This window comes from Burkholderia metallica (assembly GCF_001718555.1).
Taxonomy (GTDB): Bacteria; Pseudomonadota; Gammaproteobacteria; order Burkholderiales; family Burkholderiaceae; genus Burkholderia; species Burkholderia metallica.
This window is the reverse complement of the sequence record NZ_CP013401.1, coordinates 570,382-625,736: the sequence shown is the minus strand read 5'-3', so window position 1 is coordinate 625,736 and position 55,355 is coordinate 570,382. Positions and strand designations below refer to the sequence as shown.

General features: G+C 67.9%; 54 protein-coding genes (1 of these 54 running past the window's edge). 19 read left to right on the top strand and 35 right to left on the bottom strand.

The features are described 5' to 3' along the window. Positions 1-68: 68 nt before the first annotated feature. From WJ16_RS02855 to WJ16_RS02845, 3 genes are all read right to left on the bottom strand, one after another. Positions 69-587, bottom strand: a complete 519-nt coding sequence (locus WJ16_RS02855; protein ID WP_069257932.1) for an ureidoglycolate lyase — start codon at positions 585-587, stop codon at positions 69-71. Positions 588-601: 14 nt separating this feature from the next. Beyond that, positions 602-1,609 (bottom strand): allantoicase, encoded by a 1,008-nt coding sequence (gene alc / locus WJ16_RS02850; protein WP_069255755.1) that lies wholly within the window; start codon positions 1,607-1,609, stop codon positions 602-604. A 103-nt stretch (positions 1,610-1,712) separates the two neighbouring features. After that, complete coding sequence (locus tag WJ16_RS02845; protein ID WP_069255754.1) at positions 1,713-3,035, bottom strand: C4-dicarboxylate transporter DctA; 1,323 nt, start codon at positions 3,033-3,035, stop codon at positions 1,713-1,715. A gap of 212 nt (positions 3,036-3,247) precedes the next feature. On the opposite strand from WJ16_RS02845, the gene WJ16_RS02840 reads away from it, so the two are divergent. Then, entirely contained in the window at positions 3,248-3,970 is a 723-nt protein-coding gene (locus tag WJ16_RS02840) for a FadR/GntR family transcriptional regulator (RefSeq protein ID WP_076605863.1), read from the top strand. Between the two features lie 58 nt (positions 3,971-4,028). Here the strand turns inward: WJ16_RS02840 and cynR are convergent, their stop codons facing one another. Continuing rightward, complete coding sequence (gene cynR, locus WJ16_RS02835) at positions 4,029-4,919, bottom strand: transcriptional regulator CynR (protein ID WP_069255752.1); 891 nt, start codon at positions 4,917-4,919, stop codon at positions 4,029-4,031. A 316-nt stretch (positions 4,920-5,235) separates the two neighbouring features. Between cynR and WJ16_RS02830 the strand changes: the two genes are divergently transcribed. Further along, positions 5,236-6,435, top strand: coding sequence for an MFS transporter (locus tag WJ16_RS02830; RefSeq protein WP_069255751.1), 1,200 nt, complete (start codon positions 5,236-5,238; stop codon positions 6,433-6,435). A 125-nt stretch (positions 6,436-6,560) separates the two neighbouring features. Here the strand turns inward: WJ16_RS02830 and WJ16_RS02825 are convergent, their stop codons facing one another. Both WJ16_RS02825 and WJ16_RS02820 read right to left on the bottom strand, forming a co-directional pair. Continuing rightward, positions 6,561-7,619 (bottom strand): L-idonate 5-dehydrogenase, encoded by a 1,059-nt coding sequence (locus WJ16_RS02825; RefSeq protein WP_069255750.1) that lies wholly within the window; start codon positions 7,617-7,619, stop codon positions 6,561-6,563. Positions 7,620-7,635: 16 nt separating this feature from the next. Next, positions 7,636-8,409, bottom strand: coding sequence for an SDR family NAD(P)-dependent oxidoreductase (locus WJ16_RS02820; RefSeq protein WP_069257931.1), 774 nt, complete (start codon positions 8,407-8,409; stop codon positions 7,636-7,638). A gap of 149 nt (positions 8,410-8,558) precedes the next feature. Here WJ16_RS02820 and WJ16_RS02815 point away from each other — a divergent pair, with 149 nt between their 5' ends. Next, a complete protein-coding gene (locus WJ16_RS02815; protein ID WP_069255749.1) occupies positions 8,559-9,461 on the top strand; it encodes a LysR family transcriptional regulator in 903 nt (300 codons plus the stop codon). A gap of 91 nt (positions 9,462-9,552) precedes the next feature. On the opposite strand, the gene gap is transcribed toward WJ16_RS02815, so the two are convergent. Further along, positions 9,553-10,563 carry a type I glyceraldehyde-3-phosphate dehydrogenase gene (gene gap, locus WJ16_RS02810; RefSeq protein WP_069255748.1) on the bottom strand — a complete coding sequence of 337 codons (1,011 nt, stop codon included), beginning with the start codon at positions 10,561-10,563 and terminating at the stop codon, positions 9,553-9,555. A gap of 87 nt (positions 10,564-10,650) precedes the next feature. Then, positions 10,651-12,726 (bottom strand): transketolase, encoded by a 2,076-nt coding sequence (gene tkt / locus WJ16_RS02805; RefSeq protein WP_069255747.1) that lies wholly within the window; start codon positions 12,724-12,726, stop codon positions 10,651-10,653. Between the two features lie 215 nt (positions 12,727-12,941). Here tkt and speE point away from each other — a divergent pair, with 215 nt between their 5' ends. The 3 genes from speE to WJ16_RS02790 all read left to right on the top strand — a co-directional run bounded on the left by speE (position 12,942) and on the right by WJ16_RS02790 (position 15,162). Next, entirely contained in the window at positions 12,942-13,799 is an 858-nt protein-coding gene (speE, locus tag WJ16_RS02800) for a polyamine aminopropyltransferase (protein ID WP_069255746.1), read from the top strand. Between the two features lie 161 nt (positions 13,800-13,960). Next, positions 13,961-14,377, top strand: a complete 417-nt coding sequence (locus tag WJ16_RS02795) for a VOC family protein (RefSeq protein WP_069255745.1) — start codon at positions 13,961-13,963, stop codon at positions 14,375-14,377. A 17-nt stretch (positions 14,378-14,394) separates the two neighbouring features. After that, complete coding sequence (locus WJ16_RS02790) at positions 14,395-15,162, top strand: 16S rRNA (uracil(1498)-N(3))-methyltransferase (protein ID WP_069255744.1); 768 nt, start codon at positions 14,395-14,397, stop codon at positions 15,160-15,162. 43 nt (positions 15,163-15,205) lie between these two features. On the opposite strand, the gene WJ16_RS02785 is transcribed toward WJ16_RS02790, so the two are convergent. The 5 genes from WJ16_RS02785 to WJ16_RS02765 form a co-directional block, all read right to left on the bottom strand. Then, entirely contained in the window at positions 15,206-16,039 is an 834-nt protein-coding gene (locus WJ16_RS02785) for a hypothetical protein (protein WP_069255743.1), read from the bottom strand. A 116-nt stretch (positions 16,040-16,155) separates the two neighbouring features. Continuing rightward, positions 16,156-16,893, bottom strand: a complete 738-nt coding sequence (locus WJ16_RS02780; protein WP_084635997.1) for a hypothetical protein — start codon at positions 16,891-16,893, stop codon at positions 16,156-16,158. Positions 16,894-17,111: 218 nt separating this feature from the next. Then, a complete protein-coding gene (locus WJ16_RS02775; RefSeq protein ID WP_069255742.1) occupies positions 17,112-17,675 on the bottom strand; it encodes a barstar family protein in 564 nt (187 codons plus the stop codon). Between the two features lie 16 nt (positions 17,676-17,691). Beyond that, entirely contained in the window at positions 17,692-18,123 is a 432-nt protein-coding gene (locus WJ16_RS02770; RefSeq protein WP_039339266.1) for a guanyl-specific ribonuclease, read from the bottom strand. Between the two features lie 378 nt (positions 18,124-18,501). After that, on the bottom strand, positions 18,502-20,802 hold the full coding sequence (locus WJ16_RS02765) for an NADP-dependent malic enzyme (protein WP_069255741.1): 2,301 nt from the start codon (positions 20,800-20,802) through the stop codon (positions 18,502-18,504). Positions 20,803-20,978: 176 nt separating this feature from the next. On the opposite strand from WJ16_RS02765, the gene thiL reads away from it, so the two are divergent. The 3 genes from thiL to WJ16_RS02750 are packed head-to-tail and all read left to right on the top strand — an operon-like array spanning position 20,979 to position 23,053. Further along, complete coding sequence (gene thiL / locus WJ16_RS02760; protein ID WP_069255740.1) at positions 20,979-21,977, top strand: thiamine-phosphate kinase; 999 nt, start codon at positions 20,979-20,981, stop codon at positions 21,975-21,977. Further along, a complete protein-coding gene (locus WJ16_RS02755; RefSeq protein WP_069255739.1) occupies positions 21,967-22,521 on the top strand; it encodes a phosphatidylglycerophosphatase A family protein in 555 nt (184 codons plus the stop codon). The genes thiL and WJ16_RS02755 overlap by 11 nt, the downstream gene beginning before the upstream one ends. Positions 22,522-22,552: 31 nt before the next feature. Then, the gene (locus WJ16_RS02750) at positions 22,553-23,053 is read left to right on the top strand and encodes a CinA family protein (RefSeq protein ID WP_069255738.1); all 501 of its coding nucleotides are present in this window, start codon (positions 22,553-22,555) and stop codon (positions 23,051-23,053) included. Positions 23,054-23,089: 36 nt separating this feature from the next. Here the strand turns inward: WJ16_RS02750 and WJ16_RS02745 are convergent, their stop codons facing one another. The 18 genes from WJ16_RS02745 to mpl all read right to left on the bottom strand — a co-directional run bounded on the left by WJ16_RS02745 (position 23,090) and on the right by mpl (position 43,002). After that, positions 23,090-24,148: a phosphorylcholine phosphatase gene (locus WJ16_RS02745; RefSeq protein WP_069255737.1), complete on the bottom strand. Its 1,059-nt coding sequence runs from the start codon at positions 24,146-24,148 to the stop codon at positions 23,090-23,092. A 244-nt stretch (positions 24,149-24,392) separates the two neighbouring features. Further along, positions 24,393-25,220 carry an orotidine-5'-phosphate decarboxylase gene (pyrF, locus tag WJ16_RS02740; protein WP_069255736.1) on the bottom strand — a complete coding sequence of 276 codons (828 nt, stop codon included), beginning with the start codon at positions 25,218-25,220 and terminating at the stop codon, positions 24,393-24,395. Between the two features lie 39 nt (positions 25,221-25,259). Then, a complete protein-coding gene (locus WJ16_RS02735) occupies positions 25,260-26,321 on the bottom strand; it encodes an aldose 1-epimerase (RefSeq protein ID WP_069255735.1) in 1,062 nt (353 codons plus the stop codon). Positions 26,322-26,370: 49 nt separating this feature from the next. Beyond that, on the bottom strand, positions 26,371-27,186 hold the full coding sequence (locus WJ16_RS02730) for an SDR family NAD(P)-dependent oxidoreductase (RefSeq protein ID WP_069255734.1): 816 nt from the start codon (positions 27,184-27,186) through the stop codon (positions 26,371-26,373). A 29-nt stretch (positions 27,187-27,215) separates the two neighbouring features. Then, positions 27,216-28,232, bottom strand: a complete 1,017-nt coding sequence (araH, locus tag WJ16_RS02725; RefSeq protein WP_069255733.1) for an L-arabinose ABC transporter permease AraH — start codon at positions 28,230-28,232, stop codon at positions 27,216-27,218. A 69-nt stretch (positions 28,233-28,301) separates the two neighbouring features. Then, on the bottom strand, positions 28,302-29,813 hold the full coding sequence (gene araG, locus WJ16_RS02720) for an L-arabinose ABC transporter ATP-binding protein AraG (protein WP_069255732.1): 1,512 nt from the start codon (positions 29,811-29,813) through the stop codon (positions 28,302-28,304). Between the two features lie 67 nt (positions 29,814-29,880). Continuing rightward, the gene (locus WJ16_RS02715; RefSeq protein WP_069255731.1) at positions 29,881-30,876 is read right to left on the bottom strand and encodes an arabinose ABC transporter substrate-binding protein; all 996 of its coding nucleotides are present in this window, start codon (positions 30,874-30,876) and stop codon (positions 29,881-29,883) included. Between the two features lie 102 nt (positions 30,877-30,978). Continuing rightward, positions 30,979-31,758 (bottom strand): SDR family oxidoreductase, encoded by a 780-nt coding sequence (locus WJ16_RS02710; RefSeq protein WP_069255730.1) that lies wholly within the window; start codon positions 31,756-31,758, stop codon positions 30,979-30,981. Further along, positions 31,758-32,435, bottom strand: a complete 678-nt coding sequence (locus WJ16_RS02705) for a 2-dehydro-3-deoxy-6-phosphogalactonate aldolase (RefSeq protein WP_069255729.1) — start codon at positions 32,433-32,435, stop codon at positions 31,758-31,760. Before WJ16_RS02705 ends, WJ16_RS02710 begins: the two co-directional genes overlap by 1 nt. A gap of 22 nt (positions 32,436-32,457) precedes the next feature. Further along, positions 32,458-33,483, bottom strand: coding sequence for a 2-dehydro-3-deoxygalactonokinase (locus WJ16_RS02700; RefSeq protein WP_069255728.1), 1,026 nt, complete (start codon positions 33,481-33,483; stop codon positions 32,458-32,460). Next, positions 33,480-34,379 (bottom strand): IclR family transcriptional regulator, encoded by a 900-nt coding sequence (locus WJ16_RS02695; RefSeq protein WP_069255727.1) that lies wholly within the window; start codon positions 34,377-34,379, stop codon positions 33,480-33,482. The genes WJ16_RS02700 and WJ16_RS02695 overlap by 4 nt, the downstream gene beginning before the upstream one ends. Positions 34,380-34,728: 349 nt before the next feature. Continuing rightward, on the bottom strand, positions 34,729-35,130 hold the full coding sequence (locus tag WJ16_RS02690; RefSeq protein ID WP_069255726.1) for an EF-hand domain-containing protein: 402 nt from the start codon (positions 35,128-35,130) through the stop codon (positions 34,729-34,731). A gap of 82 nt (positions 35,131-35,212) precedes the next feature. Further along, the gene (locus tag WJ16_RS02685) at positions 35,213-36,820 is read right to left on the bottom strand and encodes a S10 family peptidase (RefSeq protein WP_069255725.1); all 1,608 of its coding nucleotides are present in this window, start codon (positions 36,818-36,820) and stop codon (positions 35,213-35,215) included. A 438-nt stretch (positions 36,821-37,258) separates the two neighbouring features. Further along, positions 37,259-37,996, bottom strand: a complete 738-nt coding sequence (gene mtgA / locus WJ16_RS02680) for a monofunctional biosynthetic peptidoglycan transglycosylase (protein WP_069255724.1) — start codon at positions 37,994-37,996, stop codon at positions 37,259-37,261. Between the two features lie 14 nt (positions 37,997-38,010). Beyond that, positions 38,011-38,877 carry a shikimate dehydrogenase gene (aroE, locus tag WJ16_RS02675; RefSeq protein ID WP_069255723.1) on the bottom strand — a complete coding sequence of 289 codons (867 nt, stop codon included), beginning with the start codon at positions 38,875-38,877 and terminating at the stop codon, positions 38,011-38,013. Beyond that, on the bottom strand, positions 38,874-40,970 hold the full coding sequence (locus WJ16_RS02670) for a ribonuclease catalytic domain-containing protein (protein WP_069255722.1): 2,097 nt from the start codon (positions 40,968-40,970) through the stop codon (positions 38,874-38,876). The genes aroE and WJ16_RS02670 overlap by 4 nt, the downstream gene beginning before the upstream one ends. Positions 40,971-41,050: 80 nt before the next feature. Next, positions 41,051-41,620, bottom strand: coding sequence for a YqiA/YcfP family alpha/beta fold hydrolase (locus WJ16_RS02665; RefSeq protein WP_069255721.1), 570 nt, complete (start codon positions 41,618-41,620; stop codon positions 41,051-41,053). Next, a complete protein-coding gene (mpl, locus tag WJ16_RS02660) occupies positions 41,617-43,002 on the bottom strand; it encodes a UDP-N-acetylmuramate:L-alanyl-gamma-D-glutamyl-meso-diaminopimelate ligase (RefSeq protein WP_069255720.1) in 1,386 nt (461 codons plus the stop codon). Before mpl ends, WJ16_RS02665 begins: the two co-directional genes overlap by 4 nt. Positions 43,003-43,246: 244 nt before the next feature. Between mpl and WJ16_RS02655 the strand changes: the two genes are divergently transcribed. From WJ16_RS02655 to WJ16_RS02610, 10 genes are all read left to right on the top strand, one after another. Next, on the top strand, positions 43,247-43,891 hold the full coding sequence (locus WJ16_RS02655; protein WP_043191369.1) for a hypothetical protein: 645 nt from the start codon (positions 43,247-43,249) through the stop codon (positions 43,889-43,891). A 7-nt stretch (positions 43,892-43,898) separates the two neighbouring features. Next, a complete protein-coding gene (locus WJ16_RS02650; protein WP_069255719.1) occupies positions 43,899-44,450 on the top strand; it encodes a TlpA family protein disulfide reductase in 552 nt (183 codons plus the stop codon). 194 nt (positions 44,451-44,644) lie between these two features. Further along, on the top strand, positions 44,645-45,097 hold the full coding sequence (gene aroQ / locus WJ16_RS02645; protein WP_011350880.1) for a type II 3-dehydroquinate dehydratase: 453 nt from the start codon (positions 44,645-44,647) through the stop codon (positions 45,095-45,097). Positions 45,098-45,163: 66 nt separating this feature from the next. Then, complete coding sequence (accB, locus tag WJ16_RS02640) at positions 45,164-45,637, top strand: acetyl-CoA carboxylase biotin carboxyl carrier protein (RefSeq protein ID WP_069255718.1); 474 nt, start codon at positions 45,164-45,166, stop codon at positions 45,635-45,637. Positions 45,638-45,721: 84 nt separating this feature from the next. Then, positions 45,722-47,089 (top strand): acetyl-CoA carboxylase biotin carboxylase subunit, encoded by a 1,368-nt coding sequence (gene accC / locus WJ16_RS02635; protein ID WP_069255717.1) that lies wholly within the window; start codon positions 45,722-45,724, stop codon positions 47,087-47,089. Between the two features lie 2 nt (positions 47,090-47,091). Next, a complete protein-coding gene (gene prmA, locus WJ16_RS02630; protein ID WP_069255716.1) occupies positions 47,092-47,994 on the top strand; it encodes a 50S ribosomal protein L11 methyltransferase in 903 nt (300 codons plus the stop codon). A 45-nt stretch (positions 47,995-48,039) separates the two neighbouring features. Continuing rightward, positions 48,040-49,395, top strand: a complete 1,356-nt coding sequence (locus tag WJ16_RS02625) for a zinc-ribbon and DUF3426 domain-containing protein (RefSeq protein WP_069255715.1) — start codon at positions 48,040-48,042, stop codon at positions 49,393-49,395. Positions 49,396-49,468: 73 nt separating this feature from the next. Next, positions 49,469-49,972: a thiol peroxidase gene (gene tpx / locus WJ16_RS02620; RefSeq protein WP_069255714.1), complete on the top strand. Its 504-nt coding sequence runs from the start codon at positions 49,469-49,471 to the stop codon at positions 49,970-49,972. Positions 49,973-50,057: 85 nt separating this feature from the next. Further along, positions 50,058-50,996, top strand: a complete 939-nt coding sequence (locus WJ16_RS02615; protein ID WP_069255713.1) for a carbohydrate kinase family protein — start codon at positions 50,058-50,060, stop codon at positions 50,994-50,996. 19 nt (positions 50,997-51,015) lie between these two features. Next, complete coding sequence (locus WJ16_RS02610) at positions 51,016-51,489, top strand: outer membrane lipoprotein (RefSeq protein WP_069255712.1); 474 nt, start codon at positions 51,016-51,018, stop codon at positions 51,487-51,489. 244 nt (positions 51,490-51,733) lie between these two features. Here the strand turns inward: WJ16_RS02610 and WJ16_RS32755 are convergent, their stop codons facing one another. The 4 genes from WJ16_RS32755 to WJ16_RS02595 all read right to left on the bottom strand — a co-directional run. After that, positions 51,734-52,387: a histone H1-like DNA-binding protein gene (locus WJ16_RS32755; RefSeq protein WP_076605861.1), complete on the bottom strand. Its 654-nt coding sequence runs from the start codon at positions 52,385-52,387 to the stop codon at positions 51,734-51,736. Positions 52,388-52,415: 28 nt separating this feature from the next. Beyond that, positions 52,416-52,742: a hypothetical protein gene (locus WJ16_RS32750; protein ID WP_076605860.1), complete on the bottom strand. Its 327-nt coding sequence runs from the start codon at positions 52,740-52,742 to the stop codon at positions 52,416-52,418. A gap of 82 nt (positions 52,743-52,824) precedes the next feature. Then, positions 52,825-54,036: a ribonucleotide-diphosphate reductase subunit beta gene (locus WJ16_RS02600; RefSeq protein ID WP_069255710.1), complete on the bottom strand. Its 1,212-nt coding sequence runs from the start codon at positions 54,034-54,036 to the stop codon at positions 52,825-52,827. 365 nt (positions 54,037-54,401) lie between these two features. Continuing rightward, positions 54,402-55,355, bottom strand: the 3' portion of a protein-coding gene (locus WJ16_RS02595) for a ribonucleoside-diphosphate reductase subunit alpha (protein ID WP_069255709.1). 2,040 nt of this gene lie beyond the right edge of the window; 954 of the gene's 2,994 nt are visible here — the last part of the coding sequence; the start codon falls outside the window, past its right edge; the stop codon is at positions 54,402-54,404.

Here is a 55,355-nt window from a genome sequence, read left to right as displayed (position 1 = left end):
GCGCGCCACCGGCCTTCGACATCCCTTCCACGTACCCGTGAGCGCCGCGCCGGCGGTCGCACGTACCGTCAGGCCGCGCAGGCCGGCTCGAACTCGAGCGCCCAGGCGCGCTCGAGCGGGATCTCGTCGCAATTCGGCTGCGCCCCGCCGCGATCGACGATCACGAAATCGCTGACCGCGTCGAGCGCGAGCAACGGATGGTGCCAGACGCCCTTCGCATAGTTCACGCCCTGCCAGCCTTGCGCGAGAAACGCGCGCATCGCGTCGGGCCGGAATTCGCCGGCCGGCGCGACGACGATCGCGTAGCGCGACACCGCCGCGAGCGGGATGAACGCCTGGCTGCCGTGCGGATGGCGCTCCATCAGCGTGATCGCGACCGGCAGCGCGCGCGGCTGCGCGCGAAATACGCTGACGAGCGGGCGGCCGCCGTCCGCGCACACGTCGATAGTCGCGAGATCGTGGAAGCGCTCGGTCGTGCCGCCGTTGATCGGGAAATGCCGCGCGCCTTCGAGCGCGATCACGTCGCCGAACGGCGCGAACGCTTCGCGGGTCAGGCGCTCGACGCGCAGGATAGGGGTTCCGCTCATGCCGTCGCCCTCCTTCAAGCCGGCTCGCCCCACAGACGCAGGCGCGACACGCCGCCGTCCGGGAAGATGTTGAAACGCACGTGCGTGACGGGGCCGAGCGCGGCCAGCTGGTCGAACGTGTGCACGTGGTCCATCTGCAGCTTCTGCTCGCCCAGCAGCTCCGCCCAGAACATCGCCTGCGTGACGAGCGAGTCGTCGGTGCCGCCCGCGACCCGCGCGGCCTGCAGCGAGCAGCGGTCGGGGAAGTTGCCCTTGAAGAACGCGGTATCGACCTCGACGCGCCGGATGATGCCCGGCCGCGCGAGCGCGACGATCGCCCAGTCGTTGCCGGGCTCGCGGCGGCGCCGCGTTTCCCAGCCGTCGCCCATGTTCGCGCCGCGCCCCGGCATCAGCATCTGCGAGGCCGGCCCGAAGTGCTGGTTGTTCGCCGCCACCAGGTAGCCGCCGTTCTCGATCGCCGCGAGATCGACGAGCTCGCCGGCCGGCACCTCACGCCAGTCGCGCTGCGGCTGGCCGTACACGCGCAGCCGTGCGAGCCCGCCGTCCGGATACAGGTTCACGCGCAGATGCGTATAGGGCTGCGCATCGTCGACGCTCACGTAGTGGTGCGAATTGCCCTGCAGCGTGGTCGCCGGGACGATCGTGCGCCATTCGGCTGCGTCCGGCGGCGTGTCGCCCGCTGCGACGCACGCGTCGATCGACGCGGCCGGCGGGAAATTGCCGGTGAAGTGGCTCGTGTCGAGGTCGACGCCGTGGATCACGCCCGGCCGCGCGAGCCGCACCACGCAGAAGTCGTGGCCGGTCGTGCGCTTGCGGCGCGTTTCCCAGCCGTCCATCCACTTGCCGTGATCGTCGTACTTGCCGGGAATGAACACGGCCGGCTCGGGATTCAGCATGCGCTCCTTCGGCGCGAAGAATTCGTCGCTGGCAAAGAGCGCCTGCGCCCCGATGCGCGGGTCGGCGAGGTTCATGTAACGCCGCGTAAACGCAGGCGCGTTCGGATCGAGGATGGGGGCTGCCATGTCGTCTCCTGACTTTGGATGACGTGCCGGCGCGGCGAGGCGCCGGTCACGTGATGCGGTTGCGCGGGACGACCAGGGGAAGCCGCCCCGCGCGGGGGTGCGCTCAGAGCGCGTGAGCCTGGTCGCCGGCGACCGGCGTCGCGCGGCCTTCCTCTTCGGCCGGCACGTAGCGCAGCTCGCGGTTCAGCACGCGTTTCGCACGGGCGCGGTCGATGTCGTTTTCCCACACCGCGACGACGACCGTCGCGACGCAGTTGCCGATCAGGTTGGTCAGCGCACGGGCGATGCCGACGAACCAGTCGACCGGCAGGATCAGCACCAGGCCGAGCACCGGAATCGCGGGAATCGCCGACAGCGTCGCCGCGAGGATCACGATCGCCGAGCCCGGGATGCCGTGCGCGCCCTTTGACGTGACGAGCGACACGAGCAGCACGACGATCAGGTCATGCGTCGACAGCGGCGTATTGGTGGCCTGCGCGATGAACAGCACGGCGAGCGTCAGGTAGATCGAGAAGCCGTCCAGGTTGAACGAATAGCCGGTCGGGATCACGAGGCCGACCGTCGAATCCTTCACGCCCATGTATTCGAGCTTGCGCATCACCTGCGGCAGCACCGCGTCCGACGACGCCGTGCCGAGCACGATCGACAGTTCCTCGCGCAGATAGCGGATCAGCTTGAACACCGAGAAGCCGGCGAGCCGCATCACCGCGCCGAGCACGACCGTGACGAACACGAAGCAGCTCAGGTAGAACACCGCGACGAGGTAGCCGAGCTGCTTGAGCGACGCGACGCCGTACTTGCCGGTCGTGAACGCGATCGCGCCGAGCACGCCGAGCGGCGCCAGCTTGATGATGAAGCCGATGATCCGGAAGAACACGTGCGACAGTTCCTCGATCAGCGAGTTGACGCGCTGCGCCTTGTCGCCGAGCAGCGACAGCGCGGAGCCGAACAGCACCGCGAACACGAGGATCTGCAGGATGTCGCCCTTCGCGAACGCGTCGATCGCGGTGTCGGGGATGATCTTCATCAGGTAGCCGGCCGTGTCCTTCAGGCTCTCGGCGTTCTTCGCGTACGACGCGAGCGACGACGCGTCGAGCGAGTGCAGGTCGATGTTCATCCCGACGCCCGGGCGCGTGAGCCACGCGAGCACGAGCCCGATGCCGAGCGCGAGCGTCGTCATGATCTCGAAGTAGATCACGGCCTTCAGGCCGACCCGGCCGACCTTCTTCAGGTCGCCCGCGTTGGCCATCCCGCTGACCACCACGCAGAACACGATCGGCCCGATCACCATCTTGATCAGCTTCAGGAAGCCGTCGCCGAGCGGTCGCAGCGATTCGGCGAAATGCGGAAAGAACGCGCCGAGCGCGATCCCTAGTACAAGTGCGACGACTACCCGGCCAAACAGCGAATTGAAGAATTTCGACACGGCGCTCTCCCGATCCAACGGTTGCAGTTTCGTCTGTTCATACTGGTATGACCAGTGATGTTATGGTGGATAGTAGGAAGCCGATATAGTGGCGTCAAGGACGGACAAAATAGGGATTTCCCGCCCCTGCGCGCCCCTTTCCAGTGCACCGGAAAGGGGCGGATCGTGGCTTTCCCGTAGGGCGGCCATGCACCGCGTGCGTGCGGATTACAATGCCGGTCAGACCGGCCAAAGTTCACCTCATGAAAAACGTTCCGCATACCGTGACCGACGCCGCCATCGCGACGATCCGCGACCGGATCGAGGCAGGCGTGTATCCGGTCGGCAGCCTGCTGCCGGCCCAGCGCCAGCTCTCCGAGGAGCTGGAGATCAGCCGCGCGTCGCTGCGCGAGGCGCTGTCGACGCTCGAAGCGCTCGGCATGCTGCGCATTCGCGCCGGCAAGGGCGTGTACGTCGAAAGCGCGCAGGCCACGGCCGCGCACGCGTGGCGGTTCGCCGAGCAGTCGTCGCCGCCCGACACGTACCAGATGCGCTATGCGCTCGAAGGGTTCGCCGCGCGGATGGCCGCGCACGTCGTCAGCGACGACGACATCGCGTGGTTCGAGGACAACCTCGCCGACCTGCACGTCGCACTCACCGAAAACGCGCTCGACGACGCGGCGCAGCTCGACTTCGACTTCCACATGCGGATCATCCATCTCGCCGGCAACGCGGCGATCGAATCGGTGCTGCGCAGCAGCGCGGACATCATGAAGGAAAGCCAGCGCATGCCGTTCTACCGGCGCGAGCTGCTGCTGTCGACGTGGCACGAACACCGCGCGATCGTCGACGCGCTGAGCGCGCGCGATGCGGCGGCCGCCGGCACCGCGATCGAAACGCACATCGCGAACGCCGCGCAACGCGCGGGCATCTTCTTCCCGACACCGCGCGCATGACGATGCGGGCGGCCAACGCGTCCGCCGGTTGTACTTACATGCCGCCCGGTCGTACGGGTCAACCTCCCGACGGACGCCGATACGCGAGCGCACGCTCGATGAACGCGCGCGCCGCCACGCTGCGATACGCACCCTTGCGTGTCAGCAGCGCGGCCGTGCGCGCGGGCAGCGGCGGGTCAATGTCGAGCGCGCACAGGTCGGCGCTTTCGCGCGCGATCGCATCGGGCAGCACCGTCGCGAGCCGGCCGCAGCGCACGAGTTCCAGCACCGCGCTGATCGTGTTCGTCTCGATCGCGATCTTCGGCTGCGCGCCCTGTTCGATGAAATAGCGGTCGATGCTTTCGCGCGTCGCGAACGCGCGACTCAGCAGCACCAGCGGCTCGCCGACGAGTTCGGCCGGGCTCACCGCACGGCGGCGCCGCGCGAGACGGTGCGTGCGGCCCGTCACGAGCGCGAGCGGCTCGTCCCACAGCGGCAGTGCGTCGATGTCCGGCGCGCGCGGCGGCATGAATGCGAAGCCTGCGTCGAGCCGATCGTCGGCGAGCAGCGCCTCGATCCGCTCCTGCGGCATCGCGTCGATCGACAGCGCAACGTTCGGATAGTCGGCATGGAACGCGTCGATCAGCGAGCCGCTCAGGTAGGCCGCGAAGGTCGGCATCATCGCGAGCCGCAACGATCCGCTGCCGAGATCGGCGACGTCGTGCAGCGCGCGCTGCCCCGTATCGAGCTCGTGCAGCGCGGCGCGTGCGTGGCGCGCATAGACCTCGCCGAACTCGGTGAGCCGCACCGTGCGGCCCGAGCGGTCGAACAACTGCACGCCGAGCGTTTCCTCGAGCTGGCGCACCTGCTGCGACAGCGTCGGCTGCGACACGTGCAGCGCGTCGGCCGCGCGCGTGAAACTGCGCTGCTCGGCGACGGCCAGGAAATAGCGGATGTGGCGGAGTAGCATCGCGGCCGATGTATTGGTTTAACCAATGAACACCATAACGATCCAGTCTTGGACGCTATGGTTTGATTCCCGCATCATACGCACATCCGTTCCCGTGCAGCGCCGCCGTCGTCGCGGCCCCCGCACCGGAACGGCTCGCCCGAGCCCGCCCTGCCTTCGCCCGCCGCACGACGATCCGCCGCCCGCTCCAGGGCCGGCCGCGATCCGCCCGGCGCGCACCGGTTCACCGCCGAACCGTCGACGCCGGCCCCGAATCCGTCACCCCGCGCAACCGACGGCTCCATGCCGCCGGCCGGCGCCGCTGTTTTTCTCGACCATGGAACCGCATCACGACAACCACCCATCCCTCACCCGCGGCATGACGCTGCTGTTCGCCTGCGCGTGCGGCATCGTCATCGGCAACATCTACTACGCGCAGCCGCTGCTCGCCGCGATCGCGCGCAGCTTCGGCCGCGCGCCGACCGAGCTCGGCTATCTCGTCACGCTCACGCAGCTCGGCTATGCGGCGAGCCTGCTGCTGATCGTCCCGCTCGGCGACGCGGTCAATCGCCATACGCTGATCGTGCGGCTGCTGATGCTCAACGTCGTCGCGCTGGTCGCGGTCACGTTCAGCACGAACTTCACGATGTTCGTCGTGGCGAACGTCGCGGTCGGCTTCGTCACGTGTTCGACGCAGCTGCTCGTGCCGTTCGCCGCGTCGCTCGCCGATGCACGCTCGCGCGGCCGCGCGGTCGGCACCGTGATGAGCGGGCTGCTGCTCGGAATCCTGCTCGCGCGCGTCGCGGCCGGGGCGATCGCCGACGGGCTCGGCTGGCGCGCGGTGTACGGCATCGCCGCGGCGATGGTGCTCGCGCTGACCGTCGTGCTCGCCGTGAAGCTGCCGAAGGATCGCCGCGACGCGCGCGTCGACTATGCGGCGCTGATGAAGTCGCTGGTCGCGCTGGTGCGCGCGCAACCGCGGATCGCGCTGCGCTCCACCTACGGCGCGCTCGTGTTCGCGTGCTTCAGCCTGCTGTGGACGGGCCTCACGTTCCTGCTGAGCCAGCCGCCGTACGGCTATTCCGAAGGGCAGATCGGCCTGTTCGGCGTCGTCGGCGCGGTAGGCGCGCTGGCGGCGACGTCGGCCGGCCGGCTCGTCGATCGCGGCCACGGCAATGCGGCGACGGGGCTGTTCGCGGCGGCCGTGCTCGCGTCGTTCGCGCTGATCGCGGCCGGTGCGCACTCGCTCGCGGCGCTGATCGCGGGCATCCTGCTGCTCGACGTCGGCGTGCAGGGCATGCACATCTCGAACCAGAGCGTGATCTATGCGCTCGCCGGCAACGCGCGCAGCCGCGTGACGACGATCTACCTGACGAGCTACTTCATCGGCGGCGCGCTCGGGTCGTTCGCGGCGAGCGTCGCGTACGGCATCGACGGGTGGCGCGGCGTGTGCATCGCGGGCGCGGCGCTCGCGGGCGTGCTGATCGCGCTGTGGCTCGCGTCGCAACGCGTCGGCACGCGGCAGGTCACGCAGTAATGCGGTAGCCCGGTTCGGCCGTACGTCGAAAAGGCACGCCCGCGACTCGCGCGGCGTGCCTTTTTTTGATGGCGTACGTCGATACCGTCCGTCGCGCGCCGCAGCCCGACCTCAGCGCGTGACCGTCACGCGGCCTCGTGCGCGAAATCGATCAGCACCTTCATCGCGCGCTGCCGGTCGCCGGCCAGTTCGAACGCGAGGTTCGCGTCGCGCATCGGAAACACGCGCGTGACGGCCGGCCGCAGGTCGACGCGCCCCGCGTTGATCAGTTGCACCGCGAGCGCGAATTCCGCGTGAAAGCGGAACGATCCGCAGATCGACAGCTCCTTCGCGACCACAACGTTCTGCGGCAGGCTGACGTCGCCACCGAGCCCGAGCTGCACGACGACCCCGCGCGGCCGCATCACGTCCAGCCCGTCGCGCAGCGCACGTGCATTGCCCGAACACTCGATCATCACGTCGAACGTGCCTTTGTCCGCGGCATAACGCTCGACCCAACCCGGATCGGCGGCCACATCGATCGTGCGGTCGGCGCCGAGCGCGCGCGCCACGGCCAGCGGCGCGTCGACGACGTCGGTCGCGACGATCTCGGCCGCGCCGTGCACGCGCGCCGCCGCGACCGCCAGCACGCCGATCGGCCCGCAGCCCGACACGAGCACGCGCTTGCCGATCAGCGGCCCCGCGCGCGACACCGCGTGCAGCCCGACCGCGAACGGCTCGGCGAGCGCCGCGAGCGACAGCGGCACGTGATCGGCGACCTTCACGCACTGCACCGCGTCGCACACGAGCGCGTTGCGGAACGCGCCCTGCACGTGCGGCATCCGCATCGCGCTGCCGTAGAAGCGCATGTCGAGACACTGGTTCGGCAGCCCTTCGAGGCAGTAGCGGCACGCACCGCACGGCCGGCTCGGATTGACCGCGACGCGATCGCCGACCTTCACCGACGTGACGTCCGGCGCGACTTCCGCGACCGCGCCGGCCACCTCGTGGCCGAGCACCATCGGCTGCTGCAGCCGGATCGCGCCGAAGCCGCCGTGCCGGAAATAATGGAGATCGGAGCCGCAGATGCCGCCCATCGCGACATCGACGCGCACCTGGCCCGGGCCGATCTCGCCCGCGTCCTGCTCTTCGACCCGCAGGTCGTTCGGCCCGTGGATCACGACACACATGCAACGCATACGCATGACTTTCCTCCCTTTCCTAAACGGCGGCGGTCAGCCCGCCGTCGACGAACAGCGTCTGGCCGTTCACGAAATCGGACGCGGCCGACGCGAGGAAGATCGCCGCGCCGCACAGCTCGTCGACGCGCCCCCAGCGGCCGGCCGGCGTGCGCTTGCACAGCCAGTCCGAGAACGCCGCGTCGTCGACCAGCGCGCGATTCAGTTCGGTTTCGAAATAGCCGGGCGCGAGGCCGTTCGCCTGGATGCCGTGGCGCGCCCAGTCGGCGCACATCCCCTTCGTCAGCATCCGCACCGCGCCCTTGGTCGCCGCATACGGCGCGATCGTCGGCCGCGCGAGCTCGCTCTGGACCGAACAGATGTTGATGATCTTCCCGTGGCCGCGCGCGATCATGTGTCGCGCGACGGCCTGCGCGACGTTGAACACGCCGTCGAGGTTCACGCGCATCAGCGCATGCCAGTCGTCGGGTTCGAACGCATCGAGCGGCGCGCGGCGCTGGATGCCGGCGTTGTTCACGAGGATGTCGATCGCACCGACGCGCGCCTCGAAATCGTCGATCGCCGCGCGCACCTGCGCGTGCTCGGCGACGTCGAATACCGCGTAGTCGGCCGTGAAGCCTGCGTCGCGCAGATCACGCACGCGCGTCGCGGCCTTTTCTTCATTGCGATCGTTGATGACGATCGCCGCGCCCGCCTCGGCGAGTCCGCGGGCGAGCGTCAGCCCGATCCCGCGTCCGGAACCGGTAATCAGTGCGCGGCGGCCGTCGAGGCGGAACCGGTCAAGCGCGTGGGTCATGCGTGTCTCCTCGTGCCAGGCGAGCCGGCGGCCCAGCGCGGCCGGCCTCGCGTCGAAGCTATCTTCGGCTGTCGGCCGGGCGCACGCCAATGGTCTTTTTTGATCCGGTTATCATGAAATTTGATTACCGTTCTCGCGTGCCCGCCCCCATGGAACTCAAGCAATTGCGCGCCTTCGTCACGCTCGCGGAAGAGCTGCATTTCGGGCGCGCCGCGCAGCGCCTGTTCATCGTACAGCCCGCGCTGAGCATGCAGATCAAGGCGCTCGAAGCGGAACTCGGCGCGCGCCTGTTCGAGCGCGACCGGCACAAGGTCGAACTGAGCGAGACGGGGCGCGTGTTCCTGCCCGAAGCGCGCGCCACGCTGCAGCAGGCCGCCCGCGCGGAACAGATGGCGCGGCTGTCGAGCCGGGGCGAAATCGGCACGCTGCGGATCGCGTTCGTGTCGTCGGTGCTGCCCGCGCTGCTGCCGGCCGTGCTGCGCACGATGCGCGAGCGCTATCCGCTGATCGCGCTGGAACTGAAGGACATGCCGACGCCCGACCAGATCGCCGCGCTGCGCGACCGGCGAATCGATTTCGGGATGATCCGGCTGCCGGCCGCGTATGCGGGCATCGACACGCGCGTGGTGCTCGAGGAAGGCTTCGTCGTCGCGCTGCCGCTCGACCATCCGCTCGCCGCGCACGACGCGATCTCGCCGGCCGCGCTGCGCGGCCAGCCGGCGTTCGTGCTGGCGCGCCGCTACGCGCCGGGTTTTCACGACGACATGCTGCTCGCGCTGAGCCGCGCGGGCACGACGCTCGAGATCGCGCAGGAGTTCGGGGAATTCACGACGATGCTCGCGCTCGTCGCGGCGGGGATGGGGATCGGACTGATTCCGGCGGAGGCGGCCAGCGCGCTGCCGCCGAACGTGCTCGCGCGGCCGCTCGACCTGGCCGGGCATCGCAGCGGCATCGGCCTCGCGTGGACCGATCTCGACAGCCCGCTGAAGCGCGCGTTCGTCGCCGCGCTCGAGCAGGTGACGGCAGCATCGAGCAACAGCGGCGGGCAATGAAGGCAGCGGACAACAAAAAGCCCGGCCGGAAAACCGGACCGGGCTCGTTCGCCACGCAGGCCGCCGTGCGGCGGCCGCGCAACGTGCGGGATTACTTCGCGTTCGCGAATGCGACAGCCGTATCCAGCATGCGGTTCGAGAAACCCCACTCGTTGTCGTACCAGCTCGACACCTTGACGAGACGGCCCGACACCTTGGTCAGCGTCGCGTCGAACGTCGACGAAGCCGGGTTGTGGTTGAAGTCGATCGACACCAGCGGTGCGTCGTTGTAGCCGAGGATGCCCTTCAGCGAGCCTTCCGACGCTTCCTTCATGATCGCGTTGACTTCCTCGACCGTCGTGTCGCGCTTCGCGATGAACGACAGGTCGACGATCGACACGTTGATCGTCGGGACGCGAATTGCGTAACCGTCGAGCTTGCCGTTCAGTTCCGGCAGCACGAGGCCGACGGCCGAAGCGGCGCCCGTCTTCGTCGGGATCTGGCTGTGCGTGGCCGAACGCGCGCGGCGCAGGTCTTCGTGATAGACGTCCGTCAGCACCTGGTCGTTCGTGTATGCGTGGATCGTCGTCATCAGGCCGGTTTCGAGGCCGATCTTGTCGTTCAGCGGCTTGACGAGCGGCGCGAGGCAGTTCGTCGTGCACGATGCGTTCGAGATGACCGTGTGCTCGGCCTTCAGCACGTCGTGGTTCACGCCGTAGACGATCGTTGCGTCGACGTCCTTGCCGCCCGGCGCCGAGATGATCACCTTCTTCGCGCCGCCCTTCAGGTGCGCGCTCGCCTTTTCCTTCGTCGTGAAGAAGCCCGTGCATTCCATCACGACGTCGACGCCCAGCTCGCCCCACGGCAGTTCGGCCGGGTTACGGTTCGCCAGCACGCGGATCTTGTCGCCGTTCACGACGAGGTAGTCGCCGTCGACCGACACTTCGCCCGGGAACTTGCCGTGCGCGGTGTCGTACTGGGTCAGATGCGCGTTGGTCTTCGCATCGCCCAGGTCGTTGATCGCGACGATCTCGAGATCGTGCTTCTTGCCGTTTTCATAAAACGCGCGCAGCGTGTTGCGGCCGATACGGCCGTAGCCGTTGATTGCGACGCGAATCGTCATGGTCTATCTCCTGATGGCTGAAAAAAATTCGTTTCGTGCAGCTTCACGGTGCGACGCGCGCGGGGGCGGCGCGCGTCGCGAATGCTTTTAGTTGGCCAGCACGGCCTTCGCGGTCTCGACGACGTGCTCGACGGTGAAACCGAAGTACTTGAACAGCACGCCGGCCGGCGCCGATTCGCCGAACGTGTCGATCCCGACGACGCCGCCTTCGAGGCCGACGTACTTGTGCCAGAACGAAGTCACGCCCGCTTCGATCGCGACGCGGCGCACGCCGCGCGGCAGCACGCGCTCACGGTATTCGGCGTCCTGGCGGTCGAACACGTTGGTCGACGGCATCGACACGACCCGTGCGGCAATGCCTTGCTGCGCGAGCGGCTCGACGGCCTTCATCGCGAGTTCGACTTCCGAGCCCGTCGCGATCAGGATGATCTTGCGCGCGACGATTTCGTCGTCCCAGTCCTTCAGCACGTAGCCGCCCTTCTCGATGTTCGCGATCTGCGCATCGGTACGCGGGTTGAACGCGAGGTTCTGGCGGCTGAAGATCAGGCTCGACGGACGGTCGGCAGCGACCGCGTGGGTCCACGCAACGGCCGTTTCGACCGTGTCGGCCGGGCGCCACACGTCGTGGTTCGGGATCAGGCGCAGGCTCGACACGTGCTCGATCGACTGGTGCGTCGGGCCGTCTTCCCCGAGGCCGATCGAATCGTGCGTGAACACGAAGATCGACGGCACCTTCATCAGCGCGGCCACGCGCAGTGCGTTGCGGCTGTAGTCGGAGAACGTCAGGAACGTGCCGCCGAACGGCTTGTGGCCGCCGTGCAGCGCGAGGCCGTTGATCGCGGCGCTCATGCCGAATTCGCGCACGCCGTAGTTGATGTGGTTGCCGAGCAGCACGCCCGCGCCTTCCGGATTCGCGCGCACCGCCTTCGACGCCTTCCAGTTGGTCAGGTTCGAACCGGTCAGGTCGGCCGAGCCGCCGAGCAGTTCGGGCAGCGCGGCAGCCAGGCCTTCGATCGCCTGCTGCGACGCCTTGCGGGTCGCCACCGTCTCCGCGCGCTCGTTCGCGCCGGCGATGATCGCCGCGGCCTTCTCGGCCCAGTCGGCCGGCAGCTTGTTGGCCATCCGGCGCTCGAATTCGGCGGCTTCCGCCGGGAACTTCGCGCGATATTGCGCGAACGTCGCGTCCCATTCGGCTTCGGCACGCTTGCCGGCTTCCTTCGCGTCCCATGCCGCATAGACTTCCTGCGGAATCACGAACGGCTCCCAGGTCCAGCCGAGTGCCGCGCGCGTCTTCGCGATTTCTTCCGCGCCGAGCGCCGCGCCGTGCACGTCGTGGCCGCCGGCCTTGGTCGCCGCGCCCTGGCCGATCACCGTCTTGCAGCAGATCAGCGTCGGCTTGTCCGACAGCTTCGCCTTCGCGATCGCCGCGTCGACCGCGTCGACGTCGTGGCCGTTCACGTTCGGGATCACGTTCCAGCCGTATGCCTCGAAACGCTTCGGGGTGTCGTCGTGGAACCAGTTCACGACGTCGCCGTCGATCGAGATGCCGTTGTCGTCGTACAGCGCGATCAGCTTGTTCAGCTTCAGCGTGCCGGCGAGCGAGCAGGCTTCGTGCGAGATGCCTTCCATCAGGCAGCCGTCGCCGAGGAACACGTACGTGTGGTGATCGACGATCTTCGCGCCGTCACGGTTGAACTCGTCGGCCATCAGCGCTTCGCCGAGCGCCATGCCGACCGCGTTCGCCAGACCCTGGCCGAGCGGGCCGGTGGTCGTCTCGACACCCGGCGTGATCCCGTATTCCGGGTGGCCCGGCGTCTTCGAGTGTAGCTGGCGGAAGTTCTTCAGCTCTTCGATCGGCAGGTCGTAGCCGGTCAGGTGCAGCAGCGAGTACAGCAGCATCGAGCCATGGCCGTTCGACAGCACGAAACGGTCGCGGTCGGCCCAGTGCGGGTTCGTCGGGTTGTGCTTCAGGTGGCGCGACCAGAGCGCGACGCCGATTTCGGCCATGCCCATCGGCATGCCGGGGTGGCCGGAGTTCGCTTGCTGGACGGCGTCCATCGCGAGCGCACGGATCGCGTTGGCCATCAGGGTGGTGGAGGCGGGAGACGAAGTCGTCATGTCGAGTCCGGAGAACGAGTCGAGGAAACGGGGGCACGGCGGCATCCGGAAGCTCGAGCGTCGATCGTTCCCGGCGCGCGGTGCGGCGCCTGACGGACGCGAAGCGGACGGAGCCTACGGACGAGGCTGCAAAGCTCGTCATTTTAACAGATGGGCCGACATTTCCCCCGTCGCCGCGCAGCGTTCCGGCACGGTTTTCCGTCAAACCGCCCGCCTCCTATAATTCAGGCGTCGGAACTGCCTGCCCCCGCGGCCCGCCCGTGAACACCACGCTTCTCTTTCACCCTACGCCCGACGCCGCCTACGGCTTCCCGAATGCGCGGCGGCTCGCGCGCGTCGCGTCCGCGCACCAGCAGATCGAAGTCTGGGAAACCCCGCAGCTCGGCCGCCTGTTCACGCTGGACGGCCGGCCGATGACGTCGGTCGGCGACGAGTACGTCTATCACGAGTGCATGACGCACCCGGCCGCGCTCGCGCACCCGTCGCCGAAGAAGGCGCTCGTGCTCGGCGGCGGCGACGGCGGCGCCGCGCGCCAGTTACTCAAGCATGCGTGCATCGAGCGGATCGTGATCGCGGAACTCGACGACGAGGTGGTCGGGATGGCGCGCCGGTATCTCGACGACGTGCATCAGGGTGCGCTCGACGACCCGCGCGTCGAAGTCGTGATCGGCGACGCCGCGCATTTCGTCGAGTCGACCATCGAGCATTTCGATCTCGTCGTGTTCGACCTCACGCCGCCCGATTCGCCGGCGGCCGGCCTCTATACGCGCGCGTTCTATGCACGGCTCAAGCGGATCCTCACGCCGTGCGGCGCGATCTCGATGCACCTCGGCTCGCCGGTGTTCCATCCCGCGCGCATCGCCGCGCTGCTCGACGATCTGCGCGCGAGCTTCGCGGTCGTCGATCCGTTGTCCGCGCACGTGCCGCTGTACGGCTCGCAGTGGCTGATGGCGATCGCGAGCGACACGCTCGACGCGGCCGCGCTGTTCGCCCACGACATCGACGACCGGCTCGCCGCCCGCCGCATCCAGGGCCTGCGCTACTACGACGCGCGATTGCATGCGTCCCTCTTTGCCCTGCCGTGCGCGCTGCGCGATACACTGGGCGCTCGCCGCTGAGCGTCAGGGCACCCGCATCGCTTCCGTTTTCCCGTCGCGTCCTCGCAGGATTCGCGATGCATGGCGCCCGGGGGCGAAGCGTCCCGCGCGCCGCGCCGCCTGAACGAACGCCGAGGCATCGAATCGGAACACGTGCCGAAGCGCCCCCACAGGAGATTTTCATGACCGATCCACGTCCGGCCAACGTGCCTTGGTTGACGCCTTACCTGACCGTGCGCAACGCGCGCGCGGCCATCGATTTCTTCAAGGCCGCATTCGGCTTCGAGTTGCGCGACGCGCACGACGAGGACGGCGCGATCATGCACGTCGAGATGACCTATCGCGGCCAGCTGATCGTGATGTTCGCGCCCGAGGGCGCGTTCGGCTCGACCGCGCTCACGCCGAAAAGGGCGAACGCCACCGCACCGCAGTCGTTCTACCTGTATGTCGACGACGTCGACGCCACCTGGCAGCGCGCGCTCGACGCGGGCGCGAAATCGCTGAGCGCGCCGCAGGATCAGTTCTGGGGCGACCGGTTCGCGCAGATCGAGGATCTCGACGGCTACCGATGGGCGCTCGGGCGCCGTCTCGACGCATGACCGACACGGCAACACGCATGAACGAAGCCACCACGACCGCGGCCGTGCCGCGCTTTTTCGTCGACGCGGCACTGCGCGCCGACGCCACGCTCGCGTTGCCGGCCGACGTCGCGCGCCACGTGCAGGTGCTGCGCCTGCAGCCCGGCGACGTGCTCGCGCTGTTCGACGGCACGGGCGGCCAGTACCGCGCACGGCTCGTCGAAGTCGACAAGCGCAGCGCACTCGCGCAGATCGATACGTTCGAGCCCGTCGAAGCCGAGCCGCCCTATCGCGTGACGCTCGCGCAGGGCATCGCCGGCGGCGACAAGATGGACTGGGTGATCGAGAAGGCCGTCGAGCTTGGCGTCGCGGCGGTCGTGCCGCTGTCGACCGCGCGCGGCGTCGTCAAGCTCGCGGGCGAACGCGCGGACAAACGCGTCGCGCACTGGCGCGGCGTCGTGCGTGCGTCGTGCGAGCAATGCGGACGCAACCGTGTGCCCGACGTCGCGCCGGTGGCCGGCTTCAACGCGTGGCTCGATACGCTGCCGGCCGCACCCGCCGACGGCGAGCTGCGGCTGCTGCTGTCGCCGCGCGCGAGCATCCCGTTCGCGTCGCTGCCCGACGCACCGCCTGCAGCCGCCGTCACGCTGCTGATCGGGCCGGAAGGCGGGCTGTCGCCCGACGAGGAAAACGCGGCACGCGCACGCGGGTTCACCGCGCTGTCGCTGGGCCCGCGCGTGCTGCGCACCGAGACGGCCGGCGCGGCCGTGCTCGCGGCGCTCGCCGCGCGCTGGGGCGGGTGGTGACGATGATGCGCGGCCGCATGACAGCGGTACGCGCCGCCGCGCGTCAGCGTGCCGCGTTCAACGGCTCGATATCGACGACGGGCGAGGTCTGGAGCGCCGCCACCAGCGCGTCGAGGTTGCCCGCGTCGGGCTCGAGCGCCGGCGCGGTGATCCGCAACCTCGGAGCAGGCGGCGTTGCCCGGATCGCCTTGATCAGCGGGCCGCGGTAGCGCAGGTTCATCATCATCTGCACGGCCTGCACGATGCTGATCGGCCGGCCGTCGTGCTGAAACGTCGCGGCATCCACCGTGTCGTTCCAGCCCTGGATGTAACCGCCGGCGTCGAGCCGCATGTTCATGTCGACCCATTGCCGCTTCTGCGCGTCCGTGCCGCCGCCCGACGCCCGCCGCAGCACGTCGGACGCGCGACTGACGTCGGCGTCGTGCTTCGCGCGCCAGGCCATGTAGCCGAGCGCGAACACCATGTTGTCCGGCAGGATGTCGTCCTCGTGCACGACGTCGAACAGGCGCCGCGGCGCCTGGTTCGCGATGAACGCGGGCGTCAGGATCCACACGCTCGCGTTGCGCCGTGCGGCGGCCTTCGTGCCGGACTCGGGGGCGTCGCCGTCGACCTCGATGCGCGTCAGCAGGCCGCCCTCGATCAGCTCGTCGAGCTGCGCGGCCAGCGCCGGCGACGCGTGAATCGCGCCGGCCACCGCCGCGTACTGATCGGGCGTCGAGCGCGTGCGCAGGTCGGCAAGCAACCGTTCGACGGCCGCATGCGCGGCCGGTGAAACCGGCACGAGAACCGGCTCGGTGGCGACGGTCTCCGCTGCGGCCGTGCCGCACATCGACATCACGGCTGCGGCCACCAGCAGCCCTCGCATGAAAGTCCCCATCGTTCGCTCTCCGTTCGCAGATCCGGCTCGCCCGCGAATCACGCCGACGGCCCGAATGTCGTCGCTCGTCGACCAGCCTCGCCGTCCGGCGCACTGATCGGGCCGGCGCGGCGCAGTCATTGCCGGCTCGCGGCGACCGCCGCGACGACCGGGCCCGACAGCGCGTCGACGACCGGCTTCAGCAGGCTTTCGGGGCTGTCGGTCGTCCAGCCCTTGCTGTCCGAACCGACCAGTTCCACCTGCCCGGTGATGCGCCGTCTGGCCGGGGCGTCGTCGAACGCGCGCGCCACGGCAATGAACGCCGTCTTGGTCGCCGCGAAGCGCTGCTGATCGGTTTTCGCGTCCTTGCCGGCATTCATGATCGCGGCGCCCGGCGGTGTGACGCCGGCCACCTTGCACTCGAACCCGACCGTCGCGCGTTCCTGCCCGTCGCCGCCGGCACGCGGCGTGCGCTTCACGCCGGTGGCCTTGCATTGCGCGCGCTGCAACGCACCCGTGTACGCGACCAGCATCGAGTCGAGCGCCGGCGCCAGTGCCTCGCGCCCGGCATCCGACATCGACGCGAGCGTCTGTCCGAGCATCTGCTCGCGCATCTCGCCGTACATGTTGACCGGCAGCACCCTGTTCGCGGCATCCTTCGGGTCGGCGGCCGCGCGCACCGCCGCGTTGAATTGCTCGACCTTGGCCGCGTCGTTGTTGATGATGGCGCCGAGATAGACGTCGACCGTCTGTTCGGGCGTGAGCGACGCGGCGTGCGCCGCCGGCAGGACGCCGAGCGACAGTGCGCAGGCGGCCAGCGCGCACACGAACGGATCGCGCAGACGGGCGGGCGCCGCGAATCGGGTAGCGGTCATGGGAGAACGGCCCTCTCTCGAATGATTGGTGTTGTGCGCCCGGCGCGGTGGCCGCGGCCGGGCTGACCGATTGTCGCGGAAAAAAGTACGCGATGAAAGGCTTTTGTCGGCCAGCCCGCGCTGGCGAAACGGCGAGCGACGCGCGCAAACGCAAAAAAGCCCGCGCGAAGCGGGCTTTTGACGGATGTTTCGGTGAATCGGCGCGGGCCGACGCGCGCTTATGCGAACGAGTAGAACACGCGGAACGCGACCTTGCGCTCGGCCCAGAATTCGGCCGCCTCGCGGAACACGTCGAGCAGCGTCTCGCGGCCTTCCTTGTCGAACTTCTGCGCGATCGGCAGCCCTTCGAGGACGATCACGAAACCGGGCTGCGCGCCGGCCTTCGCGACGAGGTCGGTCAGGGAGTCGTACAACGCGTCATAGTTCTTCCCGAAATGTTTCGGGAACAGGAACGACGTCGCGATCGTTTCCATCACTTCCTGCTTCGACTGCGCGGCGCCGCAATACGCATACAGGAAATGCTGGCCGAGCCGGCCGGCTTCGTCGGCAAGATCCTGCACGCGGAACGCGCGGATCGACTGCACGAGATTGGGTCGCACGGTCGTGAAAAGGCTCATAGGCTCCTCGTTCGATGAAAGCCCGGGCTCGGCTTCCGGTTGCTCCGGCGTGCCGCCAGCCTGCGCCGCCGCGTGCAGTTGGATCACGCGCTGAAACAGGTTGCCGTCGCCGGCCGCGAACAGTTCCGCCGCCGCCGTTTCGTGCGCGTAGATGGAGTCGCTCATGCCATTCGTCCCGAAGTCATTCAACAATACGTTTAAAACTGTTGTAGTGGTCGCCCGTGTAATAACAGTTGTCGATCCGGCGCAATGGGCCGCCGCAGACGATCCGGCGCGCACCGCGATTGCGGGCGCGCGGCGTGGGCACCGTGTATTCATGGTAGTAGCCGCGCTTCGCTTTCGGCAGGATCCGCTCGCGGTTGCCAAATACGACGCCGTCTTTCTCGTACGGATAGGGGCCGCCGGCGCTTATCAGGCCCAGCGTGGTCACGGCCTCGCGCGGAAGACGGGCGGTCGGAATCGTATCGAGCCCGCTCGCCGCCACGTCGGCCGGTACGGCCTCCCGTGCGTAAGCGGCGGAAACCAGACTGCCCGTCGGCGTGCCGACGATACCCATCGCGAACATCGCGAAGACGGACGCGAGCGCGCCGTTGCGGAGCCACTTGCGTGCCATGAACCAGGGTTCCCGCTGTTAAATCAAGTAGTTGACGACCAACAAAGGCGTTAGCGTAGCGTTATTGGGCGCGCGAATCAATGTCCGTTTGGGAATCGAAAGCCTGACGTCGCCCGGATTTACGAATTTCTTACCGAATTTAAACTACATTTATCTTACATAGGATAAAATACGGGCGGCATCTCTCGTATGGCAAGACCCTGCCTCCTTGCCGCGCTCGCTACCCGGAGTGGAGAGATGCTGCTGTTGCTTTGAGGGAAGCGCGTTTGCGCCCTGCCCGACGGCGTGCCCACGGTGGGCACGCCTCTTTTTGCTTTTGTTTACAATTTCGCCCGCCGCGCCACGCCGGTTCGACCGGCCTGGCGCGTTCGTTTTTGCTCAGCGCGCGGCGTTCACGTCGGCGACCAGCAGCGCCGCCATGTTGACGATGCGGCGAACGGTCGCCGATTCGGTCAGCACGTGCACCGGCTGGGCCGCGCCCAGCAGGATCGGCCCGATCGCGATATTGTTGCCCGCGGCAGTCTTCAGCAGGTTGTACGCGATGTTCGCGGCGTCGATGTTCGGCAGGATCAGCAGGTTCGCGTCGCCTTCCAGCGTCGATTCCGGCAGGATTTCCTTGCGCAGCGCCGCGTCGAGCGCGACGTCACCGTGCATCTCGCCGTCCACCTTCAGCTCCGGCGCGCGTTCCTGCAGGATCGCGAGCGTATCGCGCATCTTCTTCGCCGAAGGTGCGTTGCTCGTGCCGAAATTCGAGTGCGACAGCAGCGCGACCTTCGGCTCGATGCCGAAGCGGCGCACTTCTTCCGCGGCCATGATCGTGATCTCGGCCAGTTCCTCCGGGGTCGGATCGACGTTCACGTGCGTGTCGACGAGGAAAATCTGGCGGCCCGGCAGCACGAGGCCGTTCATCGCCGCGTACACGCTGCAGCCGGCGCGCTTGCCGATCACCTGGTCGATGAAATGCAGGTGGCGGTGCGTGGTGCTGATCGTGCCGCAGATCATCCCGTCCGCTTCGCCCTTCTTCACCAGCATCGCGCCGATCAGCGTCGTGCGGCGGCGCATCTCGACGCGCGCGAGCTGCTCGCTGATGCCCTTGCGCGCCATCAGCTTGTAATACGTCTGCCAGAAGTCGCGGTAGCGCTCGTCGTGCTCGGTGTTGACGACCGTGAAGTCGACGCCCGGATTCAGACGCAGGCCATAGCGCTGGATACGGTGCTCGATCACCGAGGGGCGGCCGATCAGGATCGGCGTCGCGAGTTTTTCGTCGACGATGATCTGAACGGCACGCAACACGCGCTCTTCTTCGCCTTCCGCGAACACCACGCGCTTCTTCTCTTCCGGCGCGGCGCGCGCGATCTGGAAGATCGGCTTCATCGTCGTGCCGCTGTGATACACGAACTGCTGGAGGTGGACGCGGTACGCCTCCATGTCCTCGATCGGGCGCGTCGCAACGCCGCCGTCCATCGCGGCCTGCGCGACGGCCGGCGCGATCTTCACGATCAGGCGCGGATCGAACGGCTTCGGAATCAGGTATTCGGGCCCGAACGACAAGTCCTGGATGCCATACGCGGTCGCGACGATGTCGCTCTGCTCCTGCTGCGCGAGTTCGGCGATCGCGTTGACGGCGGCGATCTCCATTTCACGGGTGATCGTCGTCGCGCCGACGTCGAGCGCGCCGCGGAAGATGAACGGGAAGCACAGGACGTTGTTGACCTGATTCGGGTAGTCGGTGCGGCCGGTCGCGAGAATTGCGTCGGGGCGCACTTCGAGCGCCGCTTCCGGCAGGATTTCCGGCGTCGGGTTCGCGAGCGCGAGGATCAGCGGGCGCTCGGCCATGCCCTTCACCATCTCCGGCTTCAGCACGCCCGCGGCCGACAGGCCGAGGAAGATGTCCGCGCCGTCGATCACTTCGGCCAGCGTCCGCGCTTCCGTTTCGCGGGCGAAACGCTCCTTGTCCGGGTCCATCAGTTCGGTGCGGCCCTTGTAGACCACGCCGGCCAGGTCGGTCACCAGAATGTTCTCGATCGGCAGGCCGATGTCGACCAGCAGGTCGAGACACGCGAGCGCGGCCGCGCCCGCGCCGGACGCGACGAGCTTCACCTTCTTGATGTCCTTGCCGACGACCTTCAGGCCGTTCGTGACGGCCGCGGCCACGACGATCGCGGTGCCGTGCTGGTCGTCGTGGAACACCGGGATCTTCATCCGCTTGCGGCACTCGCGCTCGACGATGAAGCAGTCGGGCGCCTTGATGTCTTCCAGGTTGATCCCGCCGAAGGTCGGCTCCAGCGCGGCGATCACGTCGACGAGCTTGTGCGGGTCCGACTCGTTCAACTCGATGTCGAACACGTCGATGCCGGCGAACTTCTTGAACAGCACCGCCTTGCCTTCCATCACCGGCTTCGATGCGAGCGGGCCGATGTTGCCGAGACCGAGCACCGCCGTGCCGTTCGTCACGACCCCGACCAGGTTGCTGCGCGCGGTGAAGCGCGCCGCGTTGAGCGGATTCTCGACGATCTCCTCGCACGCGAACGCCACACCGGGCGAGTAGGCGAGCGCGAGGTCGCGCTGGTTGATCATCTGCTTGGTCGGCGCGATCGCGATCTTCCCGGGAGTGGGGAATTCGTGATAGTCGAGAGCGGCTTCGCGGAGCTTGGCTTTGGAGGAGGCTTGGGTCGACATGTGTCTCGTGACGGGCGGATTAGAATAACTGTTCGACGGCATTGTAGCGCCAATCATCGGCCGCCAGCCCGGCGATTCGGGTGCAACAGCCGCGACAAAAATGGTCCGAATGGTGCGGAAGCGCCGCCGTTCGCCTCGTACAATGCCGTTCCCTTCCACCTTTCGGGTCACCCGCCGTGCCAGCCGCCCTCTCCGAGTTTTCGCTGATCGAACGCTTCTTCACGCGCCGCGCCGCGCAGGGCGCCCGTGCGTCGACGCTCGGCATCGGTGACGATTGCGCGTTGATCACACCCCGATCCGGGAAATTGCTGGCGATTTCGACGGACATGCTGGTGGAAGGCCGCCACTTCTTCCCCGACGTCGCGCCCGACGCGCTCGGCCACAAGACGCTCGCGGTCAACCTGTCCGACCTTGCGGCGATGGGCGCCGAGCCGCGCGCGTTCACGCTCGCGTGCGCGTTGCCGCGCGCCGACGCGGCGTGGCTGGAAGCGTTCAGCAACGGACTGTTCGCGCTCGCGGAACGCTACGGCTGCGAGCTGATCGGCGGCGACACGACGAGCGGGCCGCTGAACCTGTGCGTGACCGTGTTCGGCGAAGTCGCGCCCGATGCGGCGCTGCGCCGCGACGCCGCGCGCGACGGCGACGACGTGTGGGTGTCCGGCACGCTCGGCGATGCCCGCGCGGGGCTCGGCGTCGCGCGCGGCGAATGGGCGGCCGGCGCGAACGAAGCGGCTGCGTTCCGACGCGCGCTCGAGCGCCCCGAGCCGCGCATCGCGCTCGGCCTCGGGCTCGCGGGCGTCGCGCACGCGGCGCTCGACATCTCGGACGGCCTCGCCGGCGACCTGCAGCACATCCTCGTCCGCTCGAACGTGCGTGCCGAGATCGATGCCGACGCGGTGCCGCGCTCGGCCGCGCTCGCGACGCTGCCGCCCGACGTGCAGCGCCGCTGCACGCTGGCCGGCGGCGACGACTACGAACTCTGCTTCACCGCGCCGGCCGCGGCCCGCGCGGCGGTCGACGCGGCGGGCAGGACGGCCGGCGTGGCGGTCACGCGAATCGGTACAATACGCGCGTTGTCCGCGCCGTCGGAGCAGCCCGCGATCGCGTGGCGCGACGCCGCCGGCGCGCCCCTCGCCCTCACGTTGCACGGCTTCGACCACTTCCATGCAGACTGACCCGACGCCCGCGCAAGCCGCAGCCGAACCCGGCGCCGCCGCATCCGGCAGCCACGCGCCGCAGCGCGCGACCGCGCGCTTCATGCTGTCGCACCCGGCGCACCTCGTGTCGCTCGGCTTCGGCAGCGGGCTCGCGCCGATCATGCCCGGCACGTTCGGCTCGCTGTTCGGCTGGCTCACGTTCGTCGTGCTCAACCGCTACCTGACGGTGCCCGAATGGTGGGCGCTGATCGCGGTCGGCGTCGCGGCGGGCACGTGGGTCACCGGTTTCACCGCGACGAAGATGGGCACGGCCGATCCGGGCGCCGTCGTGTGGGACGAGATCGTCGCGATCTGGCTCGTGATGCTGTTCGTCACGCCCGCGACCTTCATCGGCCAGCTGTGGGCGTTCGTCGTGTTCCGCTTCTTCGACATGCTCAAGCCGCCGCCGATCCGCTACTTCGACCGTCGCCTGAAAGGCGGCGTCGGCATCATGGTCGACGACCTCGTCGCCGCGTTCATGACGCTGCTCGTGATCGCCCTGTGGCGCTCCGTCGCCGGCTGACCGATTTCCCGACTCCCGTTTCCCGACGCGCATGCCAACCGATTCCGTCGTCCATCAGCTTGCGATCCGCGCAGGCAACAAGCTGCGTGACGAGCACCTCGCGCTCGCCACCGCCGAATCCTGCACCGGCGGCATGATCGCCGCCGCGATCACCGACATCTCCGGCAGCAGCCAGTGGTTCGAGCGCGGCTTCGTCACGTATTCGAACCAGGCCAAGATCGAGATGATCGGCGTGCCGCCCGAGCTGATCGACAAGCACGGCGCCGTCAGCGAGCCCGTCGCGCGCGCGATGGCCGAAGGCGCGCTGCGCAACAGCCGCGCGCAGGTCGCGCTGTCCGTGACCGGCATCGCGGGCCCCGCCGGCGGCAGCGAGAAGAAGCCGGTCGGCACCGTGTCGTTCGGCTGGAGCAACCGGCTGCATACCGACGTCGAGACGTTGGTGTTCAAGGGCGACCGCGAGCAGATCCGCACGCAGGCGGCCGCGCATGCGCTGCGCGGGCTGCTGAAGCTGCTCGACGAGCGCGAGGGCTGACCGGGCCGGGGCGTCTGCCCCGCCCCGCGTGCCCGCTTACTGGATCGCGTCGGGCTTCACGACGATCCAGTTCTTGTCCGCCGTGACCGGCAGGCCGAGCGCCTTCTGCTGCGCGGCCGATTCGTCCGACCATGCGCGGATCTGCGCCATCTGCTTGTCCTTCTTGTTCACCCACACACGCACGCCGCCGCGTGCGACGTCGGTCGCGTTCAGCAGCATGTAGCCGTCGGAAGTGGGCGTGTCGCCCGCGACGAGCACCGGCTTCTTCCACTGGTCGATCCAGCCGACGATCGAACCGAGCTTGCCTTCGTACCACGTCATCGGGTTCATCAGGAACGGCGTGATCACCAGGCTGCGGTTCGCGGCCTCGTCGTACCTGCCGGCCTTGATCTGCAGCCGCGACGTGGTCAGCGCGCCGGTCGCCGGGTTGCGCAGCAGCGTCGTCACGCCGATCACGTTCTGCGGCTTCACGTTGTAGCCGTACTTCGGGTCGGACAGTACGAGCCGCGCGAGCTCCTCGTGCGCGGCCGTCATCACGTAGACGTCGATGCCGTTCTCGCGCAGCGCGTTGTACAGCTCCTGCATCCCGCGGAAGAAGCGCGGCGGGTTCACCGTGCCGTCGACCACCTTGTCGCCCTGCCAGTAGCGGATCGGGATCGGCTTGCCGTCGGCGAGCATCGCGTCGACGTGGCGCTTCAGGTCGGCCAGCGACTGTCCGGCGAACGCCTGCGCGATCCACGGGTAGCAGACCAGGTCGTCGATCTCGCACAGCCGGTAGTAATAGCTCGTCAACGACTCCCGGTAGTCGGCCGAGTCCTTGAACGGGATCAGCTTCAGCGACGGGTCGAGCGTGTCGCGCGTCAGCACGCCGTGGTTCTCGAGGTACGGCAGCAGCGATTCCTCGAGGTCGTAGCGGTAGGTCGTGTTGTCGGCATCGAACACCGCGTAGTCGCCGCGGTGCGCGTGCGCGGCGATCATCGCGTTCAGCGCCTTCGCGCTGTCGGCCGGCCAGTGCGACAGATCCGCCGCATGGGCGAACGTCATGCACAGCGATGCGGCGAACGCGCTCAGCAGACGGCGGGACAGCTTGGGCATGGTGTCACTCCCTTTCTTGACGTTATCGTTACGGATCGATGACAAGCGGCAGCATCGCGCGATTGGCGCGCGGGGATGCGGTGCGGAAGCGACGGGAAGTTGTCAGCGTGCGCCAGTGCGGCGCCGGGCGGACGGAAGGCGCTGGAAGAGGAAGGGAAGCGGAAGGAAAGCGGCCGTGCCCGCGCGGGCGAGCCGGCCGGAGCCGGCGGCCCGGGCGCGTTGCCCGGGCCGCCGTTGCAACCGATCAGCGATGCGCGTTGATCGTGTCGCGCGTCTTCTGCGCGGCGAGCGCCGCGGCTTCGGCGAAATCCTCGCCCTTGCTCGCGTACAGGATCGCGCGCGACGAGTTGATCATCATGCCGGTGCCGTCGGCCGTGCGGCCCGCGTTGACGGTCGCCTGCACGTCGCCGCCCTGCGCGCCGATGCCGGGGATCAGCAGCGGCATGTCGCCGACGATCCCGCGCACGATCTCGATTTCCTTCGGGAACGTCGCGCCGACCACGAGGCCGAGCTGGCCGTTCTTCGCGTTCCACCGGTTCGCCGCGAGATCGGCGACGACCTGGTACAGCGGCCGGCCGTTCGTGTCGAGGAATTGCAGATCCGAGCCGCCCGGGTTCGACGTGCGGCACAGCACGATCACGCCCTTGCCTTCGTGCTCGAAGTACGGCTCGACCGAGTCGTAGCCCATGTACGGGTTCACCGTGACGGCGTCCGCGCGATAGCGCTCGAACGCTTCGCGCGCATACTGCTCGGCCGTGCTGCCGATATCGCCGCGCTTCGCGTCGAGAATCACGGGCAGGCCCGGATGCTGGAGGTGGATGTGCGCGATCAGCCGCTCGAGCTGGTCTTCCGCGCGGTGCGCGGCGAAGTACGCGATCTGCGGCTTGAACGCGCTCGCATACTGCGCGGTCGCATCGACGATCTGCCGGCAGAATTCGAAGATCGCGTCGGGCTGGCCGTCGAACTGCACGGGAAAGCGCGACGGCTCGGGATCGAGGCCGACGCACAGCAGCGAATTCGTGCGCTGCCACGCGGCGCGCAGCGATTCGATGAAAGTAAGCGGGGAAGACATGGCGGGTACTCGCGGCAAACCGTTGGTAGACCGCGTATTTTACCCGCGTCGACGGCGCCCTTCGCGCGAAGCGGCATTGCCGCGCGCGTCGGCGCGCTCGACGGTGAACGCGAACCGCCGCGTGAGCCGCTCGCCGGGCCCAAGCAGCGTCATCCCGTGCGCGGCCGCGCCGCCCGGCAGGTTCACTGCATTGATCGGATGATCGACCGGCTCGAAGCAGAAGAAATCCTCGCCGGGCGGCGTATAGAGCACGTACACGTCGGCGTCGGCCGCGACCGTCAACGACAGCCCGCGGCGCGGCCAGCTCACCGTCGCCCGGCCGCCCCAGCCGGTGAACGCATGATTGACGAGCGCGGCCGGCAGCGGATACGCGACGCCGAACTGCCAGGCCGGCGGCACGCTCACGTGCCGCACCGGCAGGAAATCGGCGCCCGACAGCCACAGCCCGCAGGCCGCCGCCGCCAGCTCGGTCACCGTATCGCGCACGACGAACGGATGGACGCCGAGCCCGAACGGCAGCCGCGTCCGCCCCGCGTTCTCGATCGTCAGCGCGATCGACAGCGTCGCGTCGTCGAGTTCGAACGTCTGGATCGCGCGAAACGCATACGGCGCGCCGGCGCTCCGATCGAGCGACAGTTGCAGCGACGTGCCGGTCGCATCGTCCACCTGCCACGGCGCGAGCCAGCCGTCGCCGTGGATCGGCAGCGGCTCGTCGCGGCGATTGCGCGGCACCGCGACGCTGCGCCCGTCGCATTCGAAGCGCCCGTCGCCGATCCGGTTCGAGTAAGGCAGCAGCGGGTAGCACGCGAGCTCGTTTGGATCGGTCGCCGTCTCCGGGTGCTCGCAGCGGCGGAACACCGGCATCAGCGCGCCGTTGTCGCCGCGCCAGTCGAAGCGCGCGATGCCGCCGCCGAGATGCGGCAGCACGTCGAGCCGCAGCGACGCGTTCGACAGCGTGAGCGCCGCCGCATGCGCGGCGCCGACGCCCTGCGCGAACGCGGCCGTCTGCGGGCCGGGGCTGACCGGCTGCGCGGCGGCGGCCAGCCGCGCTCGGCGCGACTGGCTGGTGGACGACGATGCGCGCGAGGACGTGGCGGTCATGGTGAACTCCTTTCCTTCGTCGAAGAAACGATGCGGGTCGTGCGAACGGTCAGGCCCAGCCGCCGTCGACGATCACGTCCTGCGCGGTGATCATCCGGCTGTCGTCGGCCGCGAGGAACAGCGCCATCCGCGCGAGATCGGCGGGCAGCAGCTCGGCGTCGAGGCACTGGCCGGCCTTGATCGCCGCGCGGCCCGCGTCGTCGAGCCACAGCCGGCGCTGCTTGTCGGTCATCACCCAGCCGGGCACCAGCGAATTCACGCGGATGCCGAACGGGCCGAGGTCGCGCGCGAGGCCGCGCGTCAACCCCTGCACGGCCGCCTTCGCCATCACGTAGACCGGATAGCCGCCGTTCTTCAGCATCCAGCTGATCGAGCCGAGGTTGACGATCGCGCCGCCGCCCTGCCGCTTCATGTCGTCGATCACCGCCTGCGCGGCGAAGAACTGATGGCGCAGGTTCACCGCGATGCCCGCGTCGAACGATGCGGGCGTCACGTCGCCGATCGCGTGGCGCGCATCGTTCGCCGCGTTGTTCACGAGCACCGCGATCGCGCCGATCCGCGCGCGGATCGCGTCGATCGCATGACGCAGCGCGTCGATGTCGGTCAGGTCGCACTGGATGAACAGCGGCGCGTGACGGACGTCCGGCACAGACGCGAGGCTTTCGGCGAGCGCGGTGCCGGCCGCCGCGTCGAGATCGACGAACGCGACGCGCGCGCCCTGCTGCGCGAAGTGCTCGACGAACGCCGCGCCGATGCCGGTCGCGCCGCCCGTGATCAGCACCGCGCGGTCCTCGAGGCTCGGATAGCGTGCGTAGCGCGCAGTGCTCGCGGCATGCGGCGCGTGCGCGGAAGTGTCGATGGTCATGCGGTTCGTCTCCGTAAGAGCGGATCGGGTCAGTCGCGGACGCCGCGATTCTTCAGCTGGTCGAGCAGCACGGCCGCGAGCAGGATCGCGCCGCGCACGAGGTACTGGTAGAACGCGTCGATGTTCAGCAGGTTCATCACGTTCTCGACGGTGCCCATGATCAGCACGCCGATCACCACACCGGAGATCGTCGCGCGGCCGCCCATCAGCGACACGCCGCCGAGCACGCACGCGGAGATCACGTTCAGCTCGAAGCCCTGCGCGGCGTTCGGCTGGCCCGACGTGATGCGCGATGCGAGGATCACGCCGGCCAGCGCGGTTACCGCGCCCTGGATCAGGAAGATGTACACGCGCGTGCGTTCGACGTTGATCCCCGCGAGCCGCGACGCCTCCGGGTTGCCGCCGATCGCGAGCGTGTTGCGGCCGTATACCGTCTGGTTCAGCAGCACGCCGAACCCGATGAAGCACAGCAGCGTGACCCAGATCGGCAGCGACACGCCGAACATCGACAGCCCGCCGAGCGCGATGAACGTATCCGACGACACGCCGACCGCCTGCCCCTTCGACACGATGAAGCCGAGCCCGCGCACGATCTCCATCGTCGCGAGCGTCGTGATCAGCGCGTTGATGCGCAGGTATGCGATCACCGCGCCGTTCACGAAGCCGATCGCGGCGCCCGCCGCGACCGCCGCGACGATCGCGACGAACGTGTTGTCGGTCGCGTTCAGCACCATCGCGCACAGCACGCCGGAGAATGCGACGGTCGAGCCGATCGACAGGTCGAAGTCGCGCGACGCGAGACAGAACATCATCGTGCACGCGACCATGCCGATCTGAGAGATCGACAGCGCGAGCCCGAGCATGTTGTCGATCGAGAAGAAGTGATCGACCGTCAGCGACATCGTGATGAACATCACCGCGAATATCGCGATCAGGCTGTATTCGGTCAGATGCTGCCACCACTTCTGGCGCTCGCTCTGCTGCGGCACCAGCGCGTCGGCCGTCTGCTTCACGGCTGCGCGGCCCAGGTTTTCGTTGACTTGCATGATGTGTCTCCTGCTCCTGCATCGCGCGGCGCTCGCCGCGCGTGTTCGATTCGAATGTCGTATTAAGCGTCAGGCCGCCTCGACCGCGCTCGTCTGCGGCAGCGCGAGGCTCAGCACCGCGTGTTCGTTCGCCTGCTCGCGCGGCAGCTCGCCGGCGATCCGGCCTTCGCGCATCACGACGATGCGGTCGGACACGCCGAGCACTTCCGGCAGCTCCGACGACACCATCACGATCGCGCAGCCGCGCTCCGCGAGCCGGTAGATCACGTCGTAGATCTCGTGCTTCGCGCCGACGTCGATCCCGCGCGTCGGCTCGTCGAGGATCACGACCTTCAGGTCGGGCTCCGCGAGCCAGCGCGACAGGATCGCCTTCTGCTGGTTGCCGCCCGACAGGAAACGGATCTTCTGGCGCCGGTTCGGCGTCTTGATCTTCAGCCGCTGGATGAAACGGTCGGCCGTTTCGCTTTCGACCCTGCGGTTGATGAAGAGCCCCGCGCGCAGCGAATGGCGGCGGCAGCTGATGTTGATGTTCTCCGCGACCGACGCGATCGCGATGATCCCTTCTTCCTTGCGGTCCTCGGGGCACAGCACGATGCCGTGGCGGATCGCGTCGCCGGTGCGCTTCACGTCGATGCGCTTGCCGTCGAGCGTCAGCACGCCCGCGCGTCGATGATCCGCGCCGTACACGAGCCGCATCAGTTCGCTGCGGCCCGCGCCGACGAGCCCGAAGAACCCGACGATCTCGCCCGCGCGCACCGAGAAGCTCGCGGGTTCGCGCAGTGCCGGGCCGTCGATGCCTTCGGCGGCGAAGCGCACGTCGCCGAGCGCGCGCGGCGCGTAATGGTAGATGTCCGAAATCTCGCGCCCGACCATCTCGGCGACGAGCCGCTCGCGCGGCACGTCGGCCAGCGCTTCGTGCGACGCGATCTTGCGCCCGTCGCGAAAGATCGTGCACGCATCGCAGAGCCGGTAGATCTCGTCCATCCGGTGCGAGATGTAGATCAGCGCACGGCCCTGCGCACGCAGGTCGTCGACGAGCTTGAACAGCACCTCGGTCTCGCGGTGCGACAGCGAGCTGGTCGGCTCGTCGAGCGCGATCACGCGTGCATTGCGCATCAGCGCCTTGCAGATCTCGACCATCTGCCGCTGCGCGATCGACAGCCGTCCGAGCCGCGCGTCGGGATCGAGGTCGACGCCCATCGCGGCGAGCCGCTCGCGCACGAAGCGTTTCGCCTCGCGCTTTTTCACCCAGCCGAACGCATTCGGCAGGCGGCCGAGCAGCAGGTTTTCCGCGACCGTCAGGTCGGGCACGTACTGCAGCTCCTGGTGAATCACCGCGATGCCGGCCGCGATCGACGCGGCCGCATTCGCGAACTGCACGGGCTGGCCGTCGACCAGCACGCTGCCCGCATCGGGCTGGTATTCGCCGCCGAGAATCTTCAGCAGCGTCGACTTGCCCGCGCCGTTCTCGCCCATCAGGCCATGCACCTCGCCCGCATGCACGTCGAACGAGATGCCGTCGAGCGCGCGCACGCCGGGAAATACCTTGCCGATATTGTCAAAACGCAGTGCCGCTGACACGTCGTCTCCCCACTTCCTGATCGATCGACCGCCGGCCGCCGCATCGCCGCGGCAGCCGGCGGGCCGCTTACTTCGATGCGAGCCCCATCTCGTCGCGCACCTTCGACACGTTCTCGCGCGTCGCGAGCATGCCGGTCGTCAGCGTCAGCGGCGGCGGTGCCTTGCCCTGCGTGATCCACGTGTACATCAGGTCCGAGGTTTCCTCGCCGTGGCGCTTCGGGCTGATGATCACGGTGCCGTAGAAGCCCGTCGGCTGCGGCTTCTTGAACTCGTTCAACGCCGAGTCGGAGCCGCCGATGCCGATCCCGATCATGTTGTCCGCCTTGAAGCCGCGCCCTTCGGCCGCGCGCACCGCGCCGAGCACGGCCTCGTCGTTCAGGCCGTACGCGACCCAGTGCTTGAACTGCGGGTTCTTCGTGAGCGCGATGTTCGCCGCATTGAACGCGTTTTCGGTGTCGGTCTTCGCCTGCGGCGCCGCGATCACGTTCGCCTTCGGGAAGCCGGCGGCCACCAGCGCGTCGGTCGCGCCGCTCGTGCGGTCATGCGCGGTCGGCAACTGCTCGAACGTGATGTCGATCGCGCCGACGTCCTTCATGTCCCAGCCGCGCTTCTTGATCTCGGCCGCGATGCCGTCGCCGACCTGCTTGCCGATGTTGTACGCGGAGATCCCCATGTGCGGCACCGACTCGATCGGCTTGCCCGCGCCGTCGACGAGGCGGTCGTCGACCGTCATCATCTTCAGGTTGTGCGACTTCGCCTTCGCAACGATGCCCGGCCCGAGCTTCACGTCGGGCGTGCAGATGATGAAGCCCTGCGCCTTCTGCGCGGACAGGTTGTCGATCGCGCTCATCACCTTCTCGCCGGACGGCGCGCCAATCTTCACGAGCGTGAAACCCTTCTGCTTCGCCGCGATTTCGGCGAACTTCCACTCGTCCTGGAACCACGGCTCTTCCGGTTGCTTCACCAGGAAGCCGATCTTGACCGGGTCGGCCGCGTGCGCAACCGGGCTACCCAGTACCACCGCGGCCGCAGCGGCCAGCGTGACGAACGTTCTGCGTTTCATCTCCAGTGTCTCCTTGTTTTCATCGAACAGGATGCAGCCGCTTGTTGGTTTCGACGCAGCGTGCGCGCGGCCGTCGCACGTGCGGTCTTTCGAATCGTTGCGTCAGTCGTGATACAGCGCCGCCCGCCCGCCATCGACGGTGATGCATGCGGCATTGATGAACGGCGCCTCGTCCGACGCGAGGAACACGGCCGTCATCGCGACCTCCTCGGGCCGGCCGATCCGCTTCATCGGCTGCAGCGCGAGCGTGTCGGCGCGCGCGGCGGCCGGATCGGGCTGCGCGTCCCACCAGTCGCGCGTGAGCTGCGTCTCGATGTAGCCCGGCGCGATCGCGTTCACGCGCACGTTGCGCGCCGCGTATTCGATGCCGAGCGCACGCGTGAGGCCCAGCACGCCGTGCTTCGCGACCGGGTACGGAAAGCAGCCCGGGATGATCCTGAATGCGTGCGTCGACGCGATGTTCACGATGCTGCCGCGACCGCGCTCGACCATGCCCTCCAGCGCCGCGCGGCAGCCGTGCCACACGCCGTCGAGATCGACCGCGAAGCAGCGGCGCCAGTCGTCGTCGGTCATCGTCAGCGGATCGGCGAACACGTTGATGCCCGCGTTGTTCACGAGCACGTCGAGCGGCCCGAATGCCGCCTCGGTCCGCGCCAGCGCATCGCGCACCGCGTCCTGCCGCGCGACGTCCGCCTGCAGCGGCAGCACGCGCGCGCCGGCGAGGTCGTGCGCAATCGCGGCGGCCGTGCGCTGCGCCTGCGGGAAGTCGAGATCGACGAGCGCGACGGCCGCGCCCTCGCGAACGAACGCGCGCGCGATCGCGGCGCCGATGCCGCGGCCCGCGCCCGTCACCATCGCGACCTTGTCCGCAAGACGGCCCATCATGCGGCTCCGCCGCGCGCCGCCCGCAGGCCGGCCTGGTACGCGCGCGCATTCGCCGCGGTCGCGTCGGCCGACTGGCCGGGGCGATACAGCGCCGAGCCGAGCCCGAAACCGTTCGCGCCGGCGTCGAGGAACGGCTGCATGTTCTCGGGCGTGATCCCGCCGACCGGAATCAGCGGCACCGCGCGGTCGATCACCGCGCGCCATGCCTTCACGACCTGCACGCCGAGCTGCTCGGCCGGGAACAGCTTCAGCACGTCGGCGCCGTTCGCGAGCGCGGCGAACGCTTCGGTCGGCGTCGCGACGCCCGGTGCGCTCGCGAGGCCGCGCTCGCGTGCGCGGCGGATCACGGCCGCGTCGCTGTGCGGCATCACGATCAGCGCGCCGCCCGCATCCTGCACGCGATCGACATATTCGGCGCGCAGCACGGTGCCCGCGCCGACGATCATGTCGTCGGGCAGCGCGCGCCGCAGCGCGGCGATGCTGTCGAACGGATCGGGCGAGTTGAGCGGCACCTCGACGATCCGGAAGCCGGCTTCGTACAGCGCATGGCCGTGGTCGGCCGCTTCGGCAGGCTGGACCCCGCGCATGATCGCGATCAGCGGGCACGCGTCGAACGCGCGCATCAGTGCGGCGTGCGGCGTGTACGGTGCGGGCAAGGTCAGGTCGGACGGCATCGAAGGTTCCTCTGCAAGCAGTTCATGGGTTGGCGCAGACGGGCTCGCCGTCCGCGCGCACGAGCCCGGCGCGCGACGCGATCCGCCACAGGCCGTGCTCGGTCGCATGCGCGACGACGCGCGCGTGCGGGTGGCCGAATTCCCGGAGCGCATCGGTGTAGCGCGCGCACAGGCCGTCGTCGCCGATCAGCAGCAGCGGCTGGTCCGCGAGCGCGATGCCGCGCTCCGCGAGCATCGCATCGAGCGCGTTGAGCTCGTGCCCGATCAGCAGGCCGGACAGGTAGTCGCCCTGCGCATCGGGTGCGAGCCGGTTGGTCAGGCCGAGCGTGCGCGTGCTGAAGATCGTCGCGAGCAGCCCCGTGTGCCGCGCGCCGCGCGCGACCGCGACGCCGCGCACGAACGCCGCGCGATCGGGCGACGCGCCGGCGCGCATCGTGCGGCCGAGGATCGTGTGGTCGCGCAGCACCGCGAACAGCTCGCCCGTCATGAAGGTCTGGAAGCGCTCGATCAGCCCGTCCCTCACCCACGCCCATTTCGCATGGGTACCCGGCAAGCCGATCAGGACCCCTGAACGATCCGCGCCAAGCAGGGGATCATGCGCGAGTGCGCCGACTATCTGCGTTTCTTCACCGCGCATCACGTCGGGCAATTCGCCGGTGGCGATCACGCCCGGCACGATCGACAGCGTCGCGCCGCGCGACGTCGTCACGGTGAGGAGACCCGCGACGAGCGCGTCGGCGCCGGCCGGCACCGCGACGTACGGCGCCTCGCGCCAGCCCTGCGCGCTGCCGACCATTCCGGCGGCGAGCACCGGCAGGCCCGGCGTGCGGTCGAGCCAGTCGCCGCACGCTTCCTCGAACACCGCGTCGAACGCCCGCGCGCCGCTGCCCGGGACGTGCATCACGCCCGCCGCGCGGCTGCGCGTGTCGATGATCGCGCCGTGCGCGTCGTACAGGTACGCGCGCAGCGACGTCGTGCCCCAGTCGAGCGCGATCAGCGACGGGAGGGCGGAGCTGGCATCCGGAGCGGGCCGGGTCGAAGTCGTCATCGTTTGATCCTGCGGGTACCCTGCGGCGGGCTCCAGCCCAGTTCCGCGGAAATGGCTCGCGCTTCGCGCTGCACGAGCGGAATCAGTTCGTCCATCCGGTCGTGCGGCATGTACGGAATCGTGCTCGCGACCGACACGGCCGCGACGATCGCCCCCGACGCGTCGCGGATCGGCGCGGCCACGCAGCGGATCGACGCCTCGTTCTCCTCGAGGTCGAACGTGTAGCCGCCGGCCGCGTAATGCGCCATGCGCTGCAGGAACGCGCTCGTGTCGGGCCGGTTGTCCGGCTTGAAGCTGACGCCGGCGAGCGCACGCCGGGCGGCCTCGAACAGCGAGCGCCACGTGTCGGGATCGGTGTCGAGCATCATCGCCTTGCCGATGCCGGTCGACGCGAGCGGCATCCGGTGGCCGACGCGCGAGCGCATCTCGAGGCCGCGCGTGCCGGGAATCTTGTCGATGTACAGCACGTCGTCGCCGTCGCGCACGCCGAGATGGATCGTGTCGAGCGTCGCTTCCGCGAGCGCTTCGAGGTGCGGGCGCGCGACCGCGGTGAGCGGCATCTGCTCGAGCGCGATCGTGCCGAGTTCGATCAGCTTCGGGCCGAGCAGATAACCACCCTGCACCTGGCGCAGATAGCGCGCCTGCACGAGACTGCTGACGAGGCGATGCGTCGTGCTGCGCGTCGTGCCGAGCGCGGCGCCGATCGCGCGCATGTCGCGCGCGCCGTTCGCGATCGCCTCGAGGATCGCGAGGCCGCGCAGCAGCGTCTGCGTGCCGGCCTGCTGCGCGGCGAGGTCGAGCGGCGTGCTGGTCGCGCCGATGCTGTCGGTCAGCGACGCATCGTCCCGCGTCGCGCGCCGGGCGTCGAATGCAAGTGTGTCGGGCATCTTGGTCATGGGGCGGGCTTCTTCAACGGAATCGGTGAAGCCGTTCGCGCGCCGCCGGAACGGGGTCCGGCATCGCGACGAGGCGGCGGTCGATGCACCGAGTAAAGCGCCCGACGAACTTCATGGAAGGTGTCTCCGTATGCGTCGGGCGCCGCGCGATGCGTGGGTCCGAAGCTGTCGATGTGCTTCGGATTGTAGGAGCGCACGCACTCGTCTCCAATATTTGAATGCGTTGCCCAGATAATGAGAATTCGGCTCGAAGCCGCCGCGTCCGCGACGCAACGGCGTCGCCATGCGCACGGGGGCGGAACCCGCCGTGTCGCAGGTTCCGCCCCCGTTTGCTCAACGCGGCGCGCGCTTACTGCTGGCTGGTCGTGCTGCGTGCCTGCATGTAGCGCTGGACGTCCGCGAACGACACGCGGCCGCTGCCGCCGGAGTCGATCTGCCGGAAGTGGTTCGCGACGTAGCCGAGGCCGGCCGCGCGGGCCTGTGCCTCGGTGATCGAACCCGTGTTCTGCGCGTCGGCCGCGCTGAACTGCCGCGCGAGCTTGCGCACCACCTGCGCGTGCAGCGCGGCGCCGGTCGTCTGCGTGCCGGCGGTCGGCTTGCGGGCGGCCGGCGGCACGTACGGATCGCCGAGCTGCGCCTGGCGCGCGCGCGCCGGCGCGGCGGCGTCGCTCGCCTGCGCGAACGCGGATACGGATAGTGCGGCGCCGGCACAGGCAAGCGCCGCGGCAACGACGATGAAACGATTCTTCATATCAGGCTCCAGTCTGGAATGAGGTCGTCGACGGCAGGCGCGGCGCCACCGAAAGCGCTCGTCGCCTGCGTTGCGCATCGCATCAGTGCGCGGCCGTGTTGTAGAAGGTCACGAGGTCGGCTTTCTCCTGCGGACGCGACGTATCGTCGAGATAGACCATGTGTCCGCCCTGATAGTCCTTGATCGTCAGGTTCGGTTGCGTCCCGAGCCGCGCGAGGTCGAGCTCGGTCTGGTAGAACGGCGTCGCGATGTCGTGATACCCGTTCAGCGACAGCACCTTCAGCTGCGGATTCAGCGCGAGCGCCGCGGCGAGATCGGGAATCGTGTCGGGCATCGCGAGGCCGTCATGCGTCCAGTCCCACGTGTTGATCGCGTTGCTGCTCAACGAATACGCCGACTGCGCGGTGTACTTCAGCTCGTTCGGCAGGTACTTGCCGATCGTGTCGGTGAACGGCTGCGTGATGTACGTGCTCGACGGGTCGCCGTCGGCGGCCAGCGGGCTCGACACCGGCACGTTCACGCGCGCGTCGTAGCGGCCGATCAGCGTGCCCGGGAGCAGCGCCAGCTGGAAGCTGTTGTCGAAGAAGGTCGGCACCACGTTGAAGTCCGCATTCCACAGCGACTGCTTCACGCCGGTCGAATTCACCATCGTCGTGACGAGGGACGGCGGCGGCGGCGTATGGCTCGCCAGGTACGCGTTCACGGCGGGCGCGTAGCTGCCGGCCGTCAGCAGGCGCATCTGGTCCGCGTACTGCGGCAGGTTCGACGGGTTCGGATTGTCGAGCTGGTAGTACGCGCCGACGGTGCCGTACGACGGCACGAAGCCCGCGCAGCTCACCGGGCTCGATCCGTTGTTCGAGTTGCCGATGTAGTCGCTCGCCATGTCGCAGTTCGTGTTGTAGTTCAGGATCGACGACTGCAGCACGATGCCGTCGAGCTTCACGCCGGCCGTTTCGAGCAGGTTCGCGAGCACGTCGGTGCGCGGCGTGCCGTACGATTCGCCGAACAGGTATTTCGGCGAAGCGTTGCGCTGGTTCACGCTCAGGTAGCGCGTCACGAAATCGCGGAACGCGGCGCCGTCCTGGTCGACGCCCCAGAACGTCTGGTTCGTGTTCGGCGCGACCGCTTCGGAGAAGCCGGTGCCGATCGCGTCGACGAACACGAGGTCGGTCGTGTCGAGCAGGCTTTCCTGGTTGTCGACGAACGGGAACGTCGACGTGTTCGCGTTCGGGTCGCCCGTCTGGATCCGCCGCGGGCCGAACGAGCCGAGATGCAGCCACACCGACGCCGAGCCGGGGCCGCCGTTGTACAGGAACGTGACGGGCCGCTTCGCCGCGGGCTGGTTGTCGGCCGTATAGGCGACGTAGAAGAACGACGCTTCGGGTGCGCCGGTCTGCGGATTGCGCGCGACGAGGTGGCCGGCCGTGGCCGTGTAGCGGATCGTCTTGCCGTTCAGCGTGATCTGGTGATGCGTGACGGCGGCCTTTTCGACCGCGGCGGAGGCGTCGAGCGACGCGTTCGCGCTCGACGAATAACGGTTCGGATCGTTGTACGCCCGGTCCACCTGACCGGGATCGGCTGAATTGTCGGCGCTCGCGGCGGCGGACGATGTCACGTCGTCGTTGCAGGCCGTCAGAATCAGCGAAGAAAACACCACCCCCAACAACAGCTTCGCTTTGCTCGCTGGCATCGTTGCTTTCCTTCTCTCGGATGTTTTTCGTGTCGAGCAGCCGGATAAGCCGCCCCCCGCCTCGATTGCGGCCGATAAGCCGAGGCGCCGGCCAATATACGCGAGCCCGTCAGCTTTGAAAAATTTTGAAATATTTGGCCGGCGAGCGGTGCGGTGCACACCTTTCAGGAATGCTTCGATTCGCGAAACGTTGCATTTCACGTGCCTTTCATCGACGTTTCGCGTTTATCCGGGACGACTAAAAATCGCCGAATTTCGTGCCATATCGACTAACAAAATCGAGCGGCGGCCGGCATTGATCAGCAAAACGAAATAGACGGATTCGTCTAAAGGATGTGGCCCGACATGCGCGCGACATGCATGCGCTGCAGCGCAGCAACGACCCGCGCGTGATGCCCGGACGGCGAAACGGTCGATGCAACGGCGGGAGCGCGCCGCTTACTCCGATTGCGGCAGTTCCGCCGCGCCCATCCGGCGGGCGATGACGGCCGCGCGCTGCGCCTGGTACGCCGAGCCGCGATGCGCGTCGAACCAGCGTGGCTTCGGCAGCATCACCGCGAGACGCGCCGACTGCCACGCGCCGAGCCTGCTCGCGGGAATCCTGTAGTAATAGCGGGCGGCCGCTTCGGCGCCGTACACGCCGCGCCCCCACTCGACCGAATTCAGGTAGATCTCGAAGATCCGCTCCTTGTCGAGCACGGTTTCGAGCATCCACGTGATGATCAGCTCCTGCCCCTTGCGGATGTAGCTCTTCTCGCGCGACAGGAACAGGTTGCGCGCGAGCTGCTGCGTGATCGTCGAGCCGCCCGCGACGATCCGGCCGCGCGCCTTGTTCTTCTCCCACGCCTGCAGGATCGCGTCGACGTCGTAGCCGTTGTTGGTCGCGAAGGTCGAATCTTCCGACGCGATCAGCGCGCGCTTCAGGTTGCGCGAGATCTGGTCGTACGGCACCCACTGGTGCTGGATCTGCGCGGGCGGCGTGGCGCGCGACAGCCACCACGCGTCGGTATGCATGAACGCGGTCGAGCCCGGGTTCACGAACGACCACAGCGCGATCTGCGCGAGATAGAACAGTTGCGTGGCGAGCCACGCACCCGCGAACACCGATCCCGCATAGACGATCCAGCGGGTCGGGCTCACCGTCCGCGTGTGCTGCGTGCCGCTCACTGCCGCCACGTGCCGCGCTCCGCTCAGCTCGCCGCGAGCGCCTGGCGCAGCGCCGCCAGCACCGGTGCGCCGTCCGGCCGCACGCCGCGCCAGATGAAGAACGATTCGGCCGCCTGCTCGACGAGCATCCCGAGCCCGTCGGCCGTGCGCGCGCCGAGCGACGCCGCATGCTGCATGAACACCGTCGGCTGCGCGCCGTACATCATGTCGTACGCGAGCGTGCCCGCGCCGAACGCAGCCGCGTCGCACTCGGGCAGCGCGGCATCGAGGCTGCCGGCCGTCGCGTTGATCACCACGTCGTACGGCGCCGCGCGCACGACGTCCGGGCCGCCGCCCGCGAGCGTGCAGCCCGCATCGTGCGCGGCCTGCATGAACTGGCCGACGAGCGCTTCGGCCTTGCTCGCGGTGCGGTTCACGATCGAGATCGACAGCGGCGCGCGGTCGAGCAGCGGCAGCACGACGCCGCGCGCCGCACCGCCCGCGCCGAGCAGCAGGATGCGTGCGCCTGCCAGCGACACGCCGAGATTCGTTTCGATGTCGCGCACGAGGCCCACGCCGTCGGTGTTGTCGCCGTGGACGCGGCCGTCGGCGTCGATGCGCAGCGTATTGACCGCACCCGCCGCCGCCGCGCGCGGCGACAGCGTGTCGGCCAGCGCATGCGCTTCGAGCTTGAACGGCACGGTCACGTTTGCGCCGCGGCCGCCTTCGGCAACGAACGCGCGCACCGCGGCGTCGAAACCGTCGAGCGGCGCGAGCCGGTGCGTATAGTCGACCGGCTCGCCCGTCTGCGCGGCGAACTGCGTGTGAATGAACGGCGACTTGCTGTGCGCCACCGGATTGCCGAACACCACGTAGCGGTCGGCGCCGCGCTTCGACACAACCGCGTTCATGATGCGCGCCCCGCTTCGTCGGCATTGCCGCTCGCGGCTTCGCCGCCTTCACCGTTCTCGCCGGCGGCCGTGCCGTCCGCTTCCGCCAGCGCTTCGGCCTCGGTTTCCGCCGACGCGTCTTCCGCGTCGACCAGCGTGTCGTCGCCGCCTTCGGCGTCATCCTCGTCGTCGGCCGCGTCGCCGCTCGTCACGGTCGGCGCGTCGAGCACGTTCAGCAGCCGCACCGACGCCTCGATCGTCAGCTCGTCGAGCGACATCACGTCGAGCAGCACGCGCGTGCCGCGCGCATGCACGCCGAGCCCCGGCACGTGCAGCAGCAGCGGAATTTCCTCGAGGCGCACGAGATCGCCCTTCACGACGCTCGCGACGACCTGCTTCTTCTGCTCCTGCGCGAGCCAGCGCAGGCACCAGAAATATTCCATCCGGCGCTGGTAGTCGGCATAGGCCGTATACGTATCGTCGAAACCCTGCACAACCGCGTACAGATCGGCGTCCTTCGGCTTGAACGGCGCGGCGAGCTTCGCAGTGACGCCGTGCTGCACGCACGCGAGCAGTTGCCACTGGTTCACGAGGTCGACATAGCGGCGCAGCGGCGACGTGCTCCACGCATACTGCGCGACGCCGAGCCCTTCGTGCGGCGCGGCCGTCGTCTGCATCCGCGTGCGCTTCGGGCCCGGTGCGCCGAAGCCGCGCTGCGAGCGGTAGATGCCCGGCACCGTGTGGTCGTGCAGGAACGCGCCCCAGGTCGAGTTCGCGAGGATCGCGAGCTCCGACACGATCAGGTCGAGCGGCGACCCGCGGCGGCGCGGCGTGATCGACACGTGCTCGCCTTCGACGTAGAAGTTGTAGTCGGTGTTGCGCTGCACCTCGCGCTTCAGGCCGTAGCCCGCGCGCGCGACCTGGCGCTTCTCGAACAGCGCCTGCGCGAGCGGCCACAGCACGGCGATGTCGTCCTTGTGCGGATAGTCGCCGGTGCCGGCCGCGAGCGTCTCTTCGGTGACGAGTTCGTCGAGGTGGTTGTGCCGCAGGTTGTTCTTCACGAACACGAGCTCGGCGCGCGTTTCGTTCGCGACGATTTCCTGCGTTTCGCGGTTGACGATGATGTACAGCGACAGCGCCGGGCGGTAATCGCCCTCTTTCAGCGTGAACACGTCGACGACGTCGTCCGGCAGCATCGTGATCTTGTCGCCCGGCATGTAGACCGTCGACAGGCGCGCACGCGCGATCGCATCGACCGCGTCGCCGCGCACGATGCCGAGCGCCGGCGCCGCGATGTGCACGCCGATCCTCACGCGGCCGTCGGACAGGTGCTCGACCGAGAACGCGTCGTCGATTTCGGTCGTCGTGACGTCGTCGATCGAGAATGCCTCGACGTCCGCGCGCGGCAGATCGTCCGGCAGCGGGCCGACGGTGACGGCCGGAAAGCCGGTGCCGTGCGGGAAGAACTCCGCGAGAAAGCGCGCCTCGTGCAGTGCGCGCGGCGACGCGATGCCGCCGCAGTCGAGCATCAGCCGCGCCGGCGATACGCCGCGCGCACCGGCCGCCGCTTCCATCGCCTTGTATTCAATCGAGTTCTTGTCGGGTCGCGTCAGCAGCCCGAGCACCTTGCCCGCGAACGCGTCCGGCAGCCTGCCGGCCTTCAGTTCCTCTTCATACTGCACCTGCACCAGCGCCTGCTGGCGCTTGCGCTCGAGCGACGCGAGCGCCATCTTGAGCTGCTCTTCCGGCGCACGCTGATACTGGCCGCGCCCCTTGCGGCGGAAGTAGACGGGCGAGCCGTGCAGGCGCAGCACGAGCGCCGCGCGTTCGACCGGGCCGTACGTCGCGCCGAAGTATTCCGCGGCCAGCGACGTATACGCGAACTCGTCGGCCGGCGCGCATTCCCACAGGAAATCCAGATCGATCTGCTGCGCGGCCGTGTCGGCCTCCTGCATCAGTTCGCTGGCGGCCGGCTTGTCGAACTCGATCAGCACGTCTTTCGCGCGCACCTTGGCCCGCCGCCCGCCGGGCAACTCGACCTGAAACGCGTCGCCCTGGCGCGACAGCACGCTGCCCGCCTTGAAACTGCCCGATTCCTCGAAGAAAACGTTCACTCAGTACTCTCGTTCAGACTGCCGGACGCCGCGTCGGCGGCGCCGCATGATGATGGGAATTCAATCGGCACGTGGCCGGTTCAGGACGTCTTGGCATCGCAAAACGCGAGAACGTCGTCGACATAGTCGGCAAATTCGCTGATCCCGTGATCGCTGCCTTCGATCACGCGCGTCTTCGCGCCCGGGTAATGCGCGAGCATCTCGCGGTAATCGAGCACTTCGTCGCCGGTCGCCGCGAATAGATAGTAGCGTTCGGCGCGCGTGATCGCCGGCACGCGCAGCGCATCGAGTTCATGCAGATGGCGGCGCTCGACGACGATCGTACCGCCGCCGTGGTACAGCGGCTGTTCGCCCAGATGCTGCTCGAGATCGCGCTGCGGCACGATGGCCGGATTCAGCAGCACGGCCTTCCAGCCGTGCTTCTCGGCCAGCCACGTCGCGTAATAGCCGCCTAGCGAGCTGCCGATGACGGTCACGTCGCGCGCGCCGGCCACCTCGGCTTCCGCGACCGCGATCGCCTCGAGCGGCGACACCGACAGCGACGGGCACCGCCACTCGTCGGAGCGGCCGAGCTCGGCCATGCGCGCGGCGAGCTGGCGCGACTTCTGCGAGGCCGGCGACGACCGGAAGCCGTGCAGATACAGGATCACGTGCGACTCCCGAGCGCATCGAGCAGCTTCTGGTGCACGCCGCCGAAGCCGCCGTTGCTCATCACGAGCACGTGGTCGCCCGGGCGCGCGGCGGCAACGACGGATTTCACCAGCAGGTGCAGATCGTCGAATGCGTGCGCTTTCTCGCCCAGCGGCGCGAGCGCGTCGGCCAGATTCCAGCCGAGCGCGTCGCGCCCGGTCGGTGCGCCATAGCCGAACACGAGATCCGCATCGGCGAGGCTCGCCGGCAATTGCGACTTCATCACGCCGAGCTTCATCGTGTTCGAACGCGGCTCGAGCACCGCGAGGATGCGGGCATGCTCGCGGCCGATGCGCGCACGAAGGCCGGCGATCGTGGTTTCGATCGCGGTCGGATGGTGCGCGAAGTCGTCGTAGACGGTCACGCCGTCGATACTGCCTCGCACTTCCATGCGCCGCTTCACGTTGCGGAACGACGCGAGGGATGCGGCCGCCTGCGCGGGCGGCACGCCCACATGACGCGCGGCCGCGATCGCCGCGAGCGCGTTCATCCGGTTGTGGTCGCCCTGCACCTGCCACGCGACTTCACCGACGCGCTCGGCGTGCGAATACACCGCGAAGCGCTCGTCGACCGGCACGCCGTCCTCGGCCGGCAGCGCCTGCCAGCCGCCGTCGACGCCGAAGCGCTCGACCTCGCTCCAGCAGCCGCGCGCCAGCACGCGCTCGAGCGCGTCCGAGCGGCCGTTCGTGACGATCCGGCCGACCCCGGGCACCGTGCGCACGAGATGGTGGAATTGCGTCTCGATCGCGGCGAGATCCGGGAAGATGTCGGCGTGATCGAATTCGAGGTTGTTCAGCACCGCGGTGCGCGGCCGATAGTGGACGAACTTCGAGCGCTTGTCGAAGAACGCCGTGTCGTACTCGTCGGCCTCGATCACGAAGAAGCTCGAATCGGTGAGCCGCGCCGACACGCCGAAGTTCAGCGGCACGCCGCCGATCAGGAAGCCCGGGTTCAGGCCGGCATCCTCCAGCAGCCACGCGAGCATCGACGACGTGGTCGTCTTGCCGTGCGTGCCCGCGACCGCGAGTACCCATTTGCCGGCGAGCACGTGCTCGCCGAGCCACTGCGGGCCGGACACGTAAGGCAGGCCGCGATCGAGGATCGCTTCCATCAGCGGATTGCCGCGCGTGACGACGTTGCCGATCACGAACAGGTCCGGTTTCAGGTCGATCTGCTCGGCACCGTAGCCTTCGATCAGCGTGATGCCCTGCGCCTCGAGCTGCGTGCTCATCGGCGGATAGACGCCCGCGTCGCAGCCCGTCACCGTGTGGCCCGCCTCGCGCGCGAGTACGGCGAGACCGCCCATGAAGGTGCCGCAGATGCCAAGAATGTGGATGTGCATAGATGAATGCTTTCGCGCCGCCGGGCGCCGTCGATTCGGAAAGGGTGCGTGCGCGGCGCGCCGGACGGGCCGTGCGGCCGGCGCCCGGTCAACGGCTTTTGCCGCGACACAAAGGTCACTATTGTAACTGACGGCCTGCCGTGCCCGGCGGCCCGAACGCAGCGCGGACGGCGCCGGCACGCCGGGCGGCGGCCCGCCGCACCCCCGCTCTGGCGCTGCGGCGATCGAGTATGATTGCTGGATCATGTCTCGCAAAACCCTTCTCGACCCGCGGCGCGTCCGCGAGGAAATCGCCCAGTCCGCCGCGCGCCTGATCGCGGAGGACGGCCTCGACTACGCCGGCGCGAAACGCAAGGCCGCGCGCCAGTTGCTGGGCGATACGCGCGTTGCCGGCGAATGGCTGCCGGATAACGACCAGATCGAGGAAGAACTGCGCGAGTACCTCGCGCTGTTCCAGAGCGACACACAGCCGGACGAACTGCGCCGCCTGCGCGAAGTCGCGCTCGACTGGATGCGCCGGCTCGCCGAGTTCCATCCTTATGTGACGGGTGCGGTGCTGAACGGCACCGCGAACGCGCATTCGGATATCCATTTGCAGGCATTCACCGACAACCCGAAGGACGTCGCGATCTACCTGCTGAACCAGAACGTCCAGTACGACGTCTCCGAGACGCGGCACTTCGCGGGCCGCGCCGACGTCGAGACGCTCAGTTTCCTGTGGCGCCCGCGGCGCGACGTGGACGCGATCGGCATCCACCTCGCGCTCTATGCGAGCGACGACCTGCGCGGCGCGGTCAAGGCCGACGCGCGCGGCCGGGTCGCGCGCGCGGACGCCGCCGCGCTGCGCGCGCTCGTCGAAGCAGGCAAGGCCCCTTCCGAACCGGAATGATTCAACGATGATGATGAAACGCATGTTGGCGCTCGCGGTCGTCGCGGCCGCCGCCGTTGCCGGCGGGCTCGCCGCCGGCCATTGGTTCCGCGGCACCGCCGATGACGGCGTCGCCGTCGCCGCGCCCACCGCCCAGGGCAGCCCGGTCGACCAGCTGTGGGCCGCGTCGCTGACTGGCACCGACGGCAAGCCGGCCACGCTGTCCGCCTTCAAGGGCCAGAAGGTCGTCGTCAATTTCTGGGCGTCGTGGTGCGGCCCGTGCGTCGAGGAGATGCCGGAGCTCGTCGCGCTGTCGCACCAGTACAGGCAGAAGGGCATCCGTTTCGTCGGGATCGGCGTCGATTCCGAGCAGAACGTGAAGAACTTTCTGCAGAAGGTGAAGGTCGACTATCCGGTTTTCGTCAGCGGATATGCGGGCGCCGATCTGGCCCGTAATTTCGGAAATACCGCCGGCGCGCTGCCCTTTACGGTCGTCATCGACGCAAGCGGCAAGATTCGCGAGACAAAATTGGGACAAATCCAACCGGCCGAGCTGAAAAAGACGCTCGACGCGCTGTAAGCCGCGCAAACGGCGGCCCGCACGTTGTCAGTGGTTTGCCCGTTGATCGCCGCAATTTCGCGTGAATTCGCCGATACTTTGCGCGCGCACCGGTAATTCTTGCAGGTCCGGCGCGCCCGGCCCTTCGGCGAAACTAGACAAATTTCTCTAAATAGCGCTAAAGTTCGCGCAATTCCGCAGAAATAGAAGCGACCATGACACGATTGCTGGTGCTGCACGGCCCCAACCTGAACCTTCTCGGCACCCGGGAACCGGAGGTGTACGGCCGCGTCACGCTCGCCCAGATCGATCAGGCGCTTGCCGCGCGCGCCCGGGAAGCCGGCGCCGAACTGTCGTCGTTCCAGAGCAATCATGAAGGTGCGCTGGTCGACCGCATCCAGGCCGCGCGGGAGGAACAGACCGATTTCATCCTGATCAATCCGGCCGCGTACACGCACACGAGCGTCGCGATCCGGGACGCGATCGCCGGCGTTGGCATCCCGTTCGTCGAGGTTCACTTGTCGAACGTGCATCGCCGCGAAGCGTTCAGGCACCACTCCTACTTTTCCGACCAGGCCGAAGGCGTGATCTGCGGGCTCGGCTGGAAAGGTTATCTGTACGCGCTCGAGTACGCGCTGGACAAGCTGCAAGGCACGTCGCGCGGCTGATTTCGCGATCTAGATTCAGCGCCGGCCGCTAACCGGCGCTTTCACGTATTGAAAGGGGAATTCCCGATGGATCTTCGTAAGCTGAAAACTCTGATCGACCTCGTTTCCGAATCCGGCATCTCCGAGCTGGAAGTGACGGAAGGCGAAGGCAAGGTGCGCATCGTCAAGAACGCGCCGCCGGTCTACGTGCAGCCGACGGCTGGGTATGCCCCGCAAGTCAGCGCGCCCGCTCCGTCGGCGCCGCTGCCGACCGACGGCGCCGCCGCGCCGGTCGCAGGCGCCGCTGCCGCGCCGGCCGCCCCGCAGGGCCACGTCGTGACGTCGCCGATGGTCGGCACGTTCTATCGCGCGCCGTCGCCGGGCGCGGACCCGTTCGTCCAGGTGGGCGACTCGGTCAAGGAAGGCCAGACGATCTGCATCATCGAAGCGATGAAGCTGCTCAACGAGATCGAGTCGGACAAGGCCGGCGTGATCAAGGAAATCCTCGTCGAGAACGGCCAGGCCGTCGAATACGGCCAGCCGCTTTTCGTGATCGGCTAAGCCCGCCGCGCGGCCTGCTGGCCGCGCGCCGCCGATGCTCGCCAGGCGCCGTTCGCGCGCCCCTCGAAGAGACGAATACTCGCTATGTTTGAAAAAATCCTCATTGCCAACCGCGGTGAAATCGCGCTGCGCATCCAGCGCGCGTGCCGCGAACTCGGCGTCAAGACGGTGGTCGTCTACTCGGAAGCCGACAAGGAAGCCAAGTACGTGCGCCTCGCGGACGAAGCCGTCTGTATCGGCCCGGCCCCGTCGAACCTGAGCTACCTGAACATGCCGGCGCTGATCAGCGCCGCGGAAGTCACCGACGCCGAGGCGATCCACCCCGGCTACGGCTTCCTGTCCGAGAACGCCGATTTCGCGGAACGCGTCGAGCAGTCGGGCTTCACGTTCATCGGACCGCGCCCGGAAACGATCCGCATGATGGGTGACAAGGTCACCGCGAAGCAGACGATGATCAAGACCGGCGTGCCGTGCGTGCCGGGCTCGGAAGGCGCATTGCCGGACGATCCGAAAGAAATCGTCAAGATTGCGCGCGCGATCGGCTATCCGGTCATCATCAAGGCGGCGGGCGGCGGTGGCGGGCGCGGGATGCGCGTCGTGCACACCGAGGCCGCGCTCGTCAACGCGGTCAACATGACCCGCGAGGAAGCCGGCCGTGCGTTCGGCAACCCGCAGGTGTACATGGAGAAGTTCCTCGAGAACCCGCGCCACATCGAGATCCAGGTGCTGTCCGACGCGTTCAAGAACGCGATCTGGCTCGGCGAGCGCGATTGCTCGATGCAGCGCCGCCACCAGAAGGTGATCGAGGAAGCGCCGGCGCCCGGCATTCCGCGCCGCCTGATCGACCGCATCGGCGACCGCTGCGCGGACGCATGCAAGAAGATGGGCTATCTCGGCGCGGGCACGTTCGAATTCCTGTACGAAAACGGCGAGTTCTACTTCATCGAGATGAACACGCGCGTGCAGGTCGAGCACCCGGTATCGGAGCTGATCACGGGCGTCGACATCGTGCAGGAACAGATCCGCATCGCGGCCGGCGAGAAGCTCACGCTGCGCCAGCGCGACATCCAGTTCCGCGGCCATGCGATCGAATGCCGGATCAACGCCGAAGATCCGTTCAAGTTCACGCCGTCGCCGGGTCGGATCACGTCGTGGCATACGCCGGGCGGCCCCGGCGTGCGCGTCGATTCGCACGCCTACAATGGCTATTTCGTGCCGCCGAACTATGATTCGATGATCGGCAAGCTGATCACCTACGGCGCGACGCGCGAGCAGGCGATCAGCCGGATGCGCATCGCGCTGTCGGAAATGGTCGTCGAAGGCATCCAGACCAACATCCCGCTGCACCGCGAGCTGATGATCGATTCGAAGTTCGTCGAAGGCGGCACCAGCATCCACTACCTCGAAAACCGGCTCGCCCAGAAGCAGCAGGTCGCACCGGAAGAAGCGTAAGCATGAGCTATCGCGAACTCGTCGTCGAACTGGCCCGTGAGCATGCGGAGGCGCTGTCCGACGCGCTGCTCGAACTCGGCGCGCTGTCGGTGTCGGTCGAAGACGCCGACGCCGACACGCCCGACGAACAGCCGCTCTTCGGCGAGCCGGGCCTCGTGCCCGATCGCACCGCGTGGCAGCACTCGCGCGTGGTCGCGCTGCTCGCGGCCGATCACGAGCCGGCCGTGCTGCTCGCGGCCGCCGCGAACGAAATCGGCGTCGCCACGACGCCGACGTTCACCGTGCGCGAAGTCGAGGAACAGGACTGGGTGCGGCTCACGCAATCGCAGTTCGAGCCGATCCCGATCGGCGAGCGGATCTGGGTCGTGCCGTCGTGGCACGATGCACCCGATCCCGACGCGCTCGTCCTCGAACTCGATCCCGGCCTCGCATTCGGCACCGGCAGCCACCCCACGACGCGCCTGTGCATGGAATGGCTCGAGCAGTCGGTGAAGCCCGGCCAGTCGGTGCTCGATTACGGCTGCGGCTCGGGCATTCTCGCGATCCTCGCGAAGAAATGCGGGGCGAACCCCGTGATCGGGATCGACATCGATCCGCAGGCCGTCGAATCGGCGCGCCAGAACAGCGAGCGCAACCGCGCGGAAGTCACGTACGGTTTGCCCGATGCGTGCCCGGACGGCGAATTCGACATCGTCGTCGCGAACATCCTGTCGAATCCGCTGAAGCTGATGGCGTCGATGCTCGCATCGAAGGTCAAGCCGGGCGGGCGCATCGCGCTGTCAGGCGTGCTCGCGCGCCAGGCGGACGAAGTCGCGGCCGTCTACGCGCGCTACGTCGACATCTCGGTCTGGCGTGAACACGAAGGTTGGGTATGCCTTGCCGGAACCCGGCGCGAAAGCCTTTAGAATAGCGCTGTCCTTCACTCTGGCCAGCAGGCCGCCCGGCTCGACATGCTTCTTGCGACGCGCTGCCCTCATTGCGAAACCGTCTTCCGGCTGCAGCAGGAACAGCTCTCGCTGCATCAGGGGCTCGTGCGCTGCGGGCACTGCCACGAAGTCTTCAACGCAGCCGAGTCGCTCGTTTCCGGGCACGCGCAGCAGCCCGAGCCGGCCCTGACCGAGCCGGCTGCCGCGCCGGACGACGGCAACGCTCTCCATCAGGCCGCGCCTGCCCGGCTGTTCGCCACCGAGGCGCCGGTCGGGTCGCGTTCCAACGCCGATTACAAGCCCGAAGGCTGGGACATGTGGGCGCCGTGGCTCGACGCCGGCGTCGATCCGTCGCTGCAGCACAGCGTCGAGACCGTGCGCACCGGGCCGCTGGTGCCGCTCGCCCTTCCGTCGACGGCGGCCGGCGTCGTTCACCTGTCCGGCACGCCCGCACCGTTCGCGTCCTCGCCGGCCGAGCTGGACGCGTCCGCCGCCATCGCGCAACCAGACGAATCGACGCAAACGCAGACGCACACGCCGCAGGACAACGCACCATCGGCCGCAACCGTCGAGCGCGACCCGCGTGAACCCCGCTTCGTCGCCCACCTGCCGTCGGATGCCGATACCGGTCGCGACGCCGCCGAACCCGTCGGCTCTGCGCACTTCACCGTGCCCGAAGACGAACGCGCGCCGCGCGAACCGCGTTTCGCGTTCGCACCGGCGCCGGCCATTGCCGAAGCTGAAGCCGAAGCCGGCCCCGTCACCGCCACCACCCGGCACGACGAAACGCTGGCCGCGGCCGCCAGTGCACCGCCTGCCGCTCCGTTCCCCGCAGCGCTGACCGACGACGATCGTCCGCACTTCGCCGTCACGCGCGAGACGCGCGCGCCGCAGCGGCGCGGCATGCTCGGCGGCTTTTTGGGCGGTGTCGTCGCCGGCGTGCTGGCCGTGCTGCTCGTCGCGCAACTCGCGTGGTGGCAGCGCGAAACGCTGATGATCCACTGGCCCGTCACGCAGGGCTGGTTCCGCCAGGCCTGCGCACCGCTCGGCTGCACGGTCGCGCCGCCGCGCGCGATCGACGGCCTGCGGCTCGACGCGACCGACCTGCGCCAGCTCGACGGCCCGCGCGAACTCGAACTGAAGGTGCCGCTGACGAACCGCTACCGCGTCGCACTCGCGTATCCGTCGCTCGAGCTGACGCTGCTCGACGACACCAATCACGTGACCGTGCGCCGCGTCCTCGCGCCGCGCGACTACGTGCGCCCGGGCACGCCGATCGACGCCGGGCTGCCGCCCGGCACGACGCAGACGATGGTCGTCCGTGTCGACACGAACGGCACGCCCGCCTCGAATTTCCGCGTCCAGATTTTCTATCCGTGACGCGCCGCGGCGCGCACATGCGCGCCCGTCTCAACCCGCGCGCCCGAGCGGCGCGCTATTTCGGAGCACGAACATGAGCAAAGTTACGCTGGGTGGCAACCCGATCGATCTCGCAGGCACGTTCCCGGCCGTCGGCACGCAAGGCGCCGATTTCAAGCTGGTCGGCAAGGACCTCGCCGACCTGTCGCTCGCCAGCTTCGCCGGCAAGCGCAAGGTGCTGAACATCGTCCCGAGCCTCGACACGCCGACCTGCGCGACGTCGACCCGCAAGTTCAACGAAGCCGCGTCGTCGCTCGACAACACGGTCGTCGTCGTCGTGTCCGCCGACCTGCCGTTCGCCGCCACGCGCTTCTGCACGACCGAAGGGCTCGAGAACGTCGTGACGGCTTCGACGTTCCGCACCGGCCGCGCGTTCGCTAACGCATACGGCGTCGACATCACGAGCGGCCCGCTGAACGGCCTGACCGCCCGCGCCGTCGTCGTGCTCGACGCGCAGGACAAGGTGATCCACGCGGAACTCGTCGGCGAAATCAAGGACGAGCCGAACTACGATGCAGCGCTCGCCGCACTGAAGTAAGCTTTCTTTCGCTTTACCCTGCCGCGCCGCGCCTTTCGCGCGGCGCTGTCGCGCAGGGTCCCTCATTTCTACAGGAACGCACACCTTGGCTACGTTGATCTGCGGTTCGATCGCCTACGACTCCATCATGACCTTCGAAGGGCGGTTCCGCGAGCACATCCTGCCCGACCAGGTGCACCTCATCAACCTGAGCTTCCTCGTGCCGACGATGCGCCGCGAATTCGGCGGCTGCGCGGGCAACATCGCGTACGCGCTGCACCTGCTCGGCGGCGATGCGCGCATGATGGGGACGGTGGGCGCGCTCGACGCGCAGCCGTATCTCGATCGGCTCGACCAGCTGGGCCTGCGCCGCGACCACGTCCGCGTGCTGCCCGATACGTACACCGCGCAGGCGATGATCACGACCGATCTCGACAACAACCAGATCGCGGCGTTCCACCCGGGCGCGATGATGCAGTCGCACCTGAACCACGCGGGCGACGCGCCGGACATCAAGCTCGCGATCGTCGGCCCGGACGGCTTCGACGGGATGGTGCAGCACGTGGAGGAACTCGCCCGGGCCGGCGTGCCGTTCGTGTTCGATCCGGGCCAGGGCCTGCCGCTGTTCGACGGTGCGACGCTGCGCCGCAGCATTGAACTTGCGACCTACGTAGCGGTCAACGACTACGAGGCCAAGCTGGTGAGCGACAAGACGGGATGGTCCGAAGATGAAATCGCCAGCCGGGTCGACGCCCTCGTCATCACGCGTGGCGAGCACGGCGCGACCATCCGCCACAAGCAGGGTTCGGAGCAGATTCCTGTCGTGGCGGCCGAACGTATCGCCGATCCGACGGGCTGCGGCGATGCGTTCCGCGGTGGTCTGCTGTACGGCATCGAGCATGGCCTCGACTGGGCAACCACCGGCCGCCTAGCGAGCCTGATGGGCTCGATCAAGATCGCCCACCAGGGGCCCCAGACTTACGTACTGACGCGCGCCGAAATCGACGCGCGCTTCGAGACTGCATTCGGTTACAGTCTCAAATGAATATTGTGGGAGAGCAAAGATGTTGACGAAAAAGACCCTCACGCTCGCGGCCATGCTGGCGGCCTCGCTGACACTCACCGGCTGCTTCACCGCACCCGGCTCGGCGGACGTCTATAGCGTCGGCCAGGCGCAGCGCGAACAGACGGTCCGCATGGGTACGGTCGAAAGCGTCCGCGCGGTGCGCATCCAGTCGGACGGCGGCGGCAGCGCGATCGGCACGCTCGGCGGCGGCGCACTCGGCGCGGTGGCGGGCAGCGCGATCGGCGGCGGCAAGGGCTCGATCCTGACCGCGATCGCAGGCGGTCTCGTGGGCGCGGTCGCCGGCAACGCGGTCGGCGAAAACCTCAGCACGGCGAACGGTGTCGAAATCACCGTGCGTCTCGACAACGGCGATCTGCGCTCGATCACGCAGGCAGCCAGCGGCGAAGCGTTCCGCGCCGGCGAGCGGGTGCGCCTGCTGTCGAGCGGCGGCGTCACGCGCGTCACGCACTAAAACGGGTACCTCAGCACGCGGCGCAAGCCGCGGTCGAACGCATGTGCGAAGCCGCACATGCGTTTTTTTTCGTCCATACTCGCCGCTCCCGGCATACGGGCAGCCGGCATACGGGCACCTGGCGCATCATCGAAAAAGGCGGACGAAAAAAATCCCGCCACCTGAGCCAGATGGCGGGACTGATTGAGTAGCGCTACTCAACCCACGGACACCGCGTGAGTGTCCGGGTGGTGGTCAGCCGCGATTACGGACGGCTGCCAGTCGGGAACGGCCATGCCGCTGCCGGGTTGAGCGCGGTCTTCACGCCCGATGCCGGCGCAACCGATGCGGTCGACGCGGTCGTTGCCGGTGCAGCCTTCTTCACGACGGCCTTCTTCGGAGCAGCAGCCTTCTTCGCCGGAGCGGCAGCCTTCTTCGCAGCAGGCGCAGCGGCCTTCTTCGCAGGCGCAGCCTTCTTAGCGGCAGCCTTCTTCGCAGGCGCGGCCTTCTTCGCAGCAGCCTTCTTCGCCGGCGCAGCCTTCTTGGCAGCAGCCTTCTTCGCCGGTGCGGCCTTCTTCGCAGCAACCTTCTTCACTGCGACTTTCTTGGCTGCAACCTTCTTCGCTGCGGCCTTCTTCGCCGGTGCTGCCTTCTTCGCGGCAACCTTCTTCACCGCGACTTTCTTCGCAGCAACCTTCTTGGCTGCAACCTTCTTCGTTGCGACCTTCTTTGCAGCAACCTTCTTCGCTGCGGCCTTCTTGGCCGGCGCTGCCTTCTTCGCGGCAACCTTCTTCACCGCGACCTTCTTCGCAGCAACCTTCTTCACTGCAGCCTTCTTCGCCGGAGCAGCAGCCTTCTTCGCAACGGTTTTCTTTGCAGCGACCTTCTTAGCAGCCGGTTTTTTCTTGGCGGTAGCCATGTTGTTCTCCTTCAGGTTCAGATGAGAGTCAGTTCAAACTACACCCTTCGTCAAAACCCGCTTCCCGCGGACGCTGTTCAGGACGTGCGCTTCGAAGCGGGCTATTCATCGGCGTACGCAGATACCACGCGCTTACGCTAATGAATACGGTATGGCGCGCGTGACCACCCGGCCTCGCGCGCCAAATCAAGTCGGTAGCCGGCGCACCTCGCGCCACTACCCCTAATCGCTTGATCAAGCGGACCGCCACGCGGCCGTCCGCTTTTTCCGGAGGGAAGTTTGCCCATCCCACTGAAGGGTTCGCAAAGTGCCTGTCGTGTCGTTGGGCCGTTAAGGCACCGGGCATGCTTTGCATCAGGCGTTCTTGCTCCTAAACCTTGGGCCGGGGCCGAGAGGCCGCCGGCTGCTCCATCATGTGACGGGTTCGCTGCTGCGGGTTATTCCCAGGACAGCGCGCCGCCCGTCTGATACTCGATCACACGCGTCTCGAAGAAGTTGCGTTCCTTCTTCAGGTCGATCATCTCGCTCATCCACGGGAACGGGTTTTCCTCGTTCGGATACAGCGGGTCAAGGCCGATCTGCTGGCAACGGCGGTTGCTGATGAAGCGCAGATAGCTCTTGAACATCGACGCGTTCAAACCCAGCACGCCGCGCGGCATCGTGTCCTCGGCGTAGCGGTATTCGAGTTCGACAGCCTGCTTGAACAGCTCGCGGATCTCCGCACGGAATTCGGCGGTCCAGAGATGCGGATTCTCGAGCTTGATCTGGTTGATCAGGTCGATGCCGAAGTTGCAGTGCATCGACTCGTCGCGCAGGATGTACTGATATTGCTCTGCAGCACCCGTCATCTTGTTCTGGCGGCCGAGCGCGAGGATCTGCGTGAACCCGACATAGAAGAACAGGCCTTCCATGATGCAGGCGAACACGATCAGCGACTTCAGCAGCTTCTGATCCGCTTCGAGCGTGCCGGTCTTGAAGGCCGGATCCGTCAGCGTGTGGATGAACGGGATCAGGAATTCGTCCTTCGCGCGGATCGACGCGACCTCGTGGTACGCGTTGAAGATCTCGCCTTCATCGAGGCCGAGCGATTCGACGATGTACTGGTATGCGTGCGTGTGGATCGCCTCTTCGAACGCCTGGCGCAGCAGGAACTGCCGGCACTCGGGCGCCGTGATGTGGCGGTACGTGCCGAGCACGATGTTGTTCGCGGCGAGCGAATCGGCCGTCACGAAGAAGCCGAGGTTGCGCTTCACGATGCGGCGCTCGTCCTCGGTCAGACCGTTCGGGTCCTTCCACAGTGCGATGTCGCGGGACATGTTGATTTCCTGCGGCATCCAGTGGTTCGCGCAACCGGCCAGATACTTTTCCCACGCCCACTTGTACTTGAACGGCACCAGCTGATTGACGTCAGTCTGGCCGTTGATGATGCGCTTGTCGGCGACATTGACCCGCGCTTCCGTACCGCCGGCGGGAACAGCCGATGCTTGCGGGGGCACCGCAAGATCGCCTTCGAAAATGTCGCGGACCTGATGGGCGGCAGGCGTTGCAGCCTGCAGTCCGACAGCCATTCCTGCGGAGGTGCGCATCGCGTTTTGCTGCGCTCCGCTCGCGGGAGTTACGGCAGTCTTCTCGTCATCCCAGTTGAGCATAAATTCTCACCATCAATTTAGAACGGTTTGTACCATCTTTTCCTGAGCGATAAAAGGGTTCGCTCACGAAAAATCCTTTTTTCGATTCGCGTTGCGACCTCGATACAACACTTTGAGCAACGCATCGTCGTTCGTGCAGCGCGCGATGCGAGTCGCGCGTGTATCGCGAGGTGCGCTCGACGCATCGAACGCTGATCGAAACGCGACGTCGTCGGGGATGTTTCGATCGCTTGTCACTGCCTGCAACGCAGGTGCCGCGTTACAGATTCCTTATCATTTTTTTAGTTGAGAGCGGCGCACACTTCAACCTCGATCGGTCGTCGTGCGCGCCGCGCCGACCTGCTTCTCAGGTCAGCCGCACTGCGTTACTGGCACGCTTCGCACTCGTCGAAGCCCGGATCGCCCGGACGCATCGTGCACACCGGACCATCCGCCTCGACCGGCGCGAGTGCCGGCGCTGCGTTGACCGCGCCCGACGACGCATCGCCGCCCGCCGCACCGAAGCCGCCAGCCGCGCCTTGCGCGCCGCCGCTGCCCGAACCGCCGCCCGTCGGCACGGCGTTCAGCGCGCCGTGTGCGACCGTCGACTTCTCGACGTGCGTCGCCGCCATCGTGCGGAGGTAGTAGGTCGTCTTCAGGCCGCGCAGCCACGCGAGCTTGTAGACCTCGTCGAGCTTCTTGCCCGACGCGCCGCCCATGTAGATGTTCAGCGACTGCGCCTGGTCAATCCACTTCTGGCGACGCGATGCCGCTTCGACCAGCCACGTCGGGTCGACCTCGAACGCGGTCGCGTAGATCGCGCGCAGGTCGGCCGGGATGCGGTCGATGCGCGACAGCATGCCGTCGAAGTACTTCAGGTCGGCGACCATCACTTCGTCCCACAGGCCGCGCTCCTTCAGGTCGCGCACCAGGTACTCGTTCACCACCGTGAATTCGCCCGACAGGTTCGACTTCACGTACAGGTTCTGGAAGGTCGGCTCGATACACGCCGACACGCCGATGATGTTCGAGATCGTCGCCGTCGGCGCGATCGCGACGCAGTTCGAGTTGCGCATGCCGTGCGCGGCGATCCGCGAACGCAGCGACGTCCAGTCGAGCGACTCGGACGTGTCGACTTCGACATAGCCGCCGCGCGCTTCCGTCAGCAGCTTCAGCGTGTCCTGCGGGAGGATGCCGCGATCCCACAGCGAGCCGCGGTAGCTCGAGTAGCGGCCGCGCTCTTCGGCCAGCTCGGTCGACGCGTAGTACGCGTAGTAGCAGACCGCTTCCATCGAACGGTCGGCGAACTCGACCGCCTCTTGCGACGCGTACGGCGTGCG

What these genes read in the sequence shown, in the direction of transcription:
- WJ16_RS02855 (WP_069257932.1), bottom strand. Translation starts at nt 587, where the DNA reads ATGAGCGGAACCCCTATCCTGCGCGTCGAGCGCCTGACCCGCGAAGCG.
- alc (WP_069255755.1), bottom strand. Translation starts at nt 1,609, where the DNA reads ATGGCAGCCCCCATCCTCGATCCGAACGCGCCTGCGTTTACGCGGCGT.
- WJ16_RS02840 (WP_076605863.1), top strand. Translation starts at nt 3,248, where the DNA reads ATGCCGGTCAGACCGGCCAAAGTTCACCTCATGAAAAACGTTCCGCAT.
- cynR (WP_069255752.1), bottom strand. Translation starts at nt 4,919, where the DNA reads ATGCTACTCCGCCACATCCGCTATTTCCTGGCCGTCGCCGAGCAGCGC.
- WJ16_RS02830 (WP_069255751.1), top strand. Translation starts at nt 5,236, where the DNA reads ATGGAACCGCATCACGACAACCACCCATCCCTCACCCGCGGCATGACG.
- WJ16_RS02825 (WP_069255750.1), bottom strand. Translation starts at nt 7,619, where the DNA reads ATGCGTATGCGTTGCATGTGTGTCGTGATCCACGGGCCGAACGACCTG.
- WJ16_RS02820 (WP_069257931.1), bottom strand. Translation starts at nt 8,409, where the DNA reads ATGACCCACGCGCTTGACCGGTTCCGCCTCGACGGCCGCCGCGCACTG.
- WJ16_RS02815 (WP_069255749.1), top strand. Translation starts at nt 8,559, where the DNA reads ATGGAACTCAAGCAATTGCGCGCCTTCGTCACGCTCGCGGAAGAGCTG.
- gap (WP_069255748.1), bottom strand. Translation starts at nt 10,563, where the DNA reads ATGACGATTCGCGTCGCAATCAACGGCTACGGCCGTATCGGCCGCAAC.
- tkt (WP_069255747.1), bottom strand. Translation starts at nt 12,726, where the DNA reads ATGCCGCCGTGCCCCCGTTTCCTCGACTCGTTCTCCGGACTCGACATG.
- WJ16_RS02795 (WP_069255745.1), top strand. Translation starts at nt 13,961, where the DNA reads ATGACCGATCCACGTCCGGCCAACGTGCCTTGGTTGACGCCTTACCTG.
- WJ16_RS02790 (WP_069255744.1), top strand. Translation starts at nt 14,395, where the DNA reads ATGAACGAAGCCACCACGACCGCGGCCGTGCCGCGCTTTTTCGTCGAC.
- WJ16_RS02785 (WP_069255743.1), bottom strand. Translation starts at nt 16,039, where the DNA reads ATGGGGACTTTCATGCGAGGGCTGCTGGTGGCCGCAGCCGTGATGTCG.
- WJ16_RS02780 (WP_084635997.1), bottom strand. Translation starts at nt 16,893, where the DNA reads ATGACCGCTACCCGATTCGCGGCGCCCGCCCGTCTGCGCGATCCGTTC.
- WJ16_RS02775 (WP_069255742.1), bottom strand. Translation starts at nt 17,675, where the DNA reads ATGAGCGACTCCATCTACGCGCACGAAACGGCGGCGGCGGAACTGTTC.
- WJ16_RS02770 (WP_039339266.1), bottom strand. Translation starts at nt 18,123, where the DNA reads ATGGCACGCAAGTGGCTCCGCAACGGCGCGCTCGCGTCCGTCTTCGCG.
- WJ16_RS02765 (WP_069255741.1), bottom strand. Translation starts at nt 20,802, where the DNA reads ATGTCGACCCAAGCCTCCTCCAAAGCCAAGCTCCGCGAAGCCGCTCTC.
- WJ16_RS02755 (WP_069255739.1), top strand. Translation starts at nt 21,967, where the DNA reads ATGCAGACTGACCCGACGCCCGCGCAAGCCGCAGCCGAACCCGGCGCC.
- WJ16_RS02750 (WP_069255738.1), top strand. Translation starts at nt 22,553, where the DNA reads ATGCCAACCGATTCCGTCGTCCATCAGCTTGCGATCCGCGCAGGCAAC.
- WJ16_RS02745 (WP_069255737.1), bottom strand. Translation starts at nt 24,148, where the DNA reads ATGCCCAAGCTGTCCCGCCGTCTGCTGAGCGCGTTCGCCGCATCGCTG.
- pyrF (WP_069255736.1), bottom strand. Translation starts at nt 25,220, where the DNA reads ATGTCTTCCCCGCTTACTTTCATCGAATCGCTGCGCGCCGCGTGGCAG.
- WJ16_RS02735 (WP_069255735.1), bottom strand. Translation starts at nt 26,321, where the DNA reads ATGACCGCCACGTCCTCGCGCGCATCGTCGTCCACCAGCCAGTCGCGC.
- WJ16_RS02730 (WP_069255734.1), bottom strand. Translation starts at nt 27,186, where the DNA reads ATGACCATCGACACTTCCGCGCACGCGCCGCATGCCGCGAGCACTGCG.
- araH (WP_069255733.1), bottom strand. Translation starts at nt 28,232, where the DNA reads ATGCAAGTCAACGAAAACCTGGGCCGCGCAGCCGTGAAGCAGACGGCC.
- WJ16_RS02715 (WP_069255731.1), bottom strand. Translation starts at nt 30,876, where the DNA reads ATGAAACGCAGAACGTTCGTCACGCTGGCCGCTGCGGCCGCGGTGGTA.
- WJ16_RS02710 (WP_069255730.1), bottom strand. Translation starts at nt 31,758, where the DNA reads ATGGGCCGTCTTGCGGACAAGGTCGCGATGGTGACGGGCGCGGGCCGC.
- WJ16_RS02705 (WP_069255729.1), bottom strand. Translation starts at nt 32,435, where the DNA reads ATGCCGTCCGACCTGACCTTGCCCGCACCGTACACGCCGCACGCCGCA.
- WJ16_RS02700 (WP_069255728.1), bottom strand. Translation starts at nt 33,483, where the DNA reads ATGACGACTTCGACCCGGCCCGCTCCGGATGCCAGCTCCGCCCTCCCG.
- WJ16_RS02695 (WP_069255727.1), bottom strand. Translation starts at nt 34,379, where the DNA reads ATGACCAAGATGCCCGACACACTTGCATTCGACGCCCGGCGCGCGACG.
- WJ16_RS02690 (WP_069255726.1), bottom strand. Translation starts at nt 35,130, where the DNA reads ATGAAGAATCGTTTCATCGTCGTTGCCGCGGCGCTTGCCTGTGCCGGC.
- WJ16_RS02685 (WP_069255725.1), bottom strand. Translation starts at nt 36,820, where the DNA reads ATGCCAGCGAGCAAAGCGAAGCTGTTGTTGGGGGTGGTGTTTTCTTCG.
- aroE (WP_069255723.1), bottom strand. Translation starts at nt 38,877, where the DNA reads ATGAACGCGGTTGTGTCGAAGCGCGGCGCCGACCGCTACGTGGTGTTC.
- mpl (WP_069255720.1), bottom strand. Translation starts at nt 43,002, where the DNA reads ATGCACATCCACATTCTTGGCATCTGCGGCACCTTCATGGGCGGTCTC.
- WJ16_RS02655 (WP_043191369.1), top strand. Translation starts at nt 43,247, where the DNA reads ATGTCTCGCAAAACCCTTCTCGACCCGCGGCGCGTCCGCGAGGAAATC.
- WJ16_RS02650 (WP_069255719.1), top strand. Translation starts at nt 43,899, where the DNA reads ATGATGATGAAACGCATGTTGGCGCTCGCGGTCGTCGCGGCCGCCGCC.
- aroQ (WP_011350880.1), top strand. Translation starts at nt 44,645, where the DNA reads ATGACACGATTGCTGGTGCTGCACGGCCCCAACCTGAACCTTCTCGGC.
- accB (WP_069255718.1), top strand. Translation starts at nt 45,164, where the DNA reads ATGGATCTTCGTAAGCTGAAAACTCTGATCGACCTCGTTTCCGAATCC.
- accC (WP_069255717.1), top strand. Translation starts at nt 45,722, where the DNA reads ATGTTTGAAAAAATCCTCATTGCCAACCGCGGTGAAATCGCGCTGCGC.
- prmA (WP_069255716.1), top strand. Translation starts at nt 47,092, where the DNA reads ATGAGCTATCGCGAACTCGTCGTCGAACTGGCCCGTGAGCATGCGGAG.
- WJ16_RS02625 (WP_069255715.1), top strand. Translation starts at nt 48,040, where the DNA reads ATGCTTCTTGCGACGCGCTGCCCTCATTGCGAAACCGTCTTCCGGCTG.
- tpx (WP_069255714.1), top strand. Translation starts at nt 49,469, where the DNA reads ATGAGCAAAGTTACGCTGGGTGGCAACCCGATCGATCTCGCAGGCACG.
- WJ16_RS02610 (WP_069255712.1), top strand. Translation starts at nt 51,016, where the DNA reads ATGTTGACGAAAAAGACCCTCACGCTCGCGGCCATGCTGGCGGCCTCG.
- WJ16_RS32755 (WP_076605861.1), bottom strand. Translation starts at nt 52,387, where the DNA reads ATGGCTACCGCCAAGAAAAAACCGGCTGCTAAGAAGGTCGCTGCAAAG.
- WJ16_RS32750 (WP_076605860.1), bottom strand. Translation starts at nt 52,742, where the DNA reads ATGCAAAGCATGCCCGGTGCCTTAACGGCCCAACGACACGACAGGCAC.
- WJ16_RS02600 (WP_069255710.1), bottom strand. Translation starts at nt 54,036, where the DNA reads ATGCTCAACTGGGATGACGAGAAGACTGCCGTAACTCCCGCGAGCGGA.